The 55,982-nt window shown below is 60.6% G+C and carries 54 protein-coding genes and 2 pseudogenes (2 of these 56 only partly in view); 32 read left to right on the top strand and 24 right to left on the bottom strand.

Translation table 11 applies throughout. From position 1 onward, the window contains the following. The 3 genes from hisD to B2G88_RS06215 form a co-directional block, all read left to right on the top strand. On the top strand, positions 1–59 hold the end of the coding sequence (gene hisD / locus B2G88_RS06225) for a histidinol dehydrogenase (protein ID WP_054863447.1). 1,234 nt of this gene lie to the left of the window's left edge; the window shows 59 of its 1,293 coding nt (coding positions 1,235–1,293); the start codon falls outside the window, past its left edge; it ends in the stop codon at positions 57–59. Between the two features lie 211 nt (positions 60–270). Next, positions 271–486, top strand: coding sequence for a hypothetical protein (locus B2G88_RS06220; RefSeq protein ID WP_054863443.1), 216 nt, complete (start codon positions 271–273; stop codon positions 484–486). Between the two features lie 368 nt (positions 487–854). Next, positions 855–1,229 carry a HesB/IscA family protein gene (locus B2G88_RS06215; protein WP_087714264.1) on the top strand — a complete coding sequence of 125 codons (375 nt, stop codon included), beginning with the start codon at positions 855–857 and terminating at the stop codon, positions 1,227–1,229. A 29-nt stretch (positions 1,230–1,258) separates the two neighbouring features. On the opposite strand, the gene B2G88_RS06210 is transcribed toward B2G88_RS06215, so the two are convergent. Next, positions 1,259–1,459, bottom strand: a complete 201-nt coding sequence (locus tag B2G88_RS06210) for a dodecin (RefSeq protein WP_054863442.1) — start codon at positions 1,457–1,459, stop codon at positions 1,259–1,261. A gap of 213 nt (positions 1,460–1,672) precedes the next feature. Here B2G88_RS06210 and B2G88_RS06205 point away from each other — a divergent pair, with 213 nt between their 5' ends. Beyond that, a complete protein-coding gene (locus tag B2G88_RS06205; RefSeq protein ID WP_087714263.1) occupies positions 1,673–2,884 on the top strand; it encodes a pyridoxal-phosphate-dependent aminotransferase family protein in 1,212 nt (403 codons plus the stop codon). Positions 2,885–2,892: 8 nt separating this feature from the next. Here B2G88_RS06205 and B2G88_RS06200 read toward each other — a convergent pair whose 3' ends face one another. Both B2G88_RS06200 and B2G88_RS06195 read right to left on the bottom strand, forming a co-directional pair. Continuing rightward, positions 2,893–3,201, bottom strand: coding sequence for a DUF7116 family protein (locus B2G88_RS06200; protein WP_054863441.1), 309 nt, complete (start codon positions 3,199–3,201; stop codon positions 2,893–2,895). A 192-nt stretch (positions 3,202–3,393) separates the two neighbouring features. Continuing rightward, a complete protein-coding gene (locus B2G88_RS06195; protein WP_054863440.1) occupies positions 3,394–3,633 on the bottom strand; it encodes a DUF5816 domain-containing protein in 240 nt (79 codons plus the stop codon). A gap of 124 nt (positions 3,634–3,757) precedes the next feature. On the opposite strand from B2G88_RS06195, the gene B2G88_RS06190 reads away from it, so the two are divergent. Then, the gene (locus B2G88_RS06190; protein ID WP_054863439.1) at positions 3,758–4,168 is read left to right on the top strand and encodes a universal stress protein; all 411 of its coding nucleotides are present in this window, start codon (positions 3,758–3,760) and stop codon (positions 4,166–4,168) included. Here B2G88_RS06190 and B2G88_RS06185 read toward each other — a convergent pair whose 3' ends face one another. Together B2G88_RS06185 and B2G88_RS06180 are read right to left on the bottom strand one after the other, a co-directional pair. After that, positions 4,169–4,609, bottom strand: a complete 441-nt coding sequence (locus B2G88_RS06185; RefSeq protein WP_087714306.1) for a universal stress protein — start codon at positions 4,607–4,609, stop codon at positions 4,169–4,171. Between the two features lie 72 nt (positions 4,610–4,681). Further along, positions 4,682–5,806, bottom strand: coding sequence for a mechanosensitive ion channel family protein (locus B2G88_RS06180; protein ID WP_087714262.1), 1,125 nt, complete (start codon positions 5,804–5,806; stop codon positions 4,682–4,684). Between the two features lie 136 nt (positions 5,807–5,942). On the opposite strand from B2G88_RS06180, the gene trmB reads away from it, so the two are divergent. From trmB to B2G88_RS06145, 7 genes are all read left to right on the top strand, one after another. Then, the gene (gene trmB, locus B2G88_RS06175; RefSeq protein ID WP_054863438.1) at positions 5,943–7,007 is read left to right on the top strand and encodes an HTH-type sugar sensing transcriptional regulator TrmB; all 1,065 of its coding nucleotides are present in this window, start codon (positions 5,943–5,945) and stop codon (positions 7,005–7,007) included. Between the two features lie 235 nt (positions 7,008–7,242). Beyond that, a complete protein-coding gene (locus tag B2G88_RS06170; protein WP_087714261.1) occupies positions 7,243–8,739 on the top strand; it encodes an extracellular solute-binding protein in 1,497 nt (498 codons plus the stop codon). Next, a complete protein-coding gene (locus B2G88_RS06165) occupies positions 8,729–9,787 on the top strand; it encodes a carbohydrate ABC transporter permease (protein ID WP_087714260.1) in 1,059 nt (352 codons plus the stop codon). Before B2G88_RS06170 ends, B2G88_RS06165 begins: the two co-directional genes overlap by 11 nt. Continuing rightward, positions 9,787–10,866, top strand: coding sequence for a carbohydrate ABC transporter permease (locus tag B2G88_RS06160; RefSeq protein WP_087714259.1), 1,080 nt, complete (start codon positions 9,787–9,789; stop codon positions 10,864–10,866). The genes B2G88_RS06165 and B2G88_RS06160 overlap by 1 nt, the downstream gene beginning before the upstream one ends. 4 nt (positions 10,867–10,870) lie before the next feature. Continuing rightward, positions 10,871–12,058, top strand: a complete 1,188-nt coding sequence (locus B2G88_RS06155) for an ABC transporter ATP-binding protein (RefSeq protein ID WP_087714258.1) — start codon at positions 10,871–10,873, stop codon at positions 12,056–12,058. Between the two features lie 103 nt (positions 12,059–12,161). Next, complete coding sequence (locus B2G88_RS06150; RefSeq protein ID WP_087714257.1) at positions 12,162–13,208, top strand: Gfo/Idh/MocA family protein; 1,047 nt, start codon at positions 12,162–12,164, stop codon at positions 13,206–13,208. 132 nt (positions 13,209–13,340) lie between these two features. Beyond that, positions 13,341–13,643: a carboxypeptidase-like regulatory domain-containing protein gene (locus tag B2G88_RS06145; protein WP_054863437.1), complete on the top strand. Its 303-nt coding sequence runs from the start codon at positions 13,341–13,343 to the stop codon at positions 13,641–13,643. 31 nt (positions 13,644–13,674) lie between these two features. Here the strand turns inward: B2G88_RS06145 and B2G88_RS06140 are convergent, their stop codons facing one another. The 3 genes from B2G88_RS06140 to B2G88_RS06130 form a co-directional block, all read right to left on the bottom strand. After that, on the bottom strand, positions 13,675–15,087 hold the full coding sequence (locus tag B2G88_RS06140; protein ID WP_087714256.1) for a cryptochrome/photolyase family protein: 1,413 nt from the start codon (positions 15,085–15,087) through the stop codon (positions 13,675–13,677). 69 nt (positions 15,088–15,156) lie between these two features. Continuing rightward, on the bottom strand, positions 15,157–16,026 hold the full coding sequence (locus tag B2G88_RS06135; RefSeq protein ID WP_054863436.1) for a phosphatase PAP2 family protein: 870 nt from the start codon (positions 16,024–16,026) through the stop codon (positions 15,157–15,159). Positions 16,027–16,093: 67 nt separating this feature from the next. Continuing rightward, a complete protein-coding gene (locus B2G88_RS06130) occupies positions 16,094–17,869 on the bottom strand; it encodes an ABC transporter substrate-binding protein (protein ID WP_054863435.1) in 1,776 nt (591 codons plus the stop codon). 383 nt (positions 17,870–18,252) lie between these two features. Here B2G88_RS06130 and B2G88_RS06125 point away from each other — a divergent pair, with 383 nt between their 5' ends. The 3 genes from B2G88_RS06125 (at position 18,253) to B2G88_RS06115 (ending at position 20,944) form a co-directional block, all read left to right on the top strand. Then, positions 18,253–19,410, top strand: coding sequence for a tubulin/FtsZ family protein (locus B2G88_RS06125; protein WP_087714255.1), 1,158 nt, complete (start codon positions 18,253–18,255; stop codon positions 19,408–19,410). 203 nt (positions 19,411–19,613) lie between these two features. Further along, on the top strand, positions 19,614–20,618 hold the full coding sequence (locus B2G88_RS06120) for a TIGR04024 family LLM class F420-dependent oxidoreductase (RefSeq protein ID WP_087714254.1): 1,005 nt from the start codon (positions 19,614–19,616) through the stop codon (positions 20,616–20,618). Between the two features lie 131 nt (positions 20,619–20,749). Next, positions 20,750–20,944 (top strand): hypothetical protein, encoded by a 195-nt coding sequence (locus B2G88_RS06115; RefSeq protein ID WP_054863434.1) that lies wholly within the window; start codon positions 20,750–20,752, stop codon positions 20,942–20,944. A gap of 90 nt (positions 20,945–21,034) precedes the next feature. Here the strand turns inward: B2G88_RS06115 and B2G88_RS06110 are convergent, their stop codons facing one another. Both B2G88_RS06110 and folP read right to left on the bottom strand, forming a co-directional pair. Further along, complete coding sequence (locus B2G88_RS06110) at positions 21,035–21,733, bottom strand: 6-hydroxymethylpterin diphosphokinase MptE-like protein (protein ID WP_054863433.1); 699 nt, start codon at positions 21,731–21,733, stop codon at positions 21,035–21,037. A 258-nt stretch (positions 21,734–21,991) separates the two neighbouring features. Beyond that, a pseudogene (folP, locus tag B2G88_RS06105) lies at positions 21,992–23,182 on the bottom strand (dihydropteroate synthase). A gap of 89 nt (positions 23,183–23,271) precedes the next feature. Here folP and aroE point away from each other — a divergent pair. Further along, the gene (gene aroE / locus B2G88_RS06100; RefSeq protein WP_087714253.1) at positions 23,272–24,078 is read left to right on the top strand and encodes a shikimate dehydrogenase; all 807 of its coding nucleotides are present in this window, start codon (positions 23,272–23,274) and stop codon (positions 24,076–24,078) included. Positions 24,079–24,126: 48 nt separating this feature from the next. On the opposite strand, the gene B2G88_RS06095 is transcribed toward aroE, so the two are convergent. The 5 genes from B2G88_RS06095 to B2G88_RS06075 all read right to left on the bottom strand — a co-directional run bounded on the left by B2G88_RS06095 (position 24,127) and on the right by B2G88_RS06075 (position 28,294). Continuing rightward, on the bottom strand, positions 24,127–25,176 hold the full coding sequence (locus tag B2G88_RS06095) for a glycoside hydrolase family 88/105 protein (protein WP_087714252.1): 1,050 nt from the start codon (positions 25,174–25,176) through the stop codon (positions 24,127–24,129). A gap of 150 nt (positions 25,177–25,326) precedes the next feature. Continuing rightward, positions 25,327–26,382, bottom strand: a complete 1,056-nt coding sequence (locus B2G88_RS06090; RefSeq protein WP_054863432.1) for a presenilin family intramembrane aspartyl protease PSH — start codon at positions 26,380–26,382, stop codon at positions 25,327–25,329. Between the two features lie 68 nt (positions 26,383–26,450). After that, on the bottom strand, positions 26,451–26,702 hold the full coding sequence (locus tag B2G88_RS06085) for an H/ACA ribonucleoprotein complex subunit GAR1 (RefSeq protein ID WP_054863431.1): 252 nt from the start codon (positions 26,700–26,702) through the stop codon (positions 26,451–26,453). Between the two features lies 1 nt (position 26,703). Then, the gene (srp19, locus tag B2G88_RS06080) at positions 26,704–26,982 is read right to left on the bottom strand and encodes a signal recognition particle subunit SRP19 (protein WP_087714251.1); all 279 of its coding nucleotides are present in this window, start codon (positions 26,980–26,982) and stop codon (positions 26,704–26,706) included. A 118-nt stretch (positions 26,983–27,100) separates the two neighbouring features. Then, positions 27,101–28,294: a PGF-CTERM-anchored ABC transporter substrate-binding protein gene (locus B2G88_RS06075; RefSeq protein WP_087714250.1), complete on the bottom strand. Its 1,194-nt coding sequence runs from the start codon at positions 28,292–28,294 to the stop codon at positions 27,101–27,103. A gap of 59 nt (positions 28,295–28,353) precedes the next feature. On the opposite strand from B2G88_RS06075, the gene btuC reads away from it, so the two are divergent. Together btuC and B2G88_RS06065 are read left to right on the top strand one after the other, a co-directional pair. Continuing rightward, positions 28,354–29,418, top strand: a complete 1,065-nt coding sequence (btuC, locus tag B2G88_RS06070) for a vitamin B12 ABC transporter permease BtuC (RefSeq protein ID WP_054863445.1) — start codon at positions 28,354–28,356, stop codon at positions 29,416–29,418. After that, positions 29,415–30,818, top strand: coding sequence for a heme ABC transporter ATP-binding protein (locus B2G88_RS06065; protein ID WP_087714249.1), 1,404 nt, complete (start codon positions 29,415–29,417; stop codon positions 30,816–30,818). Before btuC ends, B2G88_RS06065 begins: the two co-directional genes overlap by 4 nt. A gap of 17 nt (positions 30,819–30,835) precedes the next feature. Here B2G88_RS06065 and B2G88_RS19475 read toward each other — a convergent pair whose 3' ends face one another. Then, positions 30,836–30,982 (bottom strand): hypothetical protein, encoded by a 147-nt coding sequence (locus tag B2G88_RS19475; protein ID WP_176393183.1) that lies wholly within the window; start codon positions 30,980–30,982, stop codon positions 30,836–30,838. Between the two features lie 415 nt (positions 30,983–31,397). Here B2G88_RS19475 and gatE point away from each other — a divergent pair, with 415 nt between their 5' ends. Then, positions 31,398–33,272, top strand: a complete 1,875-nt coding sequence (gatE, locus tag B2G88_RS06060; protein ID WP_087714248.1) for a Glu-tRNA(Gln) amidotransferase subunit GatE — start codon at positions 31,398–31,400, stop codon at positions 33,270–33,272. 219 nt (positions 33,273–33,491) lie between these two features. On the opposite strand, the gene B2G88_RS06055 is transcribed toward gatE, so the two are convergent. Next, complete coding sequence (locus B2G88_RS06055) at positions 33,492–33,974, bottom strand: Lrp/AsnC family transcriptional regulator (protein WP_054863430.1); 483 nt, start codon at positions 33,972–33,974, stop codon at positions 33,492–33,494. A 179-nt stretch (positions 33,975–34,153) separates the two neighbouring features. Between B2G88_RS06055 and B2G88_RS06050 the strand changes: the two genes are divergently transcribed. Then, positions 34,154–35,233, top strand: a complete 1,080-nt coding sequence (locus B2G88_RS06050) for a DMT family transporter (protein ID WP_087714247.1) — start codon at positions 34,154–34,156, stop codon at positions 35,231–35,233. A gap of 85 nt (positions 35,234–35,318) precedes the next feature. Continuing rightward, positions 35,319–36,494, top strand: coding sequence for an MFS transporter (locus B2G88_RS06045; protein WP_087714246.1), 1,176 nt, complete (start codon positions 35,319–35,321; stop codon positions 36,492–36,494). A 9-nt stretch (positions 36,495–36,503) separates the two neighbouring features. Here B2G88_RS06045 and B2G88_RS06040 read toward each other — a convergent pair whose 3' ends face one another. Then, positions 36,504–37,340: an RNA methyltransferase gene (locus B2G88_RS06040; protein ID WP_087714245.1), complete on the bottom strand. Its 837-nt coding sequence runs from the start codon at positions 37,338–37,340 to the stop codon at positions 36,504–36,506. An 899-nt stretch (positions 37,341–38,239) separates the two neighbouring features. On the opposite strand from B2G88_RS06040, the pseudogene B2G88_RS06035 reads away from it, so the two are divergent. After that, a pseudogene (locus tag B2G88_RS06035) lies at positions 38,240–39,460 on the top strand (Cdc6/Cdc18 family protein); the annotation flags it as partial. 380 nt (positions 39,461–39,840) lie between these two features. Continuing rightward, positions 39,841–41,175, top strand: coding sequence for an AMP-binding protein (locus tag B2G88_RS06030; RefSeq protein WP_087714244.1), 1,335 nt, complete (start codon positions 39,841–39,843; stop codon positions 41,173–41,175). Positions 41,176–41,329: 154 nt separating this feature from the next. Here the strand turns inward: B2G88_RS06030 and B2G88_RS06025 are convergent, their stop codons facing one another. From B2G88_RS06025 to B2G88_RS06015, 3 genes are all read right to left on the bottom strand, one after another. Next, positions 41,330–42,043: a DUF6517 family protein gene (locus B2G88_RS06025; RefSeq protein WP_054863283.1), complete on the bottom strand. Its 714-nt coding sequence runs from the start codon at positions 42,041–42,043 to the stop codon at positions 41,330–41,332. Between the two features lie 131 nt (positions 42,044–42,174). Then, on the bottom strand, positions 42,175–43,668 hold the full coding sequence (gene cysS, locus B2G88_RS06020) for a cysteine--tRNA ligase (protein ID WP_087714243.1): 1,494 nt from the start codon (positions 43,666–43,668) through the stop codon (positions 42,175–42,177). A gap of 103 nt (positions 43,669–43,771) precedes the next feature. Continuing rightward, entirely contained in the window at positions 43,772–44,257 is a 486-nt protein-coding gene (locus B2G88_RS06015) for a DUF7523 family protein (RefSeq protein ID WP_087714242.1), read from the bottom strand. A 120-nt stretch (positions 44,258–44,377) separates the two neighbouring features. On the opposite strand from B2G88_RS06015, the gene B2G88_RS06010 reads away from it, so the two are divergent. The 8 genes from B2G88_RS06010 to B2G88_RS05975 all read left to right on the top strand — a co-directional run bounded on the left by B2G88_RS06010 (position 44,378) and on the right by B2G88_RS05975 (position 52,408). Then, positions 44,378–44,707, top strand: a complete 330-nt coding sequence (locus B2G88_RS06010) for a NifU family protein (RefSeq protein WP_087714241.1) — start codon at positions 44,378–44,380, stop codon at positions 44,705–44,707. Between the two features lie 88 nt (positions 44,708–44,795). After that, positions 44,796–45,047: a BolA family protein gene (locus tag B2G88_RS06005; protein ID WP_054863285.1), complete on the top strand. Its 252-nt coding sequence runs from the start codon at positions 44,796–44,798 to the stop codon at positions 45,045–45,047. A gap of 79 nt (positions 45,048–45,126) precedes the next feature. Continuing rightward, positions 45,127–45,588, top strand: coding sequence for a PH domain-containing protein (locus B2G88_RS06000; protein WP_054863286.1), 462 nt, complete (start codon positions 45,127–45,129; stop codon positions 45,586–45,588). Between the two features lies 1 nt (position 45,589). Next, complete coding sequence (locus B2G88_RS05995) at positions 45,590–47,320, top strand: PH domain-containing protein (RefSeq protein ID WP_054863287.1); 1,731 nt, start codon at positions 45,590–45,592, stop codon at positions 47,318–47,320. A 57-nt stretch (positions 47,321–47,377) separates the two neighbouring features. Next, positions 47,378–48,790 carry a class II fumarate hydratase gene (locus B2G88_RS05990; RefSeq protein WP_087714240.1) on the top strand — a complete coding sequence of 471 codons (1,413 nt, stop codon included), beginning with the start codon at positions 47,378–47,380 and terminating at the stop codon, positions 48,788–48,790. 223 nt (positions 48,791–49,013) lie between these two features. After that, on the top strand, positions 49,014–49,247 hold the full coding sequence (locus tag B2G88_RS05985) for an HVO_2901 family zinc finger protein (RefSeq protein WP_054863288.1): 234 nt from the start codon (positions 49,014–49,016) through the stop codon (positions 49,245–49,247). 1,744 nt (positions 49,248–50,991) lie between these two features. Next, the gene (locus B2G88_RS05980; protein ID WP_054863289.1) at positions 50,992–51,384 is read left to right on the top strand and encodes a DUF5805 domain-containing protein; all 393 of its coding nucleotides are present in this window, start codon (positions 50,992–50,994) and stop codon (positions 51,382–51,384) included. Further along, positions 51,377–52,408 (top strand): tyrosine-type recombinase/integrase, encoded by a 1,032-nt coding sequence (locus B2G88_RS05975; protein ID WP_087714239.1) that lies wholly within the window; start codon positions 51,377–51,379, stop codon positions 52,406–52,408. The genes B2G88_RS05980 and B2G88_RS05975 overlap by 8 nt, the downstream gene beginning before the upstream one ends. 303 nt (positions 52,409–52,711) lie before the next feature. Here the strand turns inward: B2G88_RS05975 and B2G88_RS05970 are convergent, their stop codons facing one another. Continuing rightward, a complete protein-coding gene (locus B2G88_RS05970) occupies positions 52,712–53,077 on the bottom strand; it encodes an ArsR/SmtB family transcription factor (RefSeq protein WP_087714238.1) in 366 nt (121 codons plus the stop codon). Positions 53,078–53,173: 96 nt separating this feature from the next. On the opposite strand from B2G88_RS05970, the gene B2G88_RS05965 reads away from it, so the two are divergent. Next, entirely contained in the window at positions 53,174–53,866 is a 693-nt protein-coding gene (locus tag B2G88_RS05965) for a DUF7509 family protein (protein WP_054863290.1), read from the top strand. A 2-nt stretch (positions 53,867–53,868) separates the two neighbouring features. Here B2G88_RS05965 and B2G88_RS05960 read toward each other — a convergent pair whose 3' ends face one another. Together B2G88_RS05960 and B2G88_RS05955 are read right to left on the bottom strand one after the other, a co-directional pair. After that, positions 53,869–54,792, bottom strand: coding sequence for a hypothetical protein (locus B2G88_RS05960; protein WP_054863291.1), 924 nt, complete (start codon positions 54,790–54,792; stop codon positions 53,869–53,871). Between the two features lie 129 nt (positions 54,793–54,921). Further along, positions 54,922–55,982, bottom strand: partial view of an AAA family ATPase gene (locus tag B2G88_RS05955; RefSeq protein ID WP_087714237.1) — the 3' portion only. It continues 1,189 nt past the right edge of the window; the window shows 1,061 of its 2,250 coding nt (coding positions 1,190–2,250); its start codon lies beyond the right edge, outside the window; its stop codon occupies positions 54,922–54,924.

Raw genomic sequence — 55,982 nt, 5'->3', positions numbered from 1 at the left:
GACTCGAGGCACATGCAGCAAGCGTTCGTCGACGACTGGACGATGAGTCGTCGGACTAACGACGCGGCACTGGCACCTGAGCCGACGCAACAGCAGGTGCGTCGAAGTGGGTGGCGTCGCAGCGGAAAGATCGCAGCAGAACGAAAATGAGGTAACAGCGCGCGTAGTTACTATGCGAGAGTCCCCTACGTCCGTAACAGGTTCAACATTGAGTAAGTCAGTCACAGTACGAACTGGTTTTACAGTCTCGCATCACGAAGGCTATCTGGAATGCAACCGCGTACCGTCGACCCGACCGATGCGCGGGTCCTCGAGCGCAATTACGACTACGCGCAGCGGAACGCTCGCTTGCTCTCGATGTGGTACGAGTGTGACCTCGAGCGGATGATCGAACTCCTCGCAGAGAACGACGTGGCGCTGTCGTCGAACGACGAGCGGTTATTCGGGACGTACTATCACTCGGTCAAGCGGCGTTCGACAGTTTGAGACCGGTATCAGTCCGTTCGCCCGCTGGTGGTATTCCGCTGTCTCATGTGTGGCCTATAGTAGCCACTGCACGTCACTGCACACCTGATCGCCAGATGGATGCGCGGTTCGGAACGAGTACGCGGTTTGGAGCGAGTGAAACGAGCGAGAACCGCGGCAAAGCGAATAGTGCGAGACCGGCGGTCTCGCATACCATGCGAACGGCGCGTTGCGCCGTGAGCAGACGGTGAACGCAGTGAACCGCGAGCAGGTTCGGCGATCAGTGTGTCACTCGGTGCAGTTGGTACTATATCGTGAGCAATTGCCTCACCGAATCGGCCAGGGACTCAGGCGTCACAGTTAACATCGTTGCGACAGAATACAATCGTATGAGTACGGATAGCGTCGACGGCGGGACAGCAGAGACCCAGCCTGAGATCGAAGTAACCGAGGACGCCGCTGCGCAGGCTCGAGACCTCCTCGAGGGCGAAGGGATGGATACATCGGAGGCAGGACTACGGCTGTTCGTCCAGCAGGGCGGCTGTGCCGGACTGTCCTACGGGATGCGCTTTGATGATGCGCCTGACGAGGATGACACGATTTACACCCACCATGAGCTGCGTGTCTTCGTCGATCCGGCGAGCATGAAATATATCGAAGGAAGTATTCTCGATTACGAAAGCGGCCTGCAGGCCGAAGGGTTCCACGTCGAGAATCCGAACGTGGTCAGCGAATGTGGCTGTGGCGAGTCGTTCCGAACGTAAGCGCTGCCCTGTGATCAGTACCTGATTCCTTAGTCCTCGAGTTCGAACGCGACGGTGACTTCGGCCTGATATTCGCGGTCGTCAGCACTGGCGATTTCGACCCCGAGTTCGTCGACTTCGACCCAGTGGACGTTCTGAAGAGTTTCTTCAGCACGGTCGATAGCATCGTCAGCGGCTGCATCGAAGCTTTCCGGGCTGGTTCCGATCAGTGTAATCTTCTTGAAGACCATTGCCCGTGGATGTACAGTCCCGCGTGTCTTCAATGTATGGCTAGTGATAGCAACCATCACTGGTTTTGAGACGATTACGGATGAAACGGGACCAGTCAGATCACGGGCGGACCGAAACGGTGAACTCGAGGAACAGTCGCTACCGAACTCGAGGGAGACTGTGGGTCGCCGCTGCGTGAACGTTTTTGAGGATGCCGGTCCCACGTATCGTCTATGTCAGGCGCTGACAATCCAATCGACGTCTCCGAAATAGACGAGTTGACGCCGCCAGACCGGACGCTAATGGGGCCAGGTCCGAGCGACGTCCACCCGCGCGTGTTGCGGGCGATGAGTACGCCACTGGTGGGCCATCTCGACCCCTCGTTCGTCGAAATTATGGACGAGGTACAGGAACTGTTACGCTACACCTTCCGGACGGACAATCAGTGGACGATTCCCGTCTCGGGGACCGGTTCGGCCGCGATGGAGGCCGCAATCGGGAACGTCGTCGAACCTGGTGACACGATGTTAGTTCCGACGAACGGCTACTTTGGCGGACGCATGGCGTCGATGGCCCGTCGGGCAGGCGGAAACGTCGTTGAAGTCGATGCCCCGTGGGGCGAACCCCTCGAGCCCGCGGCGGTCTCCGATGCGCTGGCCGAACACGATCCCGATGTCTTCGGGTTCGTCCACGCCGAGACGAGTACTGGCGTTTGCCAACCCAACGTTCCGGAACTGACGGCTGCAGCCCACGACCACGATGCGCTCGTCATCGCCGACACTGTTACCTCCATCGGCGGGGTTGAGTTGCGGGTCGACGAATGGGGGATCGACGTGGCCTATGCCGGCCCACAGAAGTGTCTCTCCTGTCCGCCTGGTGCGAGTCCGCTTACCCTCTCGGATGCGGCGATGGAGAAGGTCCTCTCCCGGGAGGAAGATCCGCGCTCGTGGTACCTCGATCTCTCCTTGCTCGAGGGGTACTGGGGCGAAGATCGCTCCTACCATCACACCGCGCCGATCACGAACGTCTACGCACTTCGCGAGGCACTCCGTCTCGTCGCCGAGGAGGGCATCGAACAGCGCTGGGAACGCCACGAGCAGCTTGCGGGCGCGCTCAAAGCCGGTATCGAGGCGATGGGCCTCGAGATGAACGCCCCCGAGGAGTACTGGCTCCCGAGTCTGAACGCCGTTCGCGTTCCCGACGGTGTTGACGACGGCGAGGTCTGTGCCGAATTGCTCGAGCGCTACGATCTCGAGGTCGCTAGCGGTTTGGGCGATCTCGAGGGCGAGATCTTCCGAATTGGCTGTATGGGCCACTCCGCGCGTCCGGAGAACGTGATCTACGTGGTGACGGCACTCGGCGACGTCCTCGAGTCGATGGGTGCAGCTGTGGATCCGGGCGCAGGTGTCACTGCGACGCGACGAGCGCTCAATAAAAACGAGTAGTCGTGGACCTACGCGGAAACGCGTGGGCCCGGTGGGGCGCGTTCGACCTGATAGTCGTCTCCGTCGACGACGATAATTGCCCACTCATAACTGGGCTCAGTCCGAGTCAATTTCTCCTCGAGAGTGTCTGCATCGTCGGGTTCAGCGACGAAACAGTGGAACTGCCCCGACGATGCTGTCGGGAGTTCGTCGTCCTCGAGGACGGTATTTACGTGCACAACTTTCCATGCTCGCTCAGCACGGAATTCGGGGCCGGTACCCTCGACGGTGTACCCTAGCTCGGCAAAAATCGACCTGGCTTGCTCGGCGAGACGCATGTTAACAGGTCCCATTCACCCATAGGTATGTCACACCACATCATAAAGGTTAGTGTCTAACGAAGTATCTCCGCGATTATGGACTAAAACGTACTATTGCCTGAAAGTCAGCAGAGAATCGCCATTGTGTCTGAATGAATTTCGTTTTTGAGGCGGATATTCTCGAGAACTATCGTGATACCAGAGTGGTCGTCACTCGTGGGCGGCGTCCCACTCGGTTGGCTTGCGGAAGTTCCCACATTGGTTGCACTTGATGCGGCCCATCGAGTCCATTGCGTTGTCGAAACTTTCGCAGTTCGAGCAGAACCAGCCGTACCGACGGTCCGCGTCCTGAGACTCGTAGGCGGCGAGAAACGGGCCTTTCGACCCGCGGTCGCCATCTGTCTCCGAGACGTAGACGGTCTCTCCGTCCGCAGTTGCGGTCCGTTGCATACCCACACGTAACCCTGCGTGGGATAAATGACTGTTGTCACGATGAAATGCGGTATGAGAGCATTACCCACCACAGGCGGGATAACTGAAACCTTTACCCGCGCGGAAATCGTTCGAATGAGTAATGTCGCTGGTCGTGGTTCCCGTTCGCTACCCGCTGTCGAAACACTCTCGCCGAACGCTCGAGCGCGCCGTTGACGTCGCTCGCGAACGGGATGCAGCGTTGACCGTCCTTCACGTCGATCTGTATCAGAATGGAAGAAAAGTAACCCGAATCGACCTCAAGAACAACGTCGAGAAGACGTTCGGGCCGATTGAAAACGCTCGCTACGTCGTCCGTACCGGCTTTCTGGTCGAAGAAAGTATTCTCGACGAGGTTGCCGCCGAAGAGGCTGATGCAGTCGTCATCGGCGGCAAACAGGCAAGTCGCCTGCGGCGCATCTTCCAGCGCTTTACCGACAACCCCAACATCGAACGCTACCTGCGCGATCACCTCGACTGTGACGTGATTACAGTTGAAAGCGCACGCGCATAGTTACTCTCGGCCAGCGTTTCGAACGACAAACACCGGTAGTGACGCGTTGTCAACGACGCGCTCAGAAACGCTGCCGAGCGAGGTGACTTTCTCGCGCGGACTCTTTCCCTGCGTCCCGATTACGATCAGATTGATTTCGTTGTCGTCGGCGTACTCGAGAATCGTCTTCGCGGGGGTTCCCTGCCGAACCGCGTCGGCAGTCTCGAGTCCCGCTTCGGATGCTTGCTCTCGAATTGCAGCTATGGCTTCCTCACCTTCGTCTGTGAGCGAGCGCTCGAGGTCGGTGCCGGCCTCGCCACCGGCAGCCGCGGTGATCCGGCTATCGACGACATAGAGGGCATGCACCGTGGCATCGTTGTCTTGTGCAATCGGGAGTGCGTGCTCGAGTGTCTCGCGAACGGTATCGCTGCCGTCAGTCGGGATGAGGATATCGTCGTACATCGTCTCGTGTACCTCATCGGCCAGATAGCCCATAAAAGCATCCGCACTCCCCACGACGGAGGAACGCAGCGCTTACTCGCGTTCGGGTCCGCCCGTCCCGTCGCCATCTGCCTGTGACTCGAGAGAGTCACTAGCGGCCGAATCGCTTGGAGACTCCCCAGCCGATGTCTGGCCCGAATCGGTAGTGGTCCCATCTCTGTCGGCCATTGACGATGCGTCAGAGACGGACGTCAGTTGCTGTTCCTCAACCGCGAGCTGTGCAACGCCACTCGTCGCATCGAAGACGTGATGGCGATGTGGGTAGGCAAACTCGGCATCAGCCGTCTCGAATCGAGTGCGGATCGCATCTTGAACGTCCGACTGGACGACCAGTTGTTTGTAGGGGTGTTTGATCCAGAATCGCAGGCGGAGCAAAATTCCATCGTCTCCGTACTCGACAATCGAGCAATCCGGTGCCGCCGCATAGCGTGCGCTGCCGATGCGAATATCCGGCCCACCGGAGATCACCATATCGACGTTCCGTGCGGCCCGTTCTGCGTGCTGTCTGGCCGCCTCGAGGTCACTTTCGTAGGTAATTTCAAAATCAACCGAGACGCGCGTTCGCTCGTCTTCTGCGGAGTAGTTGATCACGTCTCGTTGTTGAATCTCGGAGTTGGGCATCACGATGAACGTATTCTCGAGGGTGAAGATTTTCGTGTAGCGAATCGTGATATCCTCGACGAAGCCGCGATGACCCTCGTCGACGACTTCGATCATGTCGCCGATCTCGTAGGGTCGGTCCGCGAGCACGAAGATGCCGTTGATCAGACTCCCGACGAGCGGCGCGAGAACGACTGCGATCACCGCGGAGATGACGGTCACCGAGAGGAAGATTTCGGTGCCACTGAGGCCAAAGACGGCGGCAACGGTGACGAGTGTCAGGATGAGAACGGATATTTTGACGCCGCGCAGCACTGTTCGCGTGACGCTTGGGCGTTCGATCCGCCGTGCGACCGTGCGACCGACCAGTCGAACCACGAGATTCGAGAGATACCACCCAATAACGAGGACAATAGCGGCGACGGCTAACTGGGCGATAAACTCCGATCCCGGGAGGATGTCACCCACAGCTTCGATGAGGCCATCAATCTCCTCACCTGAGGGCCCTTCGCCCCCATTACCGACTGGCTCGTCTTCGTCCTGTACGGCCGCGCGCATGCAGACATACTCTGTGCCATGGTGGTTAAGGGTTCTGAACGACCACCCCGCCACTTCCCGGGACAACCCGATTGTAAAAAGAGGTGCTACTCAGTACATAATAAATCATTTATCCATCGCGTTCCTCACGGGGGATATGGCATCTGATGAGCTTCGAACAACGGTCGAACGCGTCGGCGACCGGTTTAACCTCGGCGAATACGAGATCGACGCCTACCTCACCGTCCTCGAGCAGGGACAACTGACGGCGAGTGAAATCGCGGACCGAACCGAGATTCCACAACCGCGTGTCTACGATACCGTCCGCAGTCTCAGTGATCGTGGCCTCGTCGAACTCCGTGAATCCCGCCCGATGAAAGTCGTCGCGCTCGATCCCGGCGATGCGTTCAACGACGTCCAGAGTTCTCTCGAGCAGATGATCGACGAACTCGAGGCCCGCTACACGGCACCCGCTCGCGAAACAGAAGCCGTCTCGCTGGTCAAATCCCGCTCGACAATTCTGCGCTATCTCGAGGAGGTCATCACCGAGGCGGAGTACGAACTCTCGCTCTCGCTGACGCCTGACCTCCTCGTTCGATTCGAAGACGAACTTGCTGTCGCGGTCGACGACGGCGTCAGTATCGACCTCATCGTCACGCCAGCTTCGGAAGCACCGTCGTCGGAGGAGTTCAACTACCTCTCAGTCGCGACGACCGCTCGAGCGCGTCGCGGGATCACGACGCCGGTCGTCGCCGTCGCTGACGGAAACTACTCGATTTACGCGACCCAGGACGCACTTCGCGACGATCAGGACCGCTACGGCGTCATCTTCAACCGCTCGGCGCTTGGTTTTCTCGTCTCCGGCTTCTTCGGCACTGTCCTTTGGACCACCGCAGAGGAAACGCTCTGTGAGGACGGCTCGAACCGTGGCTACCCCCGCAAGTATGCGACGATCCGACGCTGTGTCAAAGACATCATCGACGACGGCGGCGAGTTCTACGCGACCATCGATGGCCGCGACGTCGAAGTCGGCGGTTCGCGCATCGTGCGCGGGCGCGTGATGGACGTTTCCTTCGAAGTCAGCGAAGAGGTTGCTGCACTCACCCTCGAGACCGAGTCTGGCGAAGAACTGACCATCGGCGGCCGCGTGGCCGCACTCGAGGATATCGAAGCTCACGAGATTCACATCGGCCGCCACGAACCGCCGGTGATTGACGACTAATTCTCCGGACAACGGGTTGGACCCTCGAGTTCGACTGGTGAGGAGGACACGAACAACACGATTCTCTCGCTTCGAGTGACACGCAAAGAGCAGAAGGACTACATTACACGCCAGCGCTGAGCCACGGAAAACGGATAATAGTAGCTTAGACAGCCACAGCTGTCCGACTGTCTCGATTAATTGCGTATAATCAGGGCCACGATTAAAGTCACTCAATCGCGTTGAAAGACGAAGGATGGGCCATGATAGGCAGGGACGAGGGCGTGTTGTGTCTGCTCGGGCCAGTGTCGGAGACTGGTCCCGTCGCCAGTACCTCACGGCGGCGTCGACCTCGGCAGTACTCGGCAGCGTTGGACTCGCTGGCTGTCTCGGTGGCGCACGCGATGAGAATACGATTGTGATGAGCGGCGATACCGACTTCGAGGGCGCTATGGACGGTGAAGACGCCGAGACGTCCATTCAGGAGGCGCTCTGGGATGCTGGCCTCGACGAGTCGATCACCGTCGATGTTCAGGCCAGCGTCGATGACACCGACCAGCGCATGCAAAACTACCAGTCGACGCTCCAGGCCGGGCGCTCCCCGCCCGATATCTTCATGATGGACAGCGGCTGGACGCTCCCGTTTATCCTGCGCGAGCAGACGACCAGCATGACCGAGGTCCTCCCCGACGACGTCCTCTCGCGCGTCGAAAACGACTATCTCGAGGCCTCACTCGAGACGGCGCGCCATCCAGTAACCGGCGACCTGCACGCGATCCCGCTCTTTCCGGACTTCGGCTTGATGCAGTATCGACGCGATTTGGTCGAAGATGCCGGCTACGACACGAGTGAGTGGGATACCGACCCGCCCACCTGGCAGGAGTTCGCCGAGGCCGCAGCCGACGCCCGTGACGAGGCCGGCATCGAGTACGGCTTTACGACGCAGGCGGCCGCCTACGAAGGGCTCGCCTGCTGTACGTTCAATGAGGTGATGACGACCTGGGGCGGCGCGTACTTCGGCGGCACCGAGACCCTCTTCGAGGCCGGCGACCGGCCGATCACTGTCGACTCCGAACCCGTTCTCGAGTCGGTTCGGATGATGCGCTCGTTTATCTTCGGCGATGACGCGTCGGATACCCTCGACGGCTACCCCCAGATCGCGCCGTCGACAATCGTCCAGTGGACCGAAGAGGAGTCACTCGGCCCGTTTGCCTCCGGCGAGTCCGTCATGCACCGCAACTGGCCGTTCTCGATCATGGATCTTGGCGCTGAAGACGAGTTCGGCGAGGACTTAGGCGTCATGGCGATGCCGTATGCGATCTCGCCTGAGGAGGCCGAGTTCGAGGGCACCGGCGGTTCGGCCAACGCACTCGGCGGCTGGCACCTCACGCTCAACCCCAACACCGACCGAACCGAGATGGCCGTCGAGGTCCTCGAGGCGTTCACCCAAGAAGAGGTCATGCTGACGATTTTCGAGTTACTGGGGTACATCCCGCCGGAAGTCGAACTGGTCGCAGACGCTGACCCGGACGAGGTCGGCCCCGTCGCGCGCTACGGCGAACAGATCCAGCAGGCTGCGGACAACGCGATTCCGCGCCCAGTCACCGACATCTGGCCCGAACAGGCGTCGGTCATCGCCCAAGAAATTAACGCCGCCTACCGCGGCGCAAAGACACCCGAGGCGGCACTCGGCGACCTGAGCGACCGCCTCGAGCGAAGCGAGGTCGACGTGGAGGGTCAGAATGGCAACTGAATCTGAGAGCGGCGGAACCGACAGTGACGAGGGGATTCTGATCGGCGGCGACAGCGAAACCGAACGCGGGCGCAGCGGCAACGCCGTCATCAACTGGATGGAAAATCTGAGCGAGGCCGCCTACGCCTACCTGCTCTTGATCCCCGCGTTCGCCCTGCTCGCGCTGATTGCGTTCTACCCGCTGGTGATGACGTTCGTCATGTCCCTGCGCGAGGACCGCACCCGCGGCCTCGAGCCACTCGGCGGCTTCGTCGGCGTCGAAAACTACGTCGACATCCTCACCGGGAACGCCCGCCTTGCCCGGCAGTTCATGGACGTGACGCTGTCGACGTCGTTTCCCTTCCTCGAGTTTGGCGTGCCGTTGCTCCAGCAGGCGCTGTTCGTCACGCTCGGCTTTGCCGTGATCAGTGTCATCCTCGAGACGGTGATCGGCTTCGGGCAGGCGTACGTGCTGGATCAGGACTTTCGCGGGCGGCGCTGGGTGCGGGTTGCGATTATCCTCCCGTGGGCGGTGCCAATCGTGATTCAGGGGATGATCTTCTTCCTGTTGTTCCAGCCGACGGTCGGCTTCGGGAGCGACCTGATGCAGTGGCTCGGCATTTTCGGTGCCGATCCGCTCGCGGACAGCCAGGACTCGTTCATCATCATCCTCGTCGCGGATATCTGGAAGTCAGCGGCGTTCATGGCGCTCCTGATTCTGGCGGGCCTCCAGAGCGTCGACCGCAGCCTGTACGATGTCGCACGCGTTGCGGGCGCGTCGCCGTGGCAGCGATTCAAAACGATCACGCTGCCGCTGGTGATGCCAGCCTTGCTCGTCGCAATGTTGTTCCGCACGATGGACGCAATGCGCGTCTACGGGCTGATCGAATCGACCGCGGGCTGTACGACCGTCCCGTCGCTAACCTGTCTCGTCGTCGAGGCGATGTTCGGCGGGACCCGAATCTACGCCACCGCGGCGGCAGTTGCGTTCATGACTGCACTCGTGATCGGCCTGATCATCTCGGTGTACGTGTTCTTCTTCCGTGACACCGAGGGAGGGCTCTACTGATGACCGACGACACCATGGAACCCGATGACACAGTCGACGACAGCACCGATAGTGACGACCGACAGGATGACGTTCCCGAACACTGGAAACACGCACAGCGGCTAGCTGATGGCGGCCAGCCCGGCGGACAGGCCGACCACGGCGCAGTATTCGAAGACGACGAGGACGTTGAACTCGACCGCGGCCCCATCGAGCGCTGGGCAGCAAACGCGATCAAAAACCCCGAGCGGACCTACCGCGCGATGTTCTACACCGCGACGATCTTCTTCCTGCTGACGACGCTGTTCCCGTTCTACTGGCTGCTCATGGTCGCGCTTACGCCGGAAGGCCGACAGCAGGACATCATCCTCACGCCGAACGGCTTCAACCCCGGCGCGTTCATCGAGGTCTTTCAGGTGCTGCCGTTTCACTGGTACATGTTCAACAGCTTCGTCATCGCGACCGCCTCGACGATCATCGTCCTGGTGGTCGGCAGCCTCGCCGGCTACGCCTTCGGCCGCCTGCAGTTCCCCGGGAAGATTCCGCTCATGCTGTTAGTGCTGGTCATATCCTTTTTCCCACCAGCGGCCTTCTTCATCCCGCTGAACGACCTGTTTAACACCTCGTTCTTCGCCCTCGAGCCGATCACGGGCGACGGCACCCTCTACAACACGCCTGGCGCGATGGTCCTGCCGCTGTCGGCCATCTTCATGCCGCTGGCAATTTTCATCCTCACGACCTTCTACAGCCAGATTCCGGACGGCTTAGAGGACGCCGCCCGCGTCGAGGGCACCACGCGACTCGGCGCGCTCTTTCGCGTGATCATCCCGCTGTCGGCTCCCGGCGTCGCCACCGCGGGCGTCCTGACGTTCATCGCCGTCTACAACGAGTTCTTCTTCTCGTTCCTGATGACCGACGGCCAGCCGGAGAACTGGGCACCGATTCTCGAGGGCATCCTGGGCTACCAGGGCCAGTACGAGGTGATGTACCACCTGATGGCCGCCTCGAGCATCATCGGCGTGATTCCGGTCGCGATCCTCGTGATCGTGGCCCAGGAAAAGATCGTAAGCGGACTGACCGCAGGCGCACTCAAAGAGTAACATTATGGCACGAGTTCAACTCGAGAATATCACGAAACGCTACGAAGATGTCACCGCAGTCGACGATGTGAGCCTCGAGATCGAAGACGGGGAGTTCGTCACCTTCGTCGGCCCCTCCGGCTGTGGGAAGTCGACGACGATGGAGACCGTTGCCGGCCTGACGAAACCCACTGAGGGCCAGGTCTACATTGGCGACGACGAAGTCACGAATCTCGCACCCAAGGATCGGGGTGTCGCGATGGTCTTCCAGAACATCGCCCTGTTCCCCCACATGGACGTCTTCGAGAACATCTCCTTTGGCCTCCGGCTGCGGACCTACGACGACGACGAAATTCAACGCCGCGTCGAACGCGCGGCGGATATCGTCCAACTCGAGGGGATGCTCGACCGGATGCCCGACGAAATGTCCGGCGGGCAGCGCCAGCGCGTTGCGATTGCCCGCGCAATCGTGCGCAACCCCGACGTGTTCCTGATGGACGAGCCACTCGCGAATCTGGACGCCAAACTCCGGGTGCACATGCGCACGGAACTCCAGCGACTCCATCGCGAACTCGGGACGACGATCATCTACGTCACCCACGATCAGGCGGAAGCGATGACGATGTCCGACCGGATCGCCGTCCTGAACAAGGGGAAACTCCAACAGATCGCCCCGCCGCTGACCTGTTACAACGAGCCGGCAAATCGTTTCGTCGCCGGCTTCATCGGCTCGCCGTCGATGAACTTCGCCGAGGGTGAACTCGTCGGCGACGGCCTCGAGACCAAGCATTTCCGCGTCGATCTCGATCCAGCCGATATCCCGGGTGTGGGGATGGGCGACGCCGTCACCCTCGGGATTCGACCGGAAGACGTCCACCTCGAGCGAAGTGCGGACTCGATTCCGGACTCGACGGGGACGATCAGTGCACGGACGGATGTTCTCGAGCCGATGGGCGATGAGGTGTTTGTCTACCTGTTGCTCGCCGAAGGCATCGAGCGCTCGATGGAGAAGGATCCGTCTGCCTCGGCAGATCAGTTACTCATGAGCGTCACGCCGGATACGGAAATTGCGGAAGGAGAGGACGTCAACGTCGTCCTCGACCGGTCGAAGATTCATCTCTTCGAGACTGCGACTGGCGATGCGCTTCGCCACGGACTCACCGACGCGCCTGAACGTGATTCGGACACCACACGGTCGGAAGCCGACAGTTGATCGAGACGGCCGCGTTTGGCGATGGAACAAAGAGCCTCGAGTACCGAATTTCATATAGCCCTCTGTGGTATATCGGTGTGAAACACGACACACAACGGAACGGATGACAATGGACCGAAGCGAAATTAGAACCGGAATCGTCGGCCTCGGGAACATCGGGCAGTACCACGCCGAGCGACTGGTCGACCTCGAGGTGCCACTCGTCGGTGGGATGGACGTCGCAACGGAGGCACGGACGCGATTTGCACGCCGGTACGATGTCGACGTCTACGAAGACCACCAGGCGTTGTACGACACCGTCGACGCTGTCATCATCACAACCCCGAACAAGTACCACGAATCCTATGCGGTCGACGCGTTCGAACGTGACTTACACGTCCTCCTCGAGAAACCACTGGCTCACTCACTCGAGAGTGCCGAACGAATCGCACAGGCAGCCCGGGAGACCGACAGCCACTGCATGGTGGGATTCAACAATCGGTTCGCAAACACCGTCAAGATCGTCAGGAATCGGATCGACCGAGGGGAACTGGGCGAGGTAACCCACGTCGAAGCCAACTACGTCCGACGGCGGGGCATCCCCGGTCGAGGGTCATGGTTTACCCGTCGACAGATCGCTGGCGGGGGCGCGTTGATCGATCTCGGCGTCCACGCGGTTGATCTCGCACTCTACTTGCTCGACTATCCCGACGTCGAGGAAGTCGTTGGCGTCACTCGCAGCGATTTCGGCTCGCGCGAAGAGTACACTTACCTCGAGATGTGGGGCGACGACGCCGGGCCGGCCGGCTTCGACGTGGATGACTCCGCGAGCGCGTTCGTTCGCTGTGGGGACGACCGAACGATCAGCCTCGAGGTTGCGTGGGCAACGAACCGGCCCTCGACCCACGAGTTCGTCGCCCGCGGAACCGAGTCCGCGGCGCGATTCGACCTGCTCGATGGTGATCTCAGATTGTACTCGGTCGGCACAGAGCCCCCCCACCATCTCGAGGATACAACCATCGAGACGCGCCAGAACGACACCCATCGGGCAGAGCAGCGGGCGTTTTTCGCGGATATCGCAGCGGGACGCAACGACCACGAGAGCGTCGACCAGGCGCTGTCGGTCCAGCGCGTAATCTCAGCAATCTATGACTCGAGCGAGCGAAGCTAGACGGTCGCTATGAGAGAGTGACGACGACCGCGTACGAACACCTGGGCTGTTGCCAATCGCGGTCATCTGCAGGTCTCGCTTTTTTCTCCCGTGAGAGTCAATAACTGGCTAGACGAACCCAGAGGGGAAGACATGAGAGTCAAACGAACGCTCGTACTCGACCTCGAGCGCCGCGACGTATCGGTCGGTGACACCATCACCGTCCGCGTTCGAGACACGACGAACAGACCCATCGAGGGCGCGCGCATCGAAGCGGGATCAGGACGTCACTGGACGGATTCCACCGGGCGCTGTCAGTTAAAATTCACCACACCCGGCTTTCAGAAACTCGTCGCGAGAAAGGCAGCGACGGATCGCGTCCGCTACGAACCGGCAACGGCGCTGGTTCGGGCACTCCCAGCAACGAAAACGCCACACCTCAGCCAGTATCGATAACGCAAGAACAGTCGCTCGAGTCGATCACGTCTTATAAACTCGATCCGTCACTGCGTGCCCGTTCAAACGCCTCGATTGCCTGGTCTCGGCGCTCGCTGTGATCAACGAGTGGCTCCGGATAGTCGGGCGCGGCGTCCTCGCGTTCCTCACTCGAGAGAACACACCAATCGTGGATCGTCTCAGCCGACACCCCCTCGAGTTCTGGGATATAGTGTTTAATGTACGTTGCATCAGGATCGTACTCACGACCCTGTTTCATTGGGTTGAATACGCGAAAGTACGGCTGGGCGTCCATTCCCGTTGAGGCGGCCCACTGCCAGCCGCCGACATCGTTTGCCGTCTCGTGATCGGCGAGGTGCTGGCGATACCAGTCATAGCCCTCACGCCAATCGACCAGCAAATCCTTCGTCAGAAATGCCGCGACGAGCATCCGAACCCGGTTGTGTACCCACCCCTCCGCGAGTAACTGGCGCATCCCCGCATCGACGATAGGATACCCTGTCTCACCGGCCTTCCAGGCCTCGAGTTCGTCGGGATCGTTTCGCCACTCGATCCGGTTCTCGTAGCCACTGAAATTTGCCGTGACGATCTCGGGATTGTACGCGAGTACGTGTGTGTAGAACTCTCGGAAGGCGAGTTGTCGTTGGAACGCCTCGATACCCTCGCGCTCGTCGGCCGTCGCCTCCTCGAGTGCGGATTCAGTTGCCGAATACACCTCTCGTGGCCCGAGCGTTCCCCACTTGAAGTGAACCGAGAGTTTCGAGGTGCCATCGCGAGCCGGATAGTCGCGCTCGTCGTCGTAGGCCCCAATCGACTCGGCACAAAACGTCTCGAGGCGCTCGAGTCCTGCTTCACGTGTCACCGTTGGCACGACTGCATCAGGCTCGTCAAAGCCGAGTTCCTCGAGTGTTGGAACGGCTGATAGAGACTTACTATCGGTTGCAAGGTCGTCGGCTGTGGGCGCGTCGAACGGTGACTGTTTCTCCCGGTCGCGCCACTTCTTCCAGAAGTACGAAAACACCGAGTAGTGCTCGCCCTGATTCGGCGAGATCGACCCCGGTTCGTGACACACACTGTCGTGAACCGTTCGAACCGTGATGCCCTCGTCCTCGAGTGCAGCAGTCACCGCCTGGTCCCGCTCAGTAGCGAGGCCGCTGTAATCGGCGTTCCAGCTCACGGCATCAGCGTCGTACTCGTCGACGAGTTCCGGAAGCACACCACTGGCTTCGCCGTGGGCGATCACCAACTCGCTCTCGCGGTCGCGATACCAGTCTCGAAGCGACTGCAGTGCTCGCCGGAGACACGCGACGCGGATCGGTGAGGCGTGCTCGAGAATCGTCGGATCGAAGACGAATACGGGCACGACGCGGTCGGTGTCAGCAGCGCGAGCGAGCGCGCGGTTGTCCGGCCCGCGGAGATCACGGCGATGCCAGTGGATGATCATACCTCGAGACGCGTACTCGAGAGACAAACTTCTCCGGGTTGCGGAATCGGATGGTCATGAGACCGAGGATTATCGGTCGGGCCATCCCTGTTCGTATTGCGCAGTAAGATACCCTCGAGCGGCCTCGTAGAGTCCGCTGACGGTATAGTTGTGGCCGATGTAGACGCTGAGCAGGGCGAGCAACGTGCCCGCGATGACATCAGAGAACCAGTGGATGCCGAGATACATCGTCGAGACGACGACGCTGATCGCCAGAAACGCCGACAGGCCGAGCCACAGCGGGTACTTTGTTCGGGTGAGCCACGCCAGGAACAAGACGGTCATCGACAGCGACGTATGGAGCGAGGGGAAGACGTTCGTACTCTGATTCACCGAGTTCGTCAACTCTCTCGAGCGTGGGAACGCCTCATACATCAGCCCCTCAAACAGGACCGGATCGAAGTTCCGCGGCCCATACGCCAGAAAAAGCATATAGAAGAGCAGCCCGATCCCGTAGTTCGCCGTAAACGAGAGAATCAGCGTTTCCAGTTGGTCCATCTCCTCGAGTGCGAAGTAGGCGAGAAACGGGAACAACAGCAAGAACGCATAGCCATAGATGTAGATAAAGATGAAAAACGACGTCAGCTCCGGCGACTGGTAGGATTGAATAATCGCGACTGGGTCACCCGGCAGGATCACGCGGTCGATCTCGAACAACAGCGGCGTGATATTCTGGCTAAAGACGCGGCGCTCGAGGCGCGTGACGATATCGACCGTCGACCAGCGAATAAGGAGGACAACGCCGAGAGCAAGCAACGGCAGGAGACAGAACTCGAGTCGCCAACGAAAATCACGGAGTGCTGCGACGAGTGGCCGTGGCCCAACCAGCACTAACGCAGCGGTCACGAGCATCGTCGTGACGACGAGGGCAAGTTCAAGGAGGACAACGGCAAACGACATGCAACTACTGAGTCCTAGTGCTGCGAGAACATTAATAGCGCCCGGTTACCGACGAAGGGGCAACCGATCAGCGCAGCAGTTCGCCATCTTCGTAGCGATAGCCCGCATCTTCGAACAGTAACTGGACGCGGGTGGAGTCAATATCGCCGTCAGACCCAGGGAACGTCGAAATCGTCGACCGGTGCTCGAATCCCCAGCCATCGTTGCGGATGCCAAGCATCGAACTCTGTCCAGTCGCCGGCAGTGCCTCGCCATCGAAGAATTCCTCGACGACGTGTTCACGGTCGATCAACTGCGAAATGATGCGGCGAAAGTGCGGATTGCCGAGTTCGGGATGATGCATATTGTACCCGACCATGTAGAACGCGGTCGTCTCTCCGGTCACCGTCTGAGCCGCCGGTTCCTCACGAATTGCCTCGAGTTCCGACGGCGGGACCGGATCGCCCGTGATATCGATATCGCCCTCGAGCAACGCTTCGATCATTGCGCCGGGGTTCGGATCGACCTGAAATCGGATGCCCTCGAACTGTGACAACTCCTCGAGTTCGTCGGGTCGCGTCTCGGGATCGACACGAAAGACGTGCTCGTCGAACGGCTCGAGCTCAATTTCAGTGGTGGAAACGTCCGAGACGCGAAAGAGCCCAGAGCCGACCGGCTCGTCGTTATCGGTGACGAGTGCCTGTGTCTGATAGTCTGCGATGACCGCTGTCCGTGGCTCCCAGATGTGGGCCGGGAAAATCGGGACTGAAAGCGCTCGGATCGCAACTGACTGCGTCCCAGCATCGAATCGGATACGGATCGTCTCGCTGTCGAGTACCTCCGTGTGTTCGACGAGCGACGAGCGTCCGCGAAACCGTGGTGCTGGGAGTCCACCCTCGATGTCGCCGTCCGAGGTATCCTGCAGGAAACCAAACGTAAACGCGACATCGGTCGCCTCGAGTGGCGTTCCGTCGTGCCAGGTCAGCCCGTCATGCAGTGTGACCGTCGCCTCGAGCGGCCCGATATCTGACCACTCAATATCGGCTGCTAGCCATGGCGTATAGCCATCCGTGGTGTCACCATTGAGACTGCGCTCGTAATCCGTTCGACGCAGGAGCGGCGCATACAGCAACTCGAGGAAGCCATCGATTCGGTTTCGGTCGACGACGAGGGGATTCAGTCGCTCACCGATTTGCTCGCCAAACACGCCGACGACGAGTGGTCCGTCTCGAGGCCCATCCTCGAGTTCGTGGCTGAGCACGCGGAGGTAGTCAAGCCCACGGTGTGGCGGCGCGGAGACGTCGAGTGGCTCGCGAACGCCAGCGATTCGGTTTGGAAAGGCAACCGTCGTATACGGGACAACCTCATCCAGATACGAAATCAGTTCACCGACCGCCTCGCGCCGATTCTCGGTATCGACTGCGAATCGCTGCTCCTCGAGTGTGTCGTCGACCGTGACATCGGAGTAGTGAAACGGGTTCTGCCAGCCGCGTTCGCCACCGAATCGCGAGTGCAGCAACTCATAGAGGTCGTCGTAGTCGGTGACACCAGGATGGCGAGCAACGAAAATATCGTACTCGCCCTCGAGCAACACGTCCCGATAGAGTTCGGGTTCGCCGATTGGCTCGTGGGAAACGTCAATACCGGCTTCCTCGAGGTTTTCTCGGAACTGGCTCAGGATTTGGGCGGCGAAGGCGTCGTCATCTGCGGGGAGCGTCTTGATGGTGAGTTCGACTTGGTCCGGAGCCGTATTTTCGGCTCGTGACCAGAACTGCTCGGAACAGCCAGCAAGCGAACTCGCGGTCCCACCGGCGACGCCAGCGAGGAGGGTTCGACGGGAGACCGGCAACGCATCTTCGACCATACTGGCGACCTTACGCCATCCCAGCGTATAGGACTTACTCTCTCACCGATAGCTTACAACCGTCGTATGAAGCCCGCTACTGCCACAGAGTGGCTTTTTGAGGCAGATATTCTCTTGATACCAATCGTCCATATGAAATCGGTCGTCCGAACAGTCACGAGTCGATGACAGTCATAAATTAGTTACTATCAGATAGTAATGAGTGTCTTCGATTAGAGAGTCTCTTTTCTCCGTTCGTATGGCGGCCATAACAATGGCTGTCTGTGGCAACTCACTGAGTGTGGAATCCGTTCCCAACGCTGGGCGGTCCGGCCACGCTCGAGACGAGCGGTGATGGCCGGCCTCGAGCGCCCACGGAACGACCACGAGAGACATAACGAACCATGAAACTCGCACTCATCGGCTTTGGTCAGGCAGGCGGGAAGATCGTAGATGAATTTCTGGCGTTCGACGAGCAGATCGACGGCGGCTTCGTCGAGGCGGCAATCGCCGTCAACTCGGCAACGGTCGATCTGCAGGGCCTCGAGAACGTCCCACAGGAGAATCGCGTACTGGTCGGACAGGCACGCGTGAAAGGTCACGGCGTCGGCGCTGACAACGAACTCGGCGCTGAAGTCACCGAAGAGGATATTGACGAGATTCAGGGCGCAGTCGATAAGATCCCGGTTCACGAGATCGACGCCTTCCTCGTCGTCGCCGGCATGGGCGGGGGCACCGGCTCCGGCGGCGCACCTGTTCTCGCAAAGCACCTGAACCGGATCTACACGGAACCAGTCTACGGGCTCGGTGTCCTCCCCGGCACTGACGAGGGTGGTATCTACACGCTCAACGCGGCCCGCTCGTTCCAGACGTTCGTCCGCGAAGTCGACAACCTGCTCGTCTTCGACAACGACGCCTGGCGCAGCGCTGGCGAATCCGTCGAAGGCGGCTACGACCGCATCAACAAAGAGATCGTCGAGCGTTTCGGCTTGCTCTTTGCGGCCGGCGAAGTCGGCCACGACGACGATGTCGCCGAAAGCGTCGTCGACTCCTCGGAGATCATCAACACACTCGAGAGCGGTATCTCGACCATCGGCTACGCACGCGAAACAGTCGACTCCGACGACGGCCTCCTCTCGTCGTTCCGCGGCGAGGAAACCTTCGACGAAGGCGAAGCAACCAACCGCATGACCAGTCTCGTTCGCAAAGCAACGCTTGGGCGCATGACCCTCCCCTGTGACGTCTCGAGTGCAGATCGCGGACTGGTCGTCGCAACCGGCCCCGCCGAGCATCTGAACCGCAAAGGCGTCGAACGCGGCCGCCAGTGGCTCGAGGACGAAACGGCCAGTATGGAGATTCGCGGCGGCGACTACCCGATGTCGGACCGCGACGAAGTCGGCGCAATCGTCCTCCTCTCGGGTGTCACCGACATCCCGCGCGTCGACCAGCTCCAGCAGGTCGCAATCGAGGCTCAGGAGACGACCGAGACGGTCAAAGCCAACGCCCAAGACGAGTTCGCGTCGCTGGTCGACACCGGCGGCGAACTCGACGCACTGTTCTAACGTGCGCCGGTCGGCCCCTCCCCGCTGACGATTTGGTCCCGTGTCTGTCGCCTGCTGTCTGCTTTTCCCATGAACATTACAAGCGTTCACTGTGTATACTCGAGTGGGAGTGACACGCACTGTCCGAACCGACACGCTCGCGTGTTCTGAGGACCCGGCTCGTGTCTCGGTTCGGAGCCACTGGTCACCCACCTGTGATCTACATGACTACTCGAAGCCTGCACCTCCCGGTTGCTGCACAGCCACGCGTTGACTCACTCGTCGACCTCGCCCAACTCGGCGAGCGCCACGGCTACGACACCGCCTGGCTCCCCGAAACCTGGGGTCGCGACGCCGTCACAGTGCTCACCAGTATCGCCCGCGAAACCGACACCATCGAACTCGGCCCGAGCGTCGTCAACGTCTACTCGCGCTCGCCAGCCCTGCTCGGCCAGACGGCAACGACGCTCCAGGAAGTCGCCGATGGACGCCTCCGAATGGGTATCGCCCCGAGCGGTCCCGCCGTCATCGAGGGGTGGCACGGCCTCGAGTTCGACCGCCCGCTTCGGCGAACCCGCGAGTACATCGAGATCATGCGCGCGGTGATGAGCGGCGAGACCGTCCACTACGATGGCGATATCTTCTCGCTCTCGGGCTTTCGACTGCGCTGTGACCCGCCTGCCGAACCGGTCCCCATCGACGCCGCCGGCATGGGCCCCAAATCGGTCGAACTCGCCGGCCGCTTCGCCGACGGCTGGCACGCCATCCTGTTTACGCCCGAGGGCTTCCGGAACCGACTCGAGGATTTCCGCCGCGGCGTCGACCTCGGTGATCGCGACCGCGACGACCTCCGGGTGACCCTGTCGGTGACTGCCTGCGCGCTCGAGGACGGCGACCGTGCCCGCGAGTTAGCCCGCCAGCATCTGGCGTTCTACGTCGGCGCGATGGGGACCTACTACCGCGAGTCGCTGTCTCGACAGGGCTACGAGGACGAAGCGCTCGAGATCGCAACGGCCTGGGCCAACGGCAACCACGACGAAGCGATTGCCTGCATTCCAGAGGCACTGCTCGATGACCTCGCGGCCGTCGGTACCCCGGAACGCGCCCGCAAGGAACTCGCGAAATTCGAATCACTCGAAGGCGTCGACGATCTCTCGATTGGCTTCCCACGAGGTGCCTCGAGCGACGACATTGAGACGACACTCGAGGGACTCTCTCCTGACACGTAATGGTAGATCGAGCGGTAGGAAGCTCTTACCGACGCTCTCTCCCAGTCGTTCATCAGTGCTGATCCATTCAAGTTGATGACTGTCATGGTAGCAAGAGAATAACGAATTATGATATCGAGGTGGGGTAGAACATGAACGGACAGAACAACTCGCGGTCGATGTCAGCAGGCACAATGATGCGAAGCGCGGTCAAATCAGTCCTCTCGCGCACCGACGAGGTGACGACCATCGAGGAGTGTCGTCGCTGTGGCAAAACCGTCGAATCACGACAGACAGTGTGTCCGGTCTGTGACTGTGACGATATCGTCGAGTACCGCATCCAGTAGTCCAACTGTTTTCAACCCCAGTCGAAAGCGCCAGTGCCCACATAGCAACACGGTTGATCTGCTGCCCTGTCCCTCGTTTCCTCGAGAACACTACGAAATCGGTAACACGTCCGTTTCGAGGCGCTCGCGTCGCCCCTCGAGGATATCGAATCGGCCGTCACGGCGACATTCGAGCCAGTACAGCAAGCGTTCTGCCCACTCGAGTTTTCGTGCTTTCGAGGCATCGACGCTCGGATCGTCGAAATCCCAGCCGACGAATACGAGGGTTGCCGCGCCCAGGTGATCTGCGAGAAATGCCGCTCGATCACCGTCCGTGAAGCCACCCATATTCTGGACGTGTGCTCGCGGCGCTGCCTGGGTCGTTGGGAGGACGAATTCACCAGCGCAGTCGGGAACAACGGTTCGGACCGCAGGGACGTTGTCGCCGTGGGCGTGAACCGCGACCGGAATTTCGTTGGCCGTCAGCTCGCAGACTGTCTCTGGATTTTTGTCGAGATCCGTCACCATGCAGTCGACAGCGATATCGTTCGCGGTGAGCGTGTCCACTGCCGTCGACGCCGCGACGACGACATCGGCTGCTCGAGCGCGCTCGAGGTCCGTTTCGGTCTCGAGTGAGGGACCAGCACCGGCGATGGCGACAGTCTGCTCTCGCATCGATGGCAGTCGACTCGAGTCGAACGGCTCGGTCAGCGATGCGAGGACGTCCCGCGCGTGTTCGTCCCCCTGACGGTCGTAGCCGAAGTCCTGCAAAATCGCATCGTAGACGGGCTCCCACTCATCGAACTCCATACTGACACTCCCTGTCGAAGCTATAACAGTCCATCCGTTCTGCGGGCAACCGGCTCGAAGAGGCTGTGGAATGACTGAATAGTGCTGTAACTATCAGGTATCTAGTAGCTTCTCAAGGTGACTGTTGGGACTACAGAGCGTGACTGTCGCAATAATTCCGTGTTGTGGGCCGGGGGTCGCCTCCAAAGTACCCCTACCCGGGAGGCCGCCCGGCGTCCACTCCTTCCTTTCGAAGCCTCCGCCATAAGCTTTCTCTTACTACAGTAATGCTTCAATTTCTACTTGTAATCTCGTCATACCACGATAAGACGCCTCGAGACGCCCCAAAGACGCCGATATCGAGTCAGCTGTTCCACCCAGTAATACGATGTTACCGCATTCATGCATGGTAATTACACCCGTGTTCTCCGCTGCCGTCACAAGCGCCTGGCGCTGTATCTGTGAGTGCACACCAATCTCGAGTAGATGTATCCGTATTTCGGTATGTTTTGTGGCGTCGAGACCACGTTCCTCGAGGTGGCGACGAAGCGCACGTGATGAGTCGACCTCGAGGCGGGAGAGCGAGACCGACTCCGTCGAGACGCGTCACCGGTCGGTGAATGCGTCACCGATCAACGCAGCATCGCGCGTCTCAGCGACGTCGTGCGTGCGGATAATGTGTGCCCCCCGTTCGATGGCCATCGACGTCGCCGCCAGACTCACCGGCAATCGCTCGTCAGTCTCGCGGTCTGCAATCGTACCGAGGAAATTCTTCCGGTTGATCGAGACGAGCATCGGCCGCTCGAGGGCGCGAAACTCAGATAATCGGCGGAACGTCTCCTGATCGTCCGCGAGCGTCTGTGCCTCGCTCCAGCCACCGAACGCCGGATCGATGATCGTCTTCTCCGGGAGGCCGTTCTGTTTCAGCGCCTCATAGACCTGATCGACGTAGTCAGCGTCGGCCGCCCACTCGGGCGATTTCTGGGCTGCCCAGTCGGTTTCCTCGACAGCACCAGGACGCTCGAGGTCCGGCGGACTCGCCATCTTCGCGACGGCAGCGTCGTGTTCCTCGCAGACAGTCGGCATGTCCGGGTCAGCAAACCCACAGATGTCGTTGACCATATCGAAGCCCTGTGAGAGCGCCGCATCTGCAACCTCGGCGTAGCGCGTCTCAATTGAGAAAATCGCATCGCCCGAAACGTGATCAATCGTCTCGAGGGCAACGTGGAGTCGCTCGAGTTCCTCTGCAGCCGAGAGCACCTCGAAGCGTTTGTTCGCCGACTCGAGGCCGATGTCGACGATATCTGCGCCTTCATCGATCAGTTCCGTGTCGACGTAGGCGGCGGCGTCAGCCGGGTCATCGTAGACGCTGGGATCGTACGGTGACTCCTCGCTGACGTTCAACACGCCCATGATCCGCGGTGGATGCTCGTCGCCGATTTGCAGTCCCGCCGCATCGACGGTGTTCATACCTCGACTCAGGAATAGAGCGTAAAAGGCACCGCGGTATCGAGGAACAAATCGTGGCCATTATTTTGCTCGCCGGAGCGACACCCGATATGGACGTTTACGGAATCATCGGACACCCCGTCGAGCACTCGTTGTCGCCGCCGATGCACGAAGCCGCCTTCGAGGAGCGTGGCATTGACGCCAAGTATGTCACCTTCGAGGCCGACCCCGACCGGATCGAGGAAGCATTCGAGGGGGCACAAGCGCTCGGTGTCGATGGCCTGACTGTCACACTACCGTTCAAACATGACGCCTTCGAATTCGCCGACGTCGACGACCCAGTTCAGCGCGTCGGCGCAGTCAACACAATCGATTTCACGGACGACGGCCCGGTCGGCTACAACACCGACATGACCGGCACGCTGCAGGCCTTTGAACACCACGGCGTCTCACTCGAGGGAGCCGAGGCTGTCGTCATCGGAGCCGGCGGCGCCGCACGCGCGCTCGCGTTCGGCTTCGAAGAGGCGGGCGCAACTGTCTCGATTGCAAACCGAACGGAATCGAAGGCCCACGATCTCGCAGCCGACGTTCCCGACGCGAGCGGCCACGGACTCGAGGAACTCCCCGACCTGATGGCCGCGGCGGACGTCGTCGCGAACGCGACCAGCGTGGGTCTCGAGGAAGACGTTTCCGCCGCCCCCGCTGACGCCTGGCACGGCGATCTGACGGCGTTCGACGCGGTGTACAAACCTCTCGAGACGCGATTCCTCAGCGATGCGGCGGCCGCCGGCGCACAGACAATCGACGGCGCGTGGATGTTGCTCTTTCAGGGCGTCGACGCGTTCGAGACGTGGACGGGCGAAGACGCGCCAGTCGACGCGATGAACGAGGCGCTTCGGAGCCACCTCAGCGAATAACTGCAAACGCGCACACACGGAAAGAAGTAGTTTGACCGCTTTTTTGCCTTAGACGTCAGCGTCGGACTCGAGGAGCCGTTGCCCCGCGATCAGGAACCAGCCCTGGCCGTAGAGATTGATGGCCTGGGGTGCCTCGGGACCGCCGGGCATCGCCGCGTTACGCTGGACTGCCCCGTCCGTCGTGACGACCGTCTTGGCCGCGTTCATCGCGTCTTCGGCGACTTCGAGATAGTCGTCCTCAAGCAGCCCGCGTTCGATAGCGTCGACGAACGCGTAGGCGTACTGGAGCGTGCCCGAGGTCTCCAGATACATCGTGTCGTCGTCGATGAGGTGGTGCCAGAAGCCGCTTGCGTCCTGGTAGTCGGCCATGCTCTCGAGGTGGTCGACGAGAAGTTCCTCGACGCGGTCGCGTTTGGGGTGGTCCTCGGGGATGTAATCGAGCGTGTCGAGGACGCCCGTCGCGAACCAGCCGTTCCCGCGGAGCCAGAGCGAGCCATCGGGGAAGCTGTTTGGCTGTTCGCGCCAGATGTGACGATACAGGTCGCTGTGTGGGTCGCGCAGTCGTTTCGCGTGGACCAAAATCTGATCGACGGCTTCGTCGATTGCCTCGGGCGTATCGGTCAACTGGCCGTAGCGAGCCATGAACGGACACATCATGTAGATCGCGTCGATCCAGAGTTCGATGTCATCCATATGGTGGGTGATCCCACCGTCTTCGCTGCGCGGAGCCTCCTCGTGGAGATACTCGAACTGGCGTTTACAGGCCTCGAGATAGGACTCTGGGCCGCCGTTTTCGTAGACCTCGAGCGCGAGGACGGCGACTGCGCCAGCGTCCGGAATGGGCCGGAAGATGCGGTGTTCGTCCCATTCGGGAACCACGTCAATCGATCCGTACGCCATCAGGCCGTCGCTTGATTGCGAGCGGACGGCCCAATCGATGTACTGTTCGGCGATTTCGGTATGTTCGTCGTCGTCCGTCGCGAGAAAGCCACGAAGGACCATCGGGCGCTCGCCCTGGATGAAATCCTCGAAATCGAGGTCGTTCGTGTACGACGCGACAGTTGGAAGCAACTCTTCGACGGATCGATCTCTTGGCATACCCAACCGTGAGAGAGAATCACACTTAAGGTTGCACATATGTCTCGAGGACCATGTTAAGAGTGAACTCGTGTCAGATTATGCTGCAAAAACACGTCTCGAGGAACAGAAACGAAAGAAAACGATGAGACGGTCGGACGCGAGAGCGGGCTACAGGCCGAGTGCGGTCATAATCGAGACGCCACTGGCGAGCGCGCCGATGAGGTAGCCGCCGATTGCGCCGCCGTTGAGCAAGGGTAGACCCGCGTGGGCGCGGCCCTTGAGGACCATCCACAGCAAGACGAGCAGTCCGGCGAGCGTGCCGACCATCGCACCGAGTGCCGGGACGTTCATCGTCAGCAGCGAGCCACCAATTGGGTCGGCCTCGAGGAAGAAGGCCGCGCTCACGACGAGAATCGTCGGGATGACGGCGTCGCCGAGGCCGATGAACAGCGCGTCGCGGTCGAACTCGCGCTCGTCTGCTGTGCTGTCGTCGGCAGTTGTGTCCGCCGGTTCAGCATCTGCGCCACCGTTTGTGTCCGGCGTTGGAGAGTCAGCCGTTGCTGTGGTGTCTGCGTCGTCGGGTTCAGATTCGTCCTCGAGGGTCTCGGGACCGCTTCCGGCTGCGAGGTAGGAGTACGAGAGCGTCGTCGGGATCACGAGGACGACGGGGATTTTCAGGTCCATCACGCCTTCGGCGAGGTCGAGCATGTGCTCGGTGCCGTAGACGCTGATGGCGTCGTAGACGGCGAGGACGGCGAGCAACAGGAGCGCGGGTAACAGCCCGAAACTGATCCCAAACAGCGCGGCCGCACCTGCGCCCATCAACACGCCGGCGAGGTCGATGACGTACCACTCCGGATACAATAGGAGCGCGCCACCGACGCCGAACGCGGCGAGGACGGCGAGGACGTTCATCGGACCGGCCGTGACGACGGGCGGAACGAACTCCGTGAAGACGAACCACGAAATCATCACGCTGACACCGATGATCAACGCCTGAATCAGGCGCTCTAAGTCGTACTTGAACGCGGCGAGCATCAACGCGGTTGCGACGAGAATAATCCCGAAGTAGACGATACTGTTGGTGGGGTTCTCAGGATCCTCGACGGCCTGATGGCCCGATGCATCGAACGGCTCGATAAGCGCCAGTGAGCCGAGTTGGACGCCGAGAAAGAGCACCACGACGAACCCAACGGCGAGGAGAACCCGCATCCGGTCGTTCATAGCGCGGCGTTTGCACCCCGTTCCTATGGGTGTTTTCGTTGGCGCTCGAGGCCGTTTTCCACCGACACCTACCGAGCGTACAGCGTCGAGCCAACCAGCGCTGGCACGTGGACGTCGTTGTCCGGCGTCACCGCCAGATACGGCTGGGAAACAGGCCCGAAGACGTCGACGACGCGGCCGACTTCCTCGAGTGAGTCGTCGAGAACGATTGTCCCGATGTTGTTCTGCAGGTCAGAGATGTCGTCGGTGTTGTCACTCTCATCAGCGCGAAGGATGGCAAGTCCCTGTGCGATTCGGACAACGGAACCTACTCGCTGCATGTTACTCACGCATCGCGACGACGTAGGCCGCGACGGCCTGTACGAGATCGTTCTTTGAGTCGTCAGCGCCACGGACGACGACGCGGCCGCGATCAGCCCAGGGCTCTCTCGAGTAGGCTTTATCGCGTTCAATCGTCGCGTCGTAGCCGATCTGCTGGACGGCTTTCGCGATTTCATCGACCGACGGCTCTTCGACGGCCAGATCCTCCGCGACGCGGCGTCCCTCAGAGCGTGTGCGGGCCGCGTCGAGATAGGCGGGCCAGATAACGTTCTCGACCATGCGCTACTCTGCGATGGCCGACGTGTAAATCCTTTTCAAAAGAAGTCGCACTGAACAGCGTCGATTGAACCGGAGCAATCCGACCGAGACTCGAGTGAAAACTCGTTACTCGAGGCTGTTACTGCCTACGCGCCAGAAACGCACCAGCGAGGAGTGCAGCGACAATAGCGACTGGTGCGCCAAAGCCGGGGATCGAGTCATTGTCTGCGTCGTCCGCGCCGACTGCACCGTCGTCCGCGCCGTTCTCATCCGATTCTGTTCCACTTTCATCATCGTCAGCCGCGTCGCCGTCGTCTGTCTCGTCGTCCTCGAAGTCGGCTGCAGCCTCTTCGTAGGCCTCAGGGTGAACCTCCTGTGCGATGTCTTCGATTGCGTTGACGACGAGCGGGCCAGGCTGACTCATGAAGTTGTCGTGAACGGTCACGAACTGCTCGGTTTCGTAGGCAGTGGTTCCCATAACGGCTTCACTGACGGGCGGCTCGCCCCAGGACTCGCCGTAGATGATCCACTCGGGGTCTTCCTCGATAACGGTTTCGTCGTTGATCTGTTCCCAGCCCTCGATGCCGGCGTCTGCGCCGAGATTTTCAACACCGGCCGTCGTCAGGATTTCGTCCTGGAAGGTTCCCTCACCGGGGGTGAATCCGTCAGGTCCCATCGGGTAGAACGCGAGCGGACGATCCTCACCGTCGAGTGCCTCCTCGATGATCTCGAGGCGGTCGTTCATTTCATCAATCCTGTCCTCGGCACCCTCACACTCGCCGACGATCTGGCCGGTGAGTCGGATGTTCTCAGCGACGCCCTCGAGTGAGTCCTCTGTCTGGAAGACGTACACCGGAACATCAGCATCGCGAAGTTGATCGACGGCGTCAGCGCCGGAGACGGCGTCCGCAGCGAGGACGATATCGGGTTCGCGGTCGATCACTTCCTCCGTGATTGGTTCGACGTCACTGTCGTCCGTGATATCGAGGTCCTCGTCAGCGTCGAGATAGTCGGTGTACTGCCCGACTGGCATGCCGGTGACCGTGTCTTCAGCGCCGATCTCGAACAGGACCTGCGCATCGCTCGGCTGGAGGGCAACGACCGATTCGGGTTCCTCCTCGAGTGTGACCGTCTCACCGGTGCCATCCTCAAGTTCGAGCGGGTACTCACAGGTGAGCGAGTCCTGAGCCGATGATGAAAGTGTTGGGATAGACTGTGCCTGCTGGTCGACTCCCTGAACGGCTGGTGCCCCCGCGGTGCCGGCAACGGAGGCAGGAGCGACCGCTGCCACCAGAATAACGGTGACAACGAGTGCGAGTAGTTTCTGTTGCATCGGCTGGTACGTCTGCCCACTCCAACAAATATTTGACTACTGCAAGCGAGGTTGCAATCGTGTCGCAGTCGGGACGAGTCATTTCGTGGTCAATCGCCCTAATAGCGCTTCTCGTCGGCGTTATCGTCGGGAGCGCGATGCTCGGCCCGGTTCGAATCGATGCACCCACCGTCGTCCACGCAGTCATAAACCACATCGGCAGTGAGCGCTACGACATCCCCGCCTCACACCAGACGATCATCACGGACGTTCGACTGCCCCGGATCATCCTCGCCGCAACGGTCGGGTTCGCCCTCGCCGCCGCCGGAACGGTCATGCAGGGCTTCTTTCGAAATCCGCTCGCAGACCCCTCAATTATCGGCGTCTCGAGCGGCGCTGCAGCGGGTGCTGTCGCCGCTATTGCCTTCCCCGCGCTCATCCCGTTCTCGAGCGTGACGATCCCACTGCTTATCACCAGCCTCGAGGTCTCTGCCCTGCAGATGGCCGCATTTCTGGGTGCAATAACGACGGCGTTTTTGGTCTATGCAATCGCAACAGAGGGCGGGCGAACGCCGGTCGCGACGCTGTTGCTCGCGGGCGTGGCGATTCAGGCGTTTCTGGGCGCGATGATTTCGTACATGCTCGTCCACAGCGGCGACGACCTCCGGGAGGCGGTCGTCTGGATGATGGGTCATCTCCACCGGAGCAACTGGGGCGATGTCGAGTTTGCACTCCCGGTTTCGCTCGTCGGTGTCGGGATTCTCGTCGTTTACACGCGAGAGTTGAACGTCCTGTTGCTCGGGGAGGAAGACGCCCACCATCTCGGAGTCAACGTTGAGCGAACGAAGGTGCTGTTGCTCGCGGTTGCGAGCATCGTCACCGCTGCGGGCGTTGCTGTGGCTGGCGTCATCGGCTTCGTCGGCCTCGTTGTCCCCCACATCATGCGCCTGATCGTCGGCCCGGATCACCGGATTCTCTTGCCGACGAGTGCACTCGCCGGGGCTTCGTTTCTCGTCATCACGGACACGCTCGCCCGCGTTGGCCTCTACGGCTTGCCAATCGTCCCCGTCGGCATCGTCACCGCAGCGCTTGGCGCGCCCTTCTTTCTGTACCTGCTCACGAAACGCGAGGTGCACGCCCTATGATCGGGTTTGGTGCCAGTGACGACACCGATAGCAACGCCAGTACGAACACTGACACCGACAGCAACACCAACTGCACCGCAACCGGCCGACTCGAGGTCGACGCCGTCTCCGTCTCCTTCGGTGACGTCTCCGTCCTCGAGAACGCCTCGCTCACTGTCGAACCGGGCGAGTTCGTCGGACTCGTCGGCCCGAACGGCGCTGGAAAGACGACACTGCTCCGTGCGATCAGCGGGGCACTCTCGCCCACGTCGGGAACGGTCGCCATCGACGGCACCGACGTCCACGACCTCTCCTCGAAGGCCTCGAGTCGGCTCGTCGCGGTCGTGCCGCAGGATACGTCGCTCTCGTTCTCGTTCGACGTCGAGACCGTAGTCGAGATGGGGCGTCACCCCCACCGCTCACGGTTTTCGCCGCCCACCGAAGCGGATCGCGAGGCAGTCGATACCGCACTCGAGCGGACCCGAACGGCACAGTTTGCAGATCGAGCAATCGACGAAGTAAGCGGTGGCGAGCGCCAGCGAGTCGTTCTCGCGCGCGCCATCGCACAGGACACTCCCGTCATGTTGCTCGACGAACCGACCGCGAGTCTTGACGTGAATCATCAAGTCGAAACCCTCGAGTTGGTCCGAGAACTGGTCGAGGAAGGTCGAACCGTTGTCGCAGCCATCCACGACCTGAACCACGCGGCGCGGTACTGTGATCGACTCGTCATGCTCGCAGACGGTGCGGTCTATCGCAGCGGGTCGCCAGCGGACGTCCTGACAGGTGAGTCGGTCGCCGACGTCTTCGATGCGACCGCCGCGGTGACGACGAATCCGATCACAGGGACAGAAACCGTGACAGCGCTCTCGGACGCCGGCAGATCACAGCGCGACGAACCGGACGCAGACGGAGACGACGCCAATGGCACCAACAGCCCACCGCTTCGCGTTCACGTCCTCGGCACGGGAGCCACCGCTTCGGGCGTCCTCGCGCGCCTCGAGACCGCTGCAGCCCCCGTCGATCTCACGCTCGGCCCAGTCACCGCAGATGAGACCGCAGCCGAAACCGCGCGCTCACTCGGCGTCGACCGCTTCGAGGTCGCCCCGTTCGAATCACTGTCGGCAGCCACGCTGGCGGCGTTCGAGGAGTCGGTGCAGGTGGCCGACGTCACCGTCGTCACTGCGTCCATCCTCGAGCGGCCAGGGGGCGGAACGAAGCAACTGCTCGAGACGGTCGAGACGACAGCCGAATCGGTCGTGATTGCAACTCGAGCAAACGAGGACCACGAAGGGGCCTCATCTCGAGGCAGTTCACGCTTCGATCAGGCGCGAACGACTGACGCGACGCCGGAGACGATTCTCGAGGCTATCGCCGAGAAAACGTCTCGAGAACTCGAGACGCCCTCGAGTGCGGATTGACCGGCTGGGTGGGGTGATTAGTACCCGAGGAGTCGGAGGATGATCCCGAGTACAATCCCTGAGAGGCCGACGAGGATGCCCACGCCGGGGAGCACCGGAATTGGAAGGAGACCGATACCCAAGATAATCGCGAGGACGATCACAATAGTCGAAATCCGGACCATACTCGAGTGTGTCGCGAGCGACGTGTAGCGGTTGTGCTTGCGCTCGCACCGGCGACAGGGCGGGAAATAGTGGCGTTCACACCGGAGACACTCACTGGCGGTCCAGTCCGTCGTCACATTGGATTGTTGGTGTATCCTCCGACCGGAGGTGTTTTACGTCGATAAACGAATTTCCTGGTAGGCGGCACGGTCAGGCAACCACCTTTCACTGCGCGTGGTTTCCACGTGCACTGTCGTTGACTGGCCTACCCCGTCTCTCTAATACTCTCGAGCGACTGCGCTCGTCCGAAACTACCGAACGAACAGCGACAGCCGCGCGCATACGAACGGCCAACGAAGCGACGACGGGCGAGGGCATCGCCGGTCTGGCCGCAACTGGACGGTTTTTTACCCCTCCGCCTCCGAGTCCACGCCAATGAGCGATACCGAGTACGAGTACGAGGACCTCGGTCTCGTCGCCGGGCTGGAAATCCACCAGCAACTCGATACGGCGACGAAGCTGTTTTGTCAGTGTCCGACCGACCTCCGCGAACCCGAAGAATCGACCCGCACGTTCACGCGCTATCTCCATCCCACGCGCAGTGAACTCGGCGAAATCGACGACGCCGCACTCGAGGAAAGCAAGGTCGACCGCGAGTTCGAGTACCTCGCCTACGACACCACCTGCCTCGTCGAAGAAGACGACGAGCCGCCCCACGAATTGGATGACGAGGCCCTCGAGACTGCACTCGAGGTCGCCCAACTGATGGAGATGAACCCGGTCGACCAGGCCAACGTCATGCGGAAACTTGTCGTCGACGGCTCGAACACGTCGGGCTTCCAGCGCTCGACGCTGATCGCCACCGGCGGCGCAATCGAGACGAGCGACGGCCCGGTCGGCATCGAGGACCTCCTGCTCGAGGAAGAAAGCGCCCAGCGCGTCGAAGAGACTGACGATGGCGTCCGCTACAGCCTCGACCGCCTCGGCATTCCGCTCGTCGAAATCGGCACGAGTCCCGACATCTCGAGTCCCGAACAGGCGCTCGAGGCAGCCGAACGGATCGGCATGTTGCTCCGGTCGACCGGGAAGGTCAAACGCGGGCTGGGGACGATCCGCCAGGACGTCAACGTCTCCATCGCGGAGGGCGCACGCGTCGAGATCAAAGGCGTCCAGAGCCTCGACGACATCGACGACATTGTCCGGAACGAAGTCGCGCGGCAGGCCGAACTCGTCGCGATTCGAGACGAACTGACAGAGCGCGAGGCAAGCGTCAGCGACCCCGAGAACGTCACCGACGTGTTCGAGGGAACCGACAGCGGCGTGATTCAGGGCGCACTCAGTTCGGGTGGCACCGTCATGGGCGTCCGACTCGAGGGCTTTGACGGCCTCGTCGGCCGCGAAATCGCCCCGGACCGTCGCCTCGGCACTGAATTCTCTGATCACGCAAAGCGCCACGGCGCGGGTGGTATCTTCCACACCGACGAGCTGCCGGCGTACGGCGTTACCGACGAGGAAGTCGCAGACCTGCGCGACGCAGTCGATGCGGACCCCGAAGACGCCGTGGCCATCGTCGCCGACGAGACCGACGTTGCCGAGGCCGCCATCGACGCCGTCGTCGAGCGCGCACAGACCGCACTCGAGGGCGTGCCAGAAGAAACTCGCGGTGCGAACGACGACGGGACGACTCGCTACCTGCGTCCGCTGCCCGGCGCGGCGCGGATGTACCCCGAAACGGACGTGCCGCCGGTCGAGCCTGACCCGAGCGAGGTTCCCGAGCCGGAACTCCTGACTGAGAAGGTCGAACGCTATCAGGACGAGTACGACCTCGGCGCGGGACTAGCCGAACAGGTCGCCTACGGCACGCACATGCCGTTGTTCGAAGATGTCGTCGCGGACGGCATCGACCCGACACTCGCGGCGTCCACGCTCGAGTCGACGTTGACGGAACTCCGCCGTGATGACGTGGCCGTTGAGAACGTGACGGAAACGCATCTGCAGGGCGTCCTTCGGATGGTCGAGGACGGAGACCTACCGAACGAGGGCGTCGGTGACCTCCTCACGGCGCTGGCCGACGAACCCGACCGGACTGCCGAGGAGGCGGCCGACGCGGAAGACCTCGGCGGCGCTGACGACGAAGCGGTCCGCGAGGCAATCGTCGAGGTCGTCGAACGAAACGAAGCGCAGGTCGCAGAGGAAGGCATGCAGGCGTTCTCCGGACTCATGGGCGAGTGCATGGGCGCACTCCGTGGGAAGGCGGACGGCGACCTCGTCAGTGAGGTCCTGCGCGAAGAGATTCAAAAGCGAGCCTGAAGACGCTCGAGTACGGTTTTCGCAGTCAGTCGTTGCTTTGCCGGCAGTTGTCGTTTTATCGTCAGCCGTCGTTTCACCGTCATACGGTTTACTGTAAGTCATTTCCGGTGCAACCGCCGCCCGGGTCGCGGTTGCACCGGTTGACTCGCTTCGCTCCTCAACCGAGCCTCGTCTCACACAGTTCGACTCACCGCCGGTAAATCGTTACAGCAATCCGTATCAGTCGTCAACTAACTCCTCGAGCAGCGTCTCCAGCTCGTAGCTCTGGAGCGCGTCCCGTTCTTCGATTGCGGAGATAACGAACGTTGAGTCCGTCCGCTCGACGCCCTCGAGTTGCTCGAACTCGGCGATCAGGCGCTCGACCATCTCGCTGCTGCTCAGTCGCGCGATGACGATGAAGTCCGTCTTCCCCATCGTGAAGTAGACGTTCGTCACGCCCTCGACAGTCAGGAGCCGATCTGCAAACTCCTCGTAGGAACCCTGATAGTCGGCGTGGACCTCCACCAGCACGGTGACGCCGAGGCCGAGTTTCTCGAGGTCGATTTCGTAGCGGTCGTTTGCGATGATCCCCTGCTCGCGGAGGTTACTGAGCCGGTAGTGAATCGTCGAGACCGGAATCCCGGTCGCCTCGTGTAACTGCTCCGGACTCCCCGTCTCGAGTTCAGCAATCGCGTTCAACAGCCGAACGTCGCGCTCGTCCATAGGTGAGTGTTCGTCCCCCAATTCATGTGTCTTCCGGGCGACATGGTTGGAGTTTTCTCTCACTCGAGTACGTGCAACTGGCACGATTTCGGATAGTATCCATATGTATGATTCTGCATCCGAGAAATTGAGCAGTCTTGTAGAAGGCCCTAAGTAGTCGACGTATTTTCGGAGTGTATATGACGCTACTCGGATCTCTGCCGGACGGGTACCGCGAAGCGGTGCTCTTTTCGATTCTGGCACTCTGTTGGGGCAGTTCGTTCGTCGCTATCGAAATCGGCCTCGAGTACGTGCCGCCGTTGCTGTTTGCCGGCGGGCGCTACGCGCTTGCTGGCGTGATCGTCCTCGCGTACGCGGCGGTCGTGACCGATCAGCTGTGGCCAGAGACTCGAGGAGAGTGGCTCGCGGTCGCCGTCGCCGGCGTCTTCGTCATCGCGCTCTATCACGGACTGTTGTATCTCGGCGAACTCTACGTCTCCGGCGCAGTCGCGGCGACGGTCGTCAGCACGGCACCGATCCTCACCGTGGCGTTTGCGGGCGTGATCCTGCCAAACGAACGACTCGCACCCGCAGGTATCATCGGCTTCGTGCTCGGACTGGTCGGCGTGATCGCCGTCGTCCAGCCGTCCGGAGCGACACTCGGCGGCGAGATGATGGTCGGCGTCGGGCTCGTCTTCGCCTCGGCCATCGCGTTCGCCCTCGGGAGCGTGTTCCTCAAACCGATCAGCTCCTCGCTGCCGCTCGAGACCCTCGAGGCCTGGGCGATGTTGCTCGGTGCCGGCGTGTTGCTCGGCTGGGCGGCCCTGCGTGGCGAATCCGTCGCAGCAATCGCGGTCACGACGGAGGCGGTGCTCTCGTTTGCCTACCTGACGCTCGTCTCCGGCGTGTTCGCCTTTCTGCTCTACTTCGAGTTGCTCGAGCGAACCGGTGCGACGCAGGTCAATCTCGTCAGTTACGCCGAGCCGGCGGTCGCGATGGCCGTCAGCTGGGCCGTGATGGGGTACGTCGTCGACTCGCTGACGGTGCTCGGTCTGCTGACGATCCTCGCCGGCTTCGTCGTCATCAAACGAGCAGCGCTACGGGGCCTCCTGCGCTCTACGCTGGAACGTCGGTCGACGCGGCCAGTCGATCATGACTCGATTGGCGGCGAGTCAGGAGCGCGGACCGACGGGGGCGTTGCGCTCGAGTCGGACGCCGAGTCAGCGCTCGAGGCCGATCCTGGTCCCACGACGAATTCGGCCGAACCGGCGGACGACTAACTGGGAACTGAATTACGTCAGGAGATCGAAAACGGATTTTACCTGTAGGCGGACCGTTTTCCGTCCGCACGCGAGCAGAAAACCCATGGACCGCGCTCGATGGTGGACGGCAGCCCTGTTTCTGTTCGTCTTCGGCGATGCGATTGCGATGCAGGCTCGAGGGCCGATCCTCCCCAGTCTCGAGGAGACGTTCGGCGTCTCGGAGGCCGCACTCGGGTTGATCGCGCCCGCGGGGACCGCCGGGTTCGTCGTCGCTGTCGTCGCAACGGGGATATTGGCCGGCCGGGTGCGGATGCGTCGGACACTGGTCCTGTCTGCACTCGGCGTCGTCGTGGCGTTGCTCGTGATGTCCGCCTCGCCGCTGTATGCCGTTTTCTTGCTCGCGTTGCTCGCCCAGGGCGCTGCTGCGGGCGCGTTTCGCGGCATCGACCGTGCAGTCTTGAGCCACCTCCACGCAGCGCGTCGCGGACGAATCTACGCGGCGTACGCGCTCGTCTGGGCGGTCGGTGCCGTTCTCGGCCCGCAACTGGTCAGCGGCGTGCTCGTGGTGGCCGACTGGCGCGCGGTCTTCGTCGTGATCGCGCTCTGTTTTCTTCCGACGATTCTCATCGCGAGTCGAACCGAACTCCCTTCGATGGACGCCGAACGGTCCATTTCGCGGTCGGCACTCCGCGAGTTGCTCCAGCGACGGTCGGTGATCGGTGCCTGCGTCGGCATCATGCTCGTCGGCGCAATCGAGGGCATCCTGTTCACCTGGCTCGTCTACTATGCGAGCGGGTTCTACGAAACCGCGACCGCCAACTTGCTCCTCTCGGTCTACCTGCTCGCGTACATGCCCGCTCGCCTCGGCTACACGTTCCTGATCGACCGCGTTCCCTCGCTGCTGTTGGTCCTCGCCACCGCCATCCCCACAATTCCGGCACTCGCAGTCGCCTTCTCCGGCCAGACCGGTCCCATACTGTTTGTCGCCGTCTTCGTCGCCGGTGCCGGCCTCTCGAGTGGGTTCCCAACGCTGTCGGCCTACGCGGTCGAGGCCGCACCGGAGTACAGCGGGCCGCTGAACGCCGTGACGAACGGCTCGACGTACTTCGGAATCGCGTTCGCACCGGCGGTCGTCGGCGTGCTCGCAGAATGGTACGGCATCGGGCGCGCGCTGTGGGTGACGGTCGGGCTAGCAGTCGCGCTGCTCGGCACGATTGTCCTCACCTGGCTGTGGACCGGGTCCGCGAGTGCGCCGACGGGCGACGCCTCGAGAACCTGACGGTCAGCCTCACTGGTCGCGTTCGGCCGGTCGCTCTGTCGCTCGTCGTAGGACGCCAAGCAGCGTATTCGCCTCGCGGGCGGTCAGATCGGCTCGGCCGTACACCCGGCGCAGCATCCGCCCGGCCTTCTCGCGTTTCTCTTCCGGATGGTTGATCTCGACCAGTAAGTCGTCCCACTGGTCGTACAGACGCTCGAGCGTCGGTTCGGGTGCACGCACGCGCTCGAGGTCGGGCAGTTGCGTGTCCGCTGGAGCCAGCGCCAGCGTTCGCAGTTCGTAGAGCGTGATCGTGGCGGCCTGTCCGAGGTTGAGCACGGGATACTCGCTACTGGCCGGAATCGAGCAGATTTCGTCGATCTGGGCGAGTTCCTCGTTGGTCAAGCCGACGCCTTCCCGGCCGAACACGAGCGCGGTTGGGCCCGCGACGGATGCCAGTCGATCCACGAGCGCTGCCGGCGTGGAGAACGGAAACCGAATATGATTGTTGTCGTCCTCGTTCGTCACAGCGGTACAGCCGATAGTGTGGTACTCCGAGACGAGGTCCCCGAACGTGAGTTCGGTCGCATTTGGGAGCACGTCTTCGCGTGCGTGGCCCGCAAAGCCATAGGCCTCGCCGTCGGGATCGAGTTCCGGCGGGTCGACCAGCAGGAGATCCTCGAAGCCGAAATTCTTCATCGCTCGAGCAATCGTTCCCACGTTGCCTGGCGTCTGTGCGTCGACGACTGCGACAGCCGGTGGTGACCGAATGGGTGAGTCGGACGCTGTCTCTGTGTCGTCGGAACCCGTGTGATCGGCTTCTCCTTGAGTTGATACCGACTGATCGGACGTGGATGGGAGATCACTCATGTGGTACCCACCCCAGCAGTCGTGACTGAAGATGGACTGGCCGTGTGCATACAGTCGCTATCGAACGGGCGAGGAAAAGTGATGCGTTCAGTCCCGGACCGAGATGGCGACTCGAGTCTGAGACAGATAGCTGTGGTAAGTGTAGTGATCGGGAAGGAGAATTGAGTGTTGAGACTGTGCTGTTACTTTGTGTCTGTCTTGTCGTTCTTCTCTCTCTTCTAGACTAGTCTCTAGAAACTAGATACTAGAGTAACTAGATAGACTCACCGATAGGAAAAGCAACATAGTAATGAGTTTCATCTCGAGATCTTAGACCTTCTCTACCGCGTATTCGTGAGTATTGCTCGCTCTACTGCTCGATTTTGTTGGATGGGCTGGGGGGACACACCCCCCTCGCGTTTGTAAGGCATTCTATGTGTGGGGGGTCTGAATGGGAACACACCTCCATCGCGGATGTAAAAATCCGGTTTCTGGACCCACCTCGAGCAAAAATCGGGCTTCAACTCGAGACCCACCCACCCATTTCCCGTTACATCCGCGACGGGGGTGTGTGTCCCGACTAAATCTCGTCTTCCAGCACCATAACGCGGGAAATAACGGGTTTGACGGTATCCTACCCACCAATACTGATGTCGACACCCGTCACTCGAGCGTCAGACAATTCCCGATGAGTCGCACTCGGACGCGTCAGACGGCGAGTCGCGGTTACACTCGCGAGGGGGGTGTCGGTGCTCGGCCGGCACCGACGTCCGGTCTTAGAGGCGCGACGCCGGCGATTCGGTCCCTTGTCTCCAATTACCCCTCGAGTCGACGGTGGAGGGACTTAGACCAGTCATTTACAGACGCGAGCGATCCCCATACATTTATTTCAGTACAGTTGGTACGCACCGGGTACTGCAATGTCCGCGAACGATGATCGCGATCCACTCTTTCGGTATGATGATCCGGTCTTTGCTGACGAGCGACTCCTCGAGATTACGCATCTCCCGGGGCCAGACCGGATCGTTGGGCGTGACGAGCAGATGCAACGGGTCGCGGACGCGCTCAATCCCGCTATTTTCGGGAGCGAGCCGAATCACCTGTTCATCTTCGGCAAGACCGGGACCGGCAAATCCCTGATTTCGCGGTCGGTGACGAAACGCGTCATCTCGGAGGCCGGCCGCGATGGGGTGACGGTGAAATACGCCTTTATCGACTGTGGCGAACAGAACACGGAGGCGTCAATCATCAAAACCATCGCCCAACTCGTCAACGAACCTGACCAGAGTGGCATCAACATTCCCGACCGTGGCCTCGGAACCGGTGACTACTACAAGCGACTCTGGCAGGCCATCGACCGCTGTACCGACGTTACCATCGTTATTCTGGACGAGATCGACATGCTCGAGGACGACGAAGTCCTCCGGAAACTCTCGCGTGCCGGTGAGAACCGACGTATCTCTGACTCGAGCATCGGCATTATCGGCATCTCGAACAAAATCGACTTCCCGGATCATCTCTCCGAACGGGTCAAATCGAGTCTCTCGCGGGACGAACTCGTTTTCTCTCCCTACGATGCGAACCAACTCGTCGAAATCCTCGAGAAGCGCCGCGATGCGTTCCACGACGGGGTGCTCTCTGACGACGTGATCCCGCTGACTGCGGCACTCGCCGCTCAGGAACACGGCGATGCACGCAAGGCAATCGACATTCTACGCAATGCGGGACGGATCGCAAAGAAACAGACTGATACGCACGTCACTGCCGAGCACGTCCGCGACGCGAAAGAAAAGACCGAGGCAGATCGGTTCAACGAACTCATCGAGGGCTCGCCCCAGCAGGCAAAGGCGATTCTGTACTCACTGACGCTGCTGACCGAAAACAGCAGTCAGAAAGAGTTCCCGACGAAGATCATCTACAACCAGTATAAACAGATCGCTAATCAGCTCGATTTCGACGTCCTCTCCGAACGACGCGTTCAGGAAATCCTCCAGGAGCAGAACTTCCTCAACGTAATCCAATCGGAACGCGAGGGGCGGGGACGCGGTCGCGGTGCACACGCGAAACACCGCCTGCTCGAGAACCCCTCGATTGTCAAGAAGGTGCTGTTGCGCGACGCTCGCTTGGCTCCACTCGAGGATACCGACACGGGAGCAGACTCGGGTACAGGGGCAACCTCGAGTACGGGGTCAAGGACATCTCGATCCGGAACCAGGTCTGGTGCAGGCTCGAGGTCTGAAGCGAACGCCAACTCTGTGTCCGATGCTGACGGTGAGTCCGCTGTTGATCGTGGGCCTGATGCTGATCGTGGGTCCGACACTGATGGTGGATCGGACACGACAGTTTCCGACGGCCGTTCCAACTCGTCATCGGCACAATCTGACCAGTCGTAACGCCCAACAGGCTGTTCGAATTTGATTTGAGTCGCCTTTCCAGTGAATCTGGACGACTCTCTCGATATATATTGTATTATTTGTATACAGTGAACACATAACCGAGAGTAGTTTGTTCTAGCATTCGAATGTCGAAACTCATCGAGCAACTCCAATCGACGGTGATGGACCGACAGTCCATGACGGCGATTGCAGGGGACGAGTCGCTCACGTTTTCACAACTCTGGTCGCAAACTGATGCCTTTGCTGGCGGGCTCCGTGACCGAGACGTTGGTGCTGGCGAACGGATCGGGATTCGGATCGCAGAGCCACGTGCGTTTCTGATCGCAGTCTTTGGCACGCTGAGAAACGGCTGCGTGCCGGTAACAATGCCACTTGAGTACGACGAACGAACGGTTGCGACAGCACTCGAGGAGGCAGGTGCAACGGCAGTTGTGACGGACCTCAAGCGCCTGCCATCGATTCTGGTGGGTGCAGACTCGGTTCGACTTGGTGTTCGCGTCGGCGATGGGACTGGCATGGGAGTCGCCTTCGAGTCGTTTCTCGATAACAGCGGGATGAACAGTACGGGGACGCGCTCTGGAATCGACATCGTTCGTCGGGCGGACGAGGATCTGGGTCTGATCGCGTATCTCGGACGACTCGAGCGTGAGCCACTCGCAATCACGTATCCTCAGTCGTCGCTTATCGCAGCTGCCCGCGCCGGCGGCGGCGAACTCGTCTCTACTAGCCATGCAGACGCGACGGACTCCGAGAGCACGAGCGAGCGCCCAGGGCAGATCGGTGCGCTCTCGCTTGCGAATCCACTCGAGTTGCTGTTCGGTGCGACCGCCACGCTCGTTCAAGGTGACCAGTACCAGCCGCTCGAGGAGTGGGACCCTGACACAGTTCGGTCGCTGCGCTATACGACGGCGATGCAGCGGGTATTCGTGACCCCAGCGCAGTATGAGAGCCTGCGAGCAGTCGCCGGTACCGAGTCAGATGGAACGAATACGCCAGCAGACGGAGACAGCATGGTTGGTGTCGCCGTCCTCGAGTCAGCCGGCGAGATGACAGCTATCGACGGTGGCAGTGTGTCACTCGTCGGAACGCCGGAAACGGGGCTGACACACGTTCGGACGGCAGCCGATATCGATGCAGGGCGACTCGGGCAGTCGTTGCCCGACGTTCAAACGACTGTTCACCGGGACGGAGCTGACAGTGAGACCACTCGTGAGACAGCCACCGATAACACCCCACAGGCCACCGACAGCACCGCACACACTCCCGGCGAACTTGCCGTTACCGGTCCAGCAACGATGGATGGCTATCTCGAGCGGCCAGCGCTGACCGATAGGACAGTCCTCACGGCTGCGGGGACGCGCTGGATTCGGACTGGCGCTCGTGCGACGACCGCTGAGGGGACGGTCGTTCTCGAGGAAGAATCGGTGGGGACAGTGACTTTGACATCCTCCTCGCCCTGAACAGCAGACGCCGAACCTAATTTGCGGCGTTGCTGGTAGGGTGGCTATGGTTGAGACGACCGAAGCAAAACACGTCTGTCGCGAATTCGCGGCCGTTCCACATCGGAACGGCCGAACGCATACGACCGGCTTTATATCGTTCTTTCTAGCAGTATCACTCATCGCCTTGTAGCGTGGTGTCTTCCCTCGAGATGTCTGCCTCGACGTCGTCGCCGTGCTCGAGGCCGGCCAGAAGCGTATCAATTCGCTCGGCTTCGTCCTCGCGGTCGAGCGTGCCAGCGTCGGGATAAACGCCGACGAGGACGAAATGGTCGCCGCCGTAGTCGGGCTGTGAAATGTCGATGTAGACATCGACGCCCTCGTAGCCATGCAGCGTCGCCTCGCCATCGAACGTATCCACCGAAATCTCGCCGCCGAGTGCCTCGACAGTTCGCTCCGCGAGTTTCTCGCCCACCTCGAGTTCGGCGTACTGATCCTGGACGTGTTCGGCGATTTCGGCGGTTGTCATGTCGCTGATTGGGTTGAAGTTCTCACCGATAATCCTCACCTGAGGGGTAGTAATCGCAGCGAAGACGCCGGCTTCGGCCTCGCCGCCGAGCACCCCGAACGGCGTACTGATCGTTCGCGTATACTGACTGATGTAGTTGATCGCGTCGACGGATTGACCGACAATCGTCTCCGTCTCGAGGACTTCCAGCGTCCCCTGATACTCGTAGCCGGCATCCGAAACTGCCGACTGCGAAACGACTGCTGGCGATGCAGTAACCGTTGTGAGGTCGTCAAAATACTGTTCGACGCTGCCAAGACAGCCGGCCGTTGCTGTGAGTCCGCCGACTGCCACCGCTGCAACGAACCGCCGTCGATCCATACGCTACCCTCAACAAACGGGCGGATAAGTGTCGTGCCGACACTCTCGGTGCGAGACTGATCCTCGAGAAACGCACAGTCGTTGAGTACCTCGAGTGCGTGTGCGCGACTGGCCGCGGTCCGTCCCCAGTGTTATTCGGACGGCAGCCGATACGTCGCGCCGTCGTCGGTATCCTGGACTTCGATACCGAGCGCCTCGAGTTCGTCGCGGAGTTCGTCTGCGCGCTCGTAGTTGCCGTCGTCTCGCTCTTGCTCGCGAACGTCGAGAACGAGTTCCACCACATCGCCCGCCAACTCGGCGCTGCCGTCCGTCTCGCCGGTAAAGGAGAGCCCGAGGACATCGCCCAGTTCCTCGAGTGCGTCGACGGCGTCGCAAAGGCCGCGGTAGTCGTACTCCGAACGGTCCTCGAGATGAGCGTTGATCGCCGAGGCAATCGACAGCAACGCAGACTGCGCCTCACGCGTGTTGAAGTCGTCGTTCATTGCTGCGATGAACGAGTCACGGGCCGAGTCGACGGCTGTCCGAAGCGCCTCGTCCTCGACTTTCGTTCCCGCGTCGGGGGAGTCGACTGCGTCGACGGCCGCCTCGTAAGCACGCTCGAGTTGGTCCCAGCGCTCTTCGGCCTCGGCGATGGTCTCATCGGAGTAGAGTTGCTGACTGTTGTACGAGCCGGCGGTGAGGAACGTTCGCATCACGTTCGTTCCCCACTGGTCGATGGCGTCGTCGACGGTGACGAAGTTGCCCAGACTTGAGGACATCTTCTCGTCGGCCATCTGGAACAGTTCGCAGTGGAGCCAGTAGTTCGCAAACTCCTGGTCGGTCGCGGCCTCAGACTGGGCAATCTCGTTTTCGTGGTGTGGGAAGACGAGATCGCGGCCGCCGACGTGGATGTCGAGCGTTTCCCCGAGATGGGTCATGCTCATCGCCGAGCACTCGATATGCCAGCCGGGCCGGCCCTCGCCCCACGGCGAGTCCCACGTCAGCGAGGTCTCGCAGGCGTGTTCTGGGTCGGCAGCGCCCTCGTGACGGTGTTCGGCGACCGCTCCTTCGTCGACGCCGCCTGCCTTCCAGAGCGCGAAATCCGCCGGATTGCGCTTTTCGGAGCGTTCCTCGGGATCGCCCTGTGATTCGATCTCCTCGAGATCCTGGTTCGAGAGTTTGCCGTACTCCTCGAAGGCGGCGACGTCGAAGTAGACCGAGCCGTTGGATTCGTAGGCGTAGTCCTTCTCGACCAAGGTCTCGACGAGATCGATGATTTCGGGGACGTGCTCGGAGACGCGCGGGTAGACCTCCGCGCGCAGGAGATTCAGCGAACGCATGTCCGACAGCGTGCGCTCGATATACGTCTCGGCGACTGCTGACTCGCCCTCGCCGAGATCGTCCTCGCCCACGCGGGCGACGATCTTCTCGTTGATATCCGTGAAGTTTTCGACGTGACGCACGTCGTAGCCGAGGTACTCGAGCCAGCGGTGCATGACGTCGACGTGGACCCACGACCGCGCGTGGCCCAGGTGGGGCGGATCCGAGACCGTCAGGCCACAGTAGTACAGCAGTACGTTCTCGGGGTCCTGTGGCTCGAACGGCTCCGTCTCGCCCGTCAACGTGTTCGTCACGTGTAGGGTCATTACGAACGTCTACCCGCGGACCCCAGTTAAACGCTATTATGGCCCGCTCATCACGCAATTGGTCTAGCGATACGTTCTCATCCTCCAGTAATTCCCTCTTGTACTACTGTGGAACGCTCTCAAGCGCGTCTTCGACCGCCCGAAGCGCGTTCGCCCCCTCGAGTCGATCAACGACAACGAGAAGCGTGCCGTCGCCGACGGCCGCTGCGGTTGGGTCGATGCCCTCGAGTGTGAGCGCCTGAAGCACTGCAGCCAGTGCCGCGCCATCGACTGCGCCGGTTGCGAAGATGGCCGTCTGATCACCGCCATTCGAGCCGAATCCGGTTCCGCCAACCGAAACAAGCGTGTCGGTACCGGCGTCTATCGGACCAATTCCGCTTTCCATCTGGACGCGAACATCTCGGGACTCGGGTTCGTACTCCGGCAGCTCCTCAGCGTACCGGCGCAGCGCGGTCGCAACTGCGTCCGTCTCGCCGTCGACCTCGAGAAAGCGTGCCGCGGCCGTATAGTTGACAATACCCGCCCGGAGCGCCGTGACGAGAAACGGGTGTTGGTCGGCGACACGGCGCGTCTCGGCTGCCAGTGACATATCGGGGTGCGCGTCCCGTGATGACATAAAGTCGCCGCTATCTGCAACCGCCGGTGCTCGAGACTGTCCTCGGCCGCTGTTCGCGAACAAGATTAAATCCCTTCGACCGCTACGAAGCGTATGAGCAACTCCGAGTCGGACGCGTCTCTCGAGGACGACGTTCGAACGGCCGTGTCCCTGTTCCTCCAGCGGAACTTTCCACAGATCGAACTGCACGGCGGCGAATCGACGATCACGGAAGTCGACCTCGAGGAGCGCCGCGTTGGAATCAACCTCACCGGTGCCTGCAGCGGGTGTGGCGTCAGCCCGATGACCACCCAGGCGATCCAGCGACGGCTGCCGGCCGAAATCGACGCCATCGATCACGTCACCGTTTCCACCGGCTTCGACGGTATGGCCACGCAGGGGTCGGGGTCGGGACCCGACGTGCCGCCGGATACGCCCTTCTGATGCTCAGGGCGCTGGCGCTTCGCCGTCATCGCAGCCATGTCCGTCACAGACCGCGGCGTTTTTGCCTCGAGGCGCTCATCACACGGATATGAAGCCCGAAGCCGTCGCAGAACTCATCGAGTCGAACCTCGAGGACGCCGACGCGACCGTCACGCACGCGCGTGATGAACACGACGAGGACCATCTCGCAGCGACGGTCGTCTCGCCCGCATTCGACGGCGTCTCACTGGTCCAGCAGCATCAACTGGTGTACGACGCCCTCGGCGATCACATGACGACCGACATCCACGCCCTCGAACTCTCGACGTACACGCCCGAAGAGTACGACGACCTCGAGTAGCGCCGCGTCCCGTCCTCGCATCGCCGCGTGCTGAACCAGGACCCGCAGACTTTTCCTTCTCTCCTGATACGATAGCAGTATGGAGTCGCTTCACCCGCGAATTCGCTTCCTCTGGATCGCCCAGGGTGTCATTATGGCAGTCGTTCTCGGTGTTGCCCTCGTGGTAGCCGATCAGTTGTTCGTCGACGTGCCCACGGCCATCATCGGCGGGCTCGCCGGTCTCGTCCTCATCGCCGCTGTCGCCCATGCCGTTCGTCTCTACCAGATCTGGCGTTTCGAACTACAAGGGGACGCGCTCTACCTCGAGCGCGGGGTGATTACGTTCGTCGAGACCGCCGTCCCGTTCGTTCGCGTCCAGCACGTCGACACCCAGTTCGGACCGATTGAACGGATGCTCGGCCTCTCGAGTGTCGTCGTCTACACGGCGGGGACGCGAAACGCAGACGTTCGGATTCCGGGGCTGACGCCGGATCGTGCTCGAGAACTACAGGATACACTTCGCGAACTGGCCGTCGAGAGCGAGGCTGACGACGCTGTCTAACATGAATCGACTGCACCCACTCAGCGCGGTCATGTACGCCCTGCAGTATGCGTTCATCTGGCTCTGGATTCCGATGGTCGCCGTCATCGGTCTCGCAGCGGTCTTCGATCCGATCAGCGGTGGCTGGACGGTCGTTGCCGCGCCGTTCGGATTTCTGATTGGAAGCGCCTACGGCATCGCGTACTACTACCGCTTTGGCTATGAGATCACCGAGGATACCGTCGATGTGGCATCCGGTGTGTTCGCCCGCCGCGACCGAGAAATCCCGTACGGCCGGATTCAGAACGTTGATATCCGCCAGGGCGTCATTCAGCGCCTGCTTAGCCTCGCAATCGTCTCGATTGAAACGGCCGGTGGCGGCCAGAGCGAAGCGGCGCTCAATTTCGTCAGCGAGGCAGAAGCGAACCGCCTCCAATCAGAAATCCGCCAGCGCACCGCCGAGGTGAAAGAACGCCGCCAGCAACGCCGTCGCGACGAAGCCGCGGCCAACTCCCACTCGGCTGCTGTCGACCGTGACAGTGACCTCGACGGTGCCGACCAACAGCGACCGGACGTGGCCGAGCCAGAGACACAGACTGGCGAACCCACACCCGGCCTGGGCCCCGACGAAATCGGCCCGGAACGACCCCCACACATGCGTCAGGCGGACCCGACGGCCGACGCCGAGTCGACAGCGCCTCACCCGAGCCAGCGCCGACAGGGACTGTTCGACCTCGAGGCGAAAGAGCTCCTGTTGTACTCGTTTACGTCGTTCCGTCCCGCTGCCGCTGCTGGTCTTCTGTTCATTTTCTTCTTTGCGACGGATACCGTGCTCAACCTGTTCGTCACCCTCGCACAACCCTTCGGCGGGCCAGCCGATCTCGAGGGTGGAAACGCCGGGAGCTACGGAATCCTCACGATCATCTCGGGGTTCATCAGCGTCCTGATCGCCTACGTACTCAGCGTTGCCTACACGTTTGCGACCTACTATGACTTCGAACTCGGGCGCGTTGGCGAGGACTTCGTCTACGAACGCGGGCTGCTCCAGCGCTACAGCGGCTCGATTCCATCCGAAAAAGTCCAGTCGATTACGGTCACCGACAACCCGCTACAGCGCCAGATCGAATACGCCGGCCTGTGGGTCGAAACGGCCGGCTACGGTCCCGACAGCAACGGCGGCAGTCAGTCTGCCGTCCCGCTGGCCCAGCGCGGGCGCGTCTATCGATTCACCGAGAACCTCACCGGCGTCGAGACACCGAAATTCAGCAGTCCGCCGACAGTCGCACGGCGACGGTACCTTGTGCGCTACTCGCTCGTTGCCGCCGTGATCGTCGCGCTCGCGTTTGGACTCTCCACTGTGACAGCATTCGAACAGTGGTATCTCGCCGCCGTTGTGTTCGTTGCCGTCCCGCCAGCCGCTCACCTTCGGTACGTCAACATCGGCTACTTCGTCGGCGACGACCACCTCGTCGTCCGCAGCGGCTTCTGGCGACGCCGAACGACCGTCATTCCCTACTACCGCATTCAGACCGTCAACACGCGCCGGTCGATCTTCCAGCGCCGACTTGGGCTCGCTTCGCTCGTCGTCGACACTGCAAGTTCTCAGTCGTTCGTCTGGTCCTCGACGACCATCTACGACATCGACCTCGAGGACGCCCGCGACATTCACCAGATGAGCCGAAAACGCTTGCAATCTGCCCTGCGCGAGCGAGCCGAGAGCGACGACCTCGGCCTCTCCGTCGACTTTACCTGATCCTGTTGTGCCGTTGGTTTCGGTGCCTTTTACCTGACCGGCCGACTCTCTTAGCGTATGGGAGATGACGATTACCGACTCGAGGAGGACAGCCTCGGTGAGATGCAGGTACCGAAAGACGCCTACTGGGGCGCACAGACCCAGCGCGCCATCCAGAACTTCCCTATCTCGGGAATCTCGTTCAGCCGGCGATTCATCCGCGCGCTCGGTGTCGTCAAGAAGGCCGCCGCACAGGCAAACCGCGACCTCGATCTCGTCGAGGACGACGTCGCCGACGCCATCATCGAGGCCGCAGACGAGGTCATTGCGGGCGAACACGACGAGCAGTTCCCCGTTGACGTGTTCCAGACCGGCTCCGGCACCTCCTCGAACATGAACGCAAACGAGGTCATCGCCAACCGCGCCGCCGAGCTCATGGGCGCAGAGATCGGTGACCGCGTCGTCCACCCGAACGACCACGTCAACTACGGCCAGTCGAGCAACGACGTCATCCCGACCGCGATGCACGTCGCCTCGCTCGAGGCCGTCGAAAAAGACGTCATTCCAGCACTCGATACGCTTCGTGAAGCGCTCGAGGCGAAAGAAGAGGAGTTTGACGATGTTGTCAAAACGGGCCGCACGCACCTGCAGGACGCGACGCCTGTAACCCTCGGCCAGGAGTTTAGCGGCTACCGCACGCAGGTCGAGAAGGGACTTTCGCGCGTCGATAAGGTTCGCGAACACCTCGCCGAACTCGCCCTCGGTGGCACCGCGACCGGCACGGGCCTGAACACCCACGAGGAGTTCCCCGGCCGCGCTGCCGAGTACATCACCAAAGAGACCGGCGTCCAGTTCCGCGAAGCGGACAACCACTTCGAGGCCCAGGCCGCCCACGACGCCATGTCCGAAGCCCACGGCGCGCTCCGCGTCGTCGCCGGCTCGCTCAACAAGATCGCAAACGATCTGCGTCTGCTGGCCTCCGGCCCACGGAACGGTCTCGGCGAGGTCGAACAGCCAGAGAACCAGCCAGGTTCGTCGATCATGCCCGGCAAGATCAACCCGGTCGTCGCCGAAGCCGTCAATCAGGTCCACAAGCAGGTCGTCGGCAACGACGCCGCCGTCTCCGCCGGTGCTGCTGAAGGACAGATCGATCTCAACCTCTACAAACCCGTCCTCGCACACAACTTCCTCGAGTCCGCTGAACTCATCTCGAACTCGGGTCAGGTCTTCGCCGAGCGCTTCGTCGACCCGCTCGAGGCCAACGACGAGTTCTGTGCGAATCAGGTCGAACAGTCGATGGCGATGGCAACCTCGCTGAACGTCCACATCGGCTACGACAAAGCGAGCGAGGTCGCCAAAACGGCACTCAAAGAGGACAAAACGGTTCGTGAGGTCGTCCTCGAGAAGGGCTACCTCGACGAAGCGGAAGCCGACGAAGTGCTCGATCCACGGAAGATGGCCCAGCGGGGCATTCTGGGTCAGGACGACTAACGCACTCCGCTCGATTCTTTCAGCGTCTCGAGTTGCTTCGATCCACCTCGTTGTCTGATCTACCAGCGGACCGATCACTCGAGTTTCAGTACACACGAGTGCTGACTTCTCTTTCTTTCCAGGATGTTCGATCCAAATCGACACCCTGGAGCCGAATCGAACCAGAATCCGCCGGAATAAACGAATCCAAGCAGTTTTGACGAACGCTCGCGTCAGACGAAATATGCACACCTGTCGCAACTGCAATCAGTCGTTCCAGACCGAACTTGCACTCGAGTTACACCGAGATACCTGTCAGAAGGGGCAACTTTTCTGCCAGGTCTGTGGCGAGCGATTCAGTGAGGGCGAGGCAACACAGGATGGGTGGCACTACGAGTGTCCGACCGACGACTGTGATGGGGACGGACTGAAAGACGACCTTTATCGCGTCGAAGACGTCCGAACTGCAACGCACTGAGTGTCGCGCTGAACACTTCTCGAGACTGTTGCGATGGGGGCTGTGGTCTGGGGCGAGGCCACCTGCTGTGTTGTCGTCTGCGATTTCTCGATAGGGTCAGTATCACTCTCGCTGACTGTCCTTGAGACACTCATTTAGGTATAGCGAAATATGATTTATCTGGGCCGTCTCGAGCACAATTTCTTCTCAAAATATGTGTTAACAACTCGCATGATTTGCTCGTTCAACCCACGATCTGTCCGGCAGATCGATCCCAGTACTGGCCGCTACGGTCGTTGACAGCGGTTCATCGTCACGAACAGCTATTGTATGCATTGTCCGTCAGTGGACACCTGATCCCACGATGGGCGCGAGGTTCGGGGTGAGTATGCTTGGAGCGAGCGCGGTTCGGAACGGGTACGCGGTTCGGAACGAACGGAGTGAGTGAGAGCCGCGGATTAGCGAACGGGGAGGAACGACCCGTGAGCCGCGAAGTGAGTGAGAACCGCGGCAAAGCAAATAGTGCGAGACCGGGGTCTCGCATACCATGCAAACGGCGCTTTGCGCCGTGAGCAGACGAAGAGGCACGATCCACGACCGAACGAAGGAATGATAACCGCAAATTAGCGAATACCGCGGGATCAAAGATCTCGTGACCTATGCGAACGGGTACAGAGTACCCGTGGATGAACTGTACACCCTGTGTGCCCAGAGTTGCAGTTACTACTATAGCCATCATGTCGCGAGTGCCTCCGGCAGTACGCTCGAGTCCTGGACTCTCGTTGTTCCCAGTCTGATCTCGACGCTTTCGGTTACTCTCCCCATCCGTGAAGCTGTGGAAACACCGATTCGGGAGCAAAACTCGAGTGTACATCGACACTGAGCGGGTCCGCTCGCTTTTCGCCCCCACAGACCTGGCCTCATGCCGCTGCTCGCAACACCATTCTCCAGTGCGGTCACAGAACACTCCGCTGTGTTCCCGATGACCGCTCGTCTGAGCTGCTGTGTTCTCGCTACTGAGCTCGTACTGGTGACTCAATTCGTGTCTGTTCCTTGAGTCCGTTGCAACAGTTCTCCCCCTGTACTTCAACCCGGATTCGGTACACACGATTAACGCTGTAAAAATCAGTGGTTGTTCGACGACGGCCGACTCTTCGCTCGCCGATTTTGAACTCAAACTTGAATTCAGATAGGACTGAGAGTTATTCTGAATCCGATCTGGAACACACTCATTTATCCGATTTGAAACACGTCTCTCAGAAATCAAAAACTCCGCATTTCTCCCTCAAATTTGATCCGTCTGGCTACTATTGTTCCTCCTTTCTATAACCTTATTCTAACTAATATAAACAAGAAATAAATTTATCTGAAACCCTGTTTCACCACCGCGACCCCTAGGGTCTAGGCGCGCAAAATACCCTTCTAAATTGTATCTCTGGAACAACTAGTCTGGAAATCTTGTATTATTAATTGTGTTTGACTCTCGAGAAATGTCGGTACGTTGTTTGGTACCACAGAGCGCTATCGAGTTTTTCTAGCTATCTACTGGATCGTGTTCAGTCCCAATGAAGTGTGTCCATTGTTCTCACCACTCGTGAATGCACTTGTTATATTCCTCTATAGCACTATATTCTGTCTATTTTTGGCACTCTTTTTGAATCTAAATCCCCACCAACCCGCAATACAAATGGCTACATTCGAAAATAAGGGCATTTATCTCCGAGAATGGGCCAGATTGAAGTGGGTCCCCTGAGTGGTGCCGGCTATGGCAGCCGACGACCGAGTCGCCGTGAAAACCTATGTGCCACGGTACCAAAAAGAGGCCTGGCAGGACCACGCCGACGACCTCGAGATGAGTCAAAGCGAGTTCGTTCGGACGATGGTCCAGTCCGGTCGAAGTACGTTCGAAGTGCCCTCGAGTGGGGATGGGGAAACACCCCCGAACGAGGGTGGGGAAACCGACCAGTCGGAGGGGTTCGGCGACCGCATTCTCGAGGTGCTTCAGCGCGAAGGTGTCAAGAATTGGGACGAACTCGTCGACGCCTTGATCGACGATGTTGAGGACGATCTCGATGCCGAACTGCAGCGTTTACAGGACGAAAATCTGGTTCGCTATAGCGGCCGCGATGGCGGCTACGTGGTGACTGAGAATGAGTGAGGGCCAACACGTAGACACCATCGAGTACTTCCTGCAGGATATCGAGCACCACGGCCGGAACGAACGCACTGCAGCGGCCTATCGTCGGGTCCTCTCGGAGTACGAGACGTTCCTCCAGGAACGATTCGATACGACGCCGCCAGCGGCCAGCTATCGCGATTGTATGGCCTGGATCCATGAGATGCGGTCGACCCACTCCGAAAGCACTGTGGCGACGTATGCGTCGTATCTCAACCGCTTCTACAGCTACCTCGAGCGGGTTGGCCACGCCGAGGAGAACCCGATGACGGTCGTCTTAGAGGAGATGAACGAAACTATCGAGTCGAATCCGACGCGGCGAGATATCACGCTCGCAGAGATGCGTGCGTTCGTCGCTGACGTTCGCCATCCGCTACACCGGGCGATCATCGTCCTCTTGCTGAAGACCGGGCTCAGGGCGGGCGAACTCTGTAATCTCGATCTGATCGACTGTCACCTCGCACACGGGGCCAAGGACTGGCAGCCACGGGCGCACATCGCCGGCCGGCCGGATTCACTGTTCATTTCGACCGAACACACCTATGGTGAGGAATCGGGCGGCGAGCAGCGGACTGCATCGAACAAGCGAAAACGTGAGACGGTGATCCCAATCGACGAGGAGGTCAAACGAGCGCTGGTGCAGTGGCTCGCGATCCGCCCTGATACGCCCTCGAACCCTGGGGGTCAGACGCCGGAACCACTGTTCGTCGGGACGGCCGACAACTGGGGGGAGCGACTCACGCCGAAAATCGTCCATCACGTCGTGACCTCCTACGCAGCGGATCGCGGCTGGTACCGAACTGGTGGCGGGGCAGCTGAGAATGTAACGCCCCACTATTTCCGGCACTTCTTCACGACGCACTTGCGGGATCGAACTGGAGACCGGGGTATCGTCCAGTACCTCCGGGGCGATGTCGCTAGCGACGTGATCGACACGTACACTCACAACTGGGGTAATCGCGTCCGAGATACCTATCTCGAGCACATCTATACGATCTCTGGCTAGCGAGTCTCGCGTAAGACCGTCACTCGAGTGGTGTTCGTGGCTCGTCTGAGATACTCATATTGCCAATATCTGTTCTACAATTCCCATTGGAAATTAGTATTCTACCCTCAAAGCACGTTCGATACCGACCACATGAAGTCTATATCGCTATATGGAAAATGAAGATCTGACTCGCAACAGTTCACGTCAAATACGAGTATATTGGGCGCCTTGAGTCCGCTCTCACTGATTCGTCGAGATAACGTCACTCGAGCGAGGCAAGCAGCGACACAACAGCACAGAAAATCAGCAACGGATATCGCCTTAGACGGCTTCGGCGCGAGCGCTCACCGCATCGAAAATGTGTGGGACGAAGCCTTCGGCGAGCGGCGACAGTTCGTACACTCGCTGTCCGCCCTCGCGGAATTTACCGACGAGTCCGGCATCCTCGAGCGTGTTGAGGTGGTGATACAGATCGTTTTGGCGCCGTTCGAGCAAGTCGGCGAGTTCGCCACTTTGGAGTTGGCCCTCTTCGGCGAGTAGATAGAGGATGGTAAAGCGCGTGGGTTCGCCCATCGCACCGAGTCGATCCGCTTCCCGCTCGAGGTCAAGCGTGTTCTCGAGGAGGTTCGCTTTGATGCGTTCTTGGGCCACGGAGTGGTCGGTTGGCTGGATTTCGCGTTCGCTCATACACGAGAGTACACACTCGAGTGACTTAGACTTAATCATCGTTAAGACGAATGTTCGACACGAGATTTACTATTCAGCAGTTTGGATTGTGAAGCAATGAGTACACTCACGGAGTACGATGGCACGCCGGTCGAGACGATTATCGCTCGGTCGATTCCGGATGCGGATCCGGACGATACGTTCGTGTTTCTTATGGGGCCGTATCGGCTGCTCGATCCGTCGTATCTGTATCCTGACGATGGCTATCCGTTGCCGCCGGATCCGCTCGCACCGCAGGCCGGTGCTGGCGCACCCGATGCAATCGAGGCGACGTTGCGGACGATCTGTGAGCGCGTATCGGACGAAACGGGGACAACGGCGTTCATCGCGAGCGATGTCGACATTCCGACCAGACGGGAAGCCGAGCGCGAACAACTCCCGGAGTCGGGGATGGCCGTTATCGATCAGTCCGTCGCGTTCGCGACCGCGAGTGCGGGAAACGCCTTCGTCTTCACGAAAGCCGGGCTCACGACTGGGGCCGGTGCGGAAGCGGGTGCAATTCCCGAACACTTTCGCCTTCGTGACCCCGAAACGCGACGCCGTGACCCACGAACGTTCTGTCTCTTCGCGGAGGCGACCAAAACACACGGCGAGAACGGCCCCGTCTACGAACCACGATTCAGCAGCGCTTCGATTGACGAAATGGACGATGCCTACGACCTTCGCTTTCGATATTTCGCCGACCGCGAGGAATTAGTCGAACGGTTGGTTGATTTCGTCGAGTCGTACGTTGTGCCACTTGCTCGGTGAACTTATTCGACGGCGAGTTCGGTCTCGAGGTCGCCACCGTTTAGCAGCGAACGAACGGCATCGACGGAGTCGGTTGTCTCGGAACTGTTCTCGAGGAGGATGGTTTCGCTTGGGAACAGTTGCTCGCCGAGCAGGAGACCGTGTTCGCGGGCGGTCGACCCGGTGACGGTCAGATAGACACCGAGGCCGGCGTCAGCGATTGCAGCTTCTTCCTCGCGGTGGGCCACTGGATACTGAAAGTTGACGCCGTCGAGTGTCCGGGTGCCGAGGACGGCCTGGACGAGTCGTTCATATCGCGGTTCGATACAAAGTGGCCCCTCGTAGGTCTCGAGGAAGTCACGGTCGAGGTGTTCGGATGGCGGTGCGACCTCGGGCGTCGCCATCAGTGTGTGGTAGACGGTATCGCCGAGCCCCGTAATAACGCGAACGTCCGTATCGGCAGGATCGATTCGTTCGTTAATCGCTTCGATTCGGTCAAGTGGCTCCGGCCGGAGTTGGACGACTTCCTCGAGGATGAGGTCGGCGCTGTCGAAGCCCAGTGCGAACTCGTGGGTTCGAAGCGCACGGAACGGTTCCTCTCGGCCGATGAGTTGAATCTCGCCGTCAGAGTCGATGGCGTCGACATCCTCGAGCGGGAGCGTGACGCTGTCGAAGACGATTCGGCGCGGTTTGCCGGCGCGGTCGTCCCGCAAGAGGGTGTATTCGGGGGCGGTCGGATCGTCGACGGAACTGTAGTCGGCGAGACGATGGTAGACGTTTGGCTCATCGGGTTCGAGTGAGCCTTTCGTGAGTGCCTTTTCGTGGCGAAGCGTCGAAGAAATTTCGTCCGCGAGGTCTGGCTGGCCGAGTCGTCGTGCCAGTCGATCAAGTACTGACTCGAGCGGTCGGCCTTTTCGCGGGACTGCAATCGGAATCGTCTCGCCCATCGACCCAGACTCCGCCGGCGACGGATAAACGAGTTGTGTTTTCCGCTATTTACACGCTCAGACAAAACTCAGTACAGATGTCCGACCCTCGGGCGGTCGAACCTTCGAGACTCGTGTTGTCCGGCAGTATTACTCGCCGCCGTCTGCAAACATCGAGCCGAGTTGGTCACGCCACTCTTGTATGTCGGTGACGTCTTCCTGTAGCGACTCGAGATCGGATTCGACGTCCTCGACGTGGTCGGAAACGTCGTCCACGTCGTTTTCGACGGCCTCAAGGTCGCCGGTGAGGTCGTCGACATCCGTTTCGAGTGTCTCCGTGGTGTCTGCGACGTCGTCGATATCAGATTCGAGGTCGTCAACGTCGTCGACGAGTGCAACGACATCGCTGTCGACAGTTTCGACGTGTTCGTCGACGGCAGCCACATCGTCTGCAACCGTTTCGACATCGTCTTCGACGGCTTCGACATGTTCGTCGACGGCAGCCACATCGTCTGCAACCGTTTCGACGTCCTCTTCGACGGCCTCGACGTGTTCGTCGACGGCGTCCACGTCGGATTCGATGGTTTCGACGTCGTCCGTGACTGCCTCGAGGCCGCCCTCGAGATCGGCTGTCTGAGCCTCGAGTGACTCGACGCCCTCGGGAAGATCCGAGAGTCCGGAGAGTTCCTCCTCGAGGTCGGTCGTCCACTCGGTGAGGGTGTCGAGTTCGCTTCCGAAGTCGTCGAGGCGGGTTTCGGTCCCGCCGAGTCGGTTATCTATCGACGCGACGTCAGCCTGCAGGGCAGAGAGATCGGATTTGACCTCGTCGATGAGCTGTTTGCCGGTGCCGTGTTCGTTGAGGAACTGCTCGAGGGCGTCAGTGTAGGCGGCAACCGCTTCGATGCGGCTCTGGAGGTGGTCGAGTCGGGCGATTTCAGCAGTATCGAGTTCGGCTCCAAGCTCGGACTGGAGCACCTCGAGGTCGCGCTCGTCGACGGTGCCGGCACGCAGTTCGGTGGCAAGTGCGGCAGCGACAGCGTCGGTGTCGTCAGTGACGGCACCCGCAGTAGCTGTCTCAGGGGCTGTGTCTGTTGTTGGTTTCTCTTCTTCTTGTGCGACCGGGGTGTCGGCGATGACGTCGACACCGTCATCAGTGCCAGACGCATCGTCAGCGCCGTCGCTGGTAGGTGCATCGTCAGCGCTGGCAGGCA

Source organism: Natronolimnobius baerhuensis (genome assembly GCF_002177135.1).
GTDB lineage: Archaea > Halobacteriota > Halobacteria > Halobacteriales > Natrialbaceae > Natronolimnobius > Natronolimnobius baerhuensis.
The sequence above is the reverse complement of the archived record's forward strand: the minus strand, read 5'-3'. Positions and strand labels throughout refer to the sequence as shown.

What these genes read in the sequence shown, in the direction of transcription:
- B2G88_RS06220 (WP_054863443.1), top strand. Translation starts at nt 271, where the DNA reads ATGCAACCGCGTACCGTCGACCCGACCGATGCGCGGGTCCTCGAGCGC.
- B2G88_RS06215 (WP_087714264.1), top strand. Translation starts at nt 855, where the DNA reads ATGAGTACGGATAGCGTCGACGGCGGGACAGCAGAGACCCAGCCTGAG.
- B2G88_RS06210 (WP_054863442.1), bottom strand. Translation starts at nt 1,459, where the DNA reads ATGGTCTTCAAGAAGATTACACTGATCGGAACCAGCCCGGAAAGCTTC.
- B2G88_RS06205 (WP_087714263.1), top strand. Translation starts at nt 1,673, where the DNA reads ATGTCAGGCGCTGACAATCCAATCGACGTCTCCGAAATAGACGAGTTG.
- B2G88_RS06200 (WP_054863441.1), bottom strand. Translation starts at nt 3,201, where the DNA reads ATGCGTCTCGCCGAGCAAGCCAGGTCGATTTTTGCCGAGCTAGGGTAC.
- B2G88_RS06195 (WP_054863440.1), bottom strand. Translation starts at nt 3,633, where the DNA reads ATGCAACGGACCGCAACTGCGGACGGAGAGACCGTCTACGTCTCGGAG.
- B2G88_RS06190 (WP_054863439.1), top strand. Translation starts at nt 3,758, where the DNA reads ATGTCGCTGGTCGTGGTTCCCGTTCGCTACCCGCTGTCGAAACACTCT.
- B2G88_RS06185 (WP_087714306.1), bottom strand. Translation starts at nt 4,609, where the DNA reads ATGTACGACGATATCCTCATCCCGACTGACGGCAGCGATACCGTTCGC.
- B2G88_RS06180 (WP_087714262.1), bottom strand. Translation starts at nt 5,806, where the DNA reads ATGCGCGCGGCCGTACAGGACGAAGACGAGCCAGTCGGTAATGGGGGC.
- trmB (WP_054863438.1), top strand. Translation starts at nt 5,943, where the DNA reads ATGGCATCTGATGAGCTTCGAACAACGGTCGAACGCGTCGGCGACCGG.
- B2G88_RS06170 (WP_087714261.1), top strand. Translation starts at nt 7,243, where the DNA reads ATGGGCCATGATAGGCAGGGACGAGGGCGTGTTGTGTCTGCTCGGGCC.
- B2G88_RS06165 (WP_087714260.1), top strand. Translation starts at nt 8,729, where the DNA reads ATGGCAACTGAATCTGAGAGCGGCGGAACCGACAGTGACGAGGGGATT.
- B2G88_RS06160 (WP_087714259.1), top strand. Translation starts at nt 9,787, where the DNA reads ATGACCGACGACACCATGGAACCCGATGACACAGTCGACGACAGCACC.
- B2G88_RS06155 (WP_087714258.1), top strand. Translation starts at nt 10,871, where the DNA reads ATGGCACGAGTTCAACTCGAGAATATCACGAAACGCTACGAAGATGTC.
- B2G88_RS06150 (WP_087714257.1), top strand. Translation starts at nt 12,162, where the DNA reads ATGACAATGGACCGAAGCGAAATTAGAACCGGAATCGTCGGCCTCGGG.
- B2G88_RS06145 (WP_054863437.1), top strand. Translation starts at nt 13,341, where the DNA reads ATGAGAGTCAAACGAACGCTCGTACTCGACCTCGAGCGCCGCGACGTA.
- B2G88_RS06140 (WP_087714256.1), bottom strand. Translation starts at nt 15,087, where the DNA reads ATGATCATCCACTGGCATCGCCGTGATCTCCGCGGGCCGGACAACCGC.
- B2G88_RS06135 (WP_054863436.1), bottom strand. Translation starts at nt 16,026, where the DNA reads ATGTCGTTTGCCGTTGTCCTCCTTGAACTTGCCCTCGTCGTCACGACG.
- B2G88_RS06130 (WP_054863435.1), bottom strand. Translation starts at nt 17,869, where the DNA reads ATGGTCGAAGATGCGTTGCCGGTCTCCCGTCGAACCCTCCTCGCTGGC.
- B2G88_RS06125 (WP_087714255.1), top strand. Translation starts at nt 18,253, where the DNA reads ATGAAACTCGCACTCATCGGCTTTGGTCAGGCAGGCGGGAAGATCGTA.
- B2G88_RS06120 (WP_087714254.1), top strand. Translation starts at nt 19,614, where the DNA reads ATGACTACTCGAAGCCTGCACCTCCCGGTTGCTGCACAGCCACGCGTT.
- B2G88_RS06115 (WP_054863434.1), top strand. Translation starts at nt 20,750, where the DNA reads ATGAACGGACAGAACAACTCGCGGTCGATGTCAGCAGGCACAATGATG.
- B2G88_RS06110 (WP_054863433.1), bottom strand. Translation starts at nt 21,733, where the DNA reads ATGGAGTTCGATGAGTGGGAGCCCGTCTACGATGCGATTTTGCAGGAC.
- aroE (WP_087714253.1), top strand. Translation starts at nt 23,272, where the DNA reads ATGGACGTTTACGGAATCATCGGACACCCCGTCGAGCACTCGTTGTCG.
- B2G88_RS06095 (WP_087714252.1), bottom strand. Translation starts at nt 25,176, where the DNA reads ATGCCAAGAGATCGATCCGTCGAAGAGTTGCTTCCAACTGTCGCGTCG.
- B2G88_RS06090 (WP_054863432.1), bottom strand. Translation starts at nt 26,382, where the DNA reads ATGAACGACCGGATGCGGGTTCTCCTCGCCGTTGGGTTCGTCGTGGTG.
- B2G88_RS06085 (WP_054863431.1), bottom strand. Translation starts at nt 26,702, where the DNA reads ATGCAGCGAGTAGGTTCCGTTGTCCGAATCGCACAGGGACTTGCCATC.
- srp19 (WP_087714251.1), bottom strand. Translation starts at nt 26,982, where the DNA reads ATGGTCGAGAACGTTATCTGGCCCGCCTATCTCGACGCGGCCCGCACA.
- B2G88_RS06075 (WP_087714250.1), bottom strand. Translation starts at nt 28,294, where the DNA reads ATGCAACAGAAACTACTCGCACTCGTTGTCACCGTTATTCTGGTGGCA.
- B2G88_RS06065 (WP_087714249.1), top strand. Translation starts at nt 29,415, where the DNA reads ATGATCGGGTTTGGTGCCAGTGACGACACCGATAGCAACGCCAGTACG.
- B2G88_RS19475 (WP_176393183.1), bottom strand. Translation starts at nt 30,982, where the DNA reads ATGGTCCGGATTTCGACTATTGTGATCGTCCTCGCGATTATCTTGGGT.
- gatE (WP_087714248.1), top strand. Translation starts at nt 31,398, where the DNA reads ATGAGCGATACCGAGTACGAGTACGAGGACCTCGGTCTCGTCGCCGGG.
- B2G88_RS06055 (WP_054863430.1), bottom strand. Translation starts at nt 33,974, where the DNA reads ATGGACGAGCGCGACGTTCGGCTGTTGAACGCGATTGCTGAACTCGAG.
- B2G88_RS06050 (WP_087714247.1), top strand. Translation starts at nt 34,154, where the DNA reads ATGACGCTACTCGGATCTCTGCCGGACGGGTACCGCGAAGCGGTGCTC.
- B2G88_RS06045 (WP_087714246.1), top strand. Translation starts at nt 35,319, where the DNA reads ATGGACCGCGCTCGATGGTGGACGGCAGCCCTGTTTCTGTTCGTCTTC.
- B2G88_RS06040 (WP_087714245.1), bottom strand. Translation starts at nt 37,340, where the DNA reads ATGAGTGATCTCCCATCCACGTCCGATCAGTCGGTATCAACTCAAGGA.
- B2G88_RS06030 (WP_087714244.1), top strand. Translation starts at nt 39,841, where the DNA reads ATGTCGAAACTCATCGAGCAACTCCAATCGACGGTGATGGACCGACAG.
- B2G88_RS06025 (WP_054863283.1), bottom strand. Translation starts at nt 42,043, where the DNA reads ATGGATCGACGGCGGTTCGTTGCAGCGGTGGCAGTCGGCGGACTCACA.
- cysS (WP_087714243.1), bottom strand. Translation starts at nt 43,668, where the DNA reads ATGACCCTACACGTGACGAACACGTTGACGGGCGAGACGGAGCCGTTC.
- B2G88_RS06015 (WP_087714242.1), bottom strand. Translation starts at nt 44,257, where the DNA reads ATGTCACTGGCAGCCGAGACGCGCCGTGTCGCCGACCAACACCCGTTT.
- B2G88_RS06010 (WP_087714241.1), top strand. Translation starts at nt 44,378, where the DNA reads ATGAGCAACTCCGAGTCGGACGCGTCTCTCGAGGACGACGTTCGAACG.
- B2G88_RS06005 (WP_054863285.1), top strand. Translation starts at nt 44,796, where the DNA reads ATGAAGCCCGAAGCCGTCGCAGAACTCATCGAGTCGAACCTCGAGGAC.
- B2G88_RS06000 (WP_054863286.1), top strand. Translation starts at nt 45,127, where the DNA reads ATGGAGTCGCTTCACCCGCGAATTCGCTTCCTCTGGATCGCCCAGGGT.
- B2G88_RS05995 (WP_054863287.1), top strand. Translation starts at nt 45,590, where the DNA reads ATGAATCGACTGCACCCACTCAGCGCGGTCATGTACGCCCTGCAGTAT.
- B2G88_RS05990 (WP_087714240.1), top strand. Translation starts at nt 47,378, where the DNA reads ATGGGAGATGACGATTACCGACTCGAGGAGGACAGCCTCGGTGAGATG.
- B2G88_RS05985 (WP_054863288.1), top strand. Translation starts at nt 49,014, where the DNA reads ATGCACACCTGTCGCAACTGCAATCAGTCGTTCCAGACCGAACTTGCA.
- B2G88_RS05980 (WP_054863289.1), top strand. Translation starts at nt 50,992, where the DNA reads ATGGCAGCCGACGACCGAGTCGCCGTGAAAACCTATGTGCCACGGTAC.
- B2G88_RS05975 (WP_087714239.1), top strand. Translation starts at nt 51,377, where the DNA reads ATGAGTGAGGGCCAACACGTAGACACCATCGAGTACTTCCTGCAGGAT.
- B2G88_RS05970 (WP_087714238.1), bottom strand. Translation starts at nt 53,077, where the DNA reads ATGAGCGAACGCGAAATCCAGCCAACCGACCACTCCGTGGCCCAAGAA.
- B2G88_RS05965 (WP_054863290.1), top strand. Translation starts at nt 53,174, where the DNA reads ATGAGTACACTCACGGAGTACGATGGCACGCCGGTCGAGACGATTATC.
- B2G88_RS05960 (WP_054863291.1), bottom strand. Translation starts at nt 54,792, where the DNA reads ATGGGCGAGACGATTCCGATTGCAGTCCCGCGAAAAGGCCGACCGCTC.